Origin of the sequence: Leptospira sanjuanensis (assembly GCF_022267325.1) — a bacterium.
GTDB classification, from domain to species: Bacteria; Spirochaetota; Leptospiria; order Leptospirales; family Leptospiraceae; genus Leptospira; species Leptospira sanjuanensis.
The window spans coordinates 2373187-2430857 of record NZ_JAIZBG010000001.1 but is presented as its reverse complement, the minus strand read 5'-3'; the positions used below and the strand labels follow the sequence as shown (position 1 = coordinate 2430857).

53 protein-coding genes and 1 tRNA gene (2 of these 54 only partly in view) are annotated in these 57671 nt (G+C 46.6%); 33 read left to right on the top strand and 21 right to left on the bottom strand.

Going from position 1 to position 57671, the window contains the following annotated elements:
- The 16 genes from fliO to LFX25_RS10905 form a co-directional block, all read left to right on the top strand.
- Window positions 1–301, top strand: the final stretch of a protein-coding gene (fliO, locus tag LFX25_RS10980; protein WP_238730273.1) for a flagellar biosynthetic protein FliO. 518 nt of this gene lie to the left of the window's left edge; only the last 301 of its 819 coding nucleotides appear in the window; its start codon lies beyond the left edge, outside the window; its stop codon occupies window positions 299–301.
- Between the two features lie 42 nt (window positions 302–343).
- Entirely contained in the window at window positions 344–1141 is a 798-nt protein-coding gene (gene fliP, locus LFX25_RS10975; protein WP_238730272.1) for a flagellar type III secretion system pore protein FliP, read from the top strand.
- Window positions 1138–1401 carry a flagellar biosynthesis protein FliQ gene (gene fliQ / locus LFX25_RS10970; protein ID WP_010574483.1) on the top strand — a complete coding sequence of 88 codons (264 nt, stop codon included), beginning with the start codon at window positions 1138–1140 and terminating at the stop codon, window positions 1399–1401. The genes fliP and fliQ overlap by 4 nt, the downstream gene beginning before the upstream one ends.
- Window positions 1402–1407: 6 nt before the next feature.
- Entirely contained in the window at window positions 1408–2187 is a 780-nt protein-coding gene (fliR, locus tag LFX25_RS10965; protein WP_118955903.1) for a flagellar biosynthetic protein FliR, read from the top strand.
- Between the two features lie 203 nt (window positions 2188–2390).
- Window positions 2391–3599 carry an EscU/YscU/HrcU family type III secretion system export apparatus switch protein gene (locus LFX25_RS10960; RefSeq protein ID WP_406600492.1) on the top strand — a complete coding sequence of 403 codons (1209 nt, stop codon included), beginning with the start codon at window positions 2391–2393 and terminating at the stop codon, window positions 3597–3599.
- A gap of 9 nt (window positions 3600–3608) precedes the next feature.
- Window positions 3609–5732, top strand: coding sequence for a flagellar biosynthesis protein FlhA (flhA, locus tag LFX25_RS10955; RefSeq protein ID WP_238730270.1), 2124 nt, complete (start codon window positions 3609–3611; stop codon window positions 5730–5732).
- 51 nt (window positions 5733–5783) lie between these two features.
- Window positions 5784–7085, top strand: coding sequence for a flagellar biosynthesis protein FlhF (gene flhF / locus LFX25_RS10950; protein ID WP_238730269.1), 1302 nt, complete (start codon window positions 5784–5786; stop codon window positions 7083–7085).
- A 25-nt stretch (window positions 7086–7110) separates the two neighbouring features.
- Window positions 7111–8022, top strand: a complete 912-nt coding sequence (locus LFX25_RS10945) for a MinD/ParA family protein (RefSeq protein WP_100763086.1) — start codon at window positions 7111–7113, stop codon at window positions 8020–8022.
- 3 nt (window positions 8023–8025) lie between these two features.
- Window positions 8026–8502 (top strand): hypothetical protein, encoded by a 477-nt coding sequence (locus tag LFX25_RS10940; protein WP_238730268.1) that lies wholly within the window; start codon window positions 8026–8028, stop codon window positions 8500–8502.
- Window positions 8503–8658: 156 nt separating this feature from the next.
- Entirely contained in the window at window positions 8659–9459 is an 801-nt protein-coding gene (gene whiG, locus LFX25_RS10935) for an RNA polymerase sigma factor WhiG (protein WP_010574489.1), read from the top strand.
- Window positions 9460–9481: 22 nt separating this feature from the next.
- A complete protein-coding gene (locus LFX25_RS10930; RefSeq protein ID WP_238730267.1) occupies window positions 9482–11470 on the top strand; it encodes a FapA family protein in 1989 nt (662 codons plus the stop codon).
- Window positions 11471–11478: 8 nt separating this feature from the next.
- A complete protein-coding gene (locus LFX25_RS10925; protein ID WP_238730266.1) occupies window positions 11479–11838 on the top strand; it encodes a hypothetical protein in 360 nt (119 codons plus the stop codon).
- 46 nt (window positions 11839–11884) lie between these two features.
- On the top strand, window positions 11885–13021 hold the full coding sequence (locus LFX25_RS10920; protein ID WP_238730265.1) for a hypothetical protein: 1137 nt from the start codon (window positions 11885–11887) through the stop codon (window positions 13019–13021).
- Window positions 13021–13302: a DUF370 domain-containing protein gene (locus LFX25_RS10915; RefSeq protein WP_118955895.1), complete on the top strand. Its 282-nt coding sequence runs from the start codon at window positions 13021–13023 to the stop codon at window positions 13300–13302. Before LFX25_RS10920 ends, LFX25_RS10915 begins: the two co-directional genes overlap by 1 nt.
- Window positions 13299–13862: a guanylate kinase gene (locus LFX25_RS10910; protein ID WP_238731573.1), complete on the top strand. Its 564-nt coding sequence runs from the start codon at window positions 13299–13301 to the stop codon at window positions 13860–13862. Before LFX25_RS10915 ends, LFX25_RS10910 begins: the two co-directional genes overlap by 4 nt.
- 232 nt (window positions 13863–14094) lie before the next feature.
- Window positions 14095–14619, top strand: coding sequence for a GNAT family N-acetyltransferase (locus LFX25_RS10905; protein WP_238730264.1), 525 nt, complete (start codon window positions 14095–14097; stop codon window positions 14617–14619).
- Between the two features lie 127 nt (window positions 14620–14746).
- Here LFX25_RS10905 and LFX25_RS10900 read toward each other — a convergent pair whose 3' ends face one another.
- The 4 genes from LFX25_RS10900 to fliI form a co-directional block, all read right to left on the bottom strand.
- Window positions 14747–15139, bottom strand: a complete 393-nt coding sequence (locus LFX25_RS10900; RefSeq protein ID WP_238730263.1) for a transporter — start codon at window positions 15137–15139, stop codon at window positions 14747–14749.
- A gap of 12 nt (window positions 15140–15151) precedes the next feature.
- The gene (locus LFX25_RS10895) at window positions 15152–15799 is read right to left on the bottom strand and encodes a periplasmic-type flagellar collar protein FlbB (protein WP_238730262.1); all 648 of its coding nucleotides are present in this window, start codon (window positions 15797–15799) and stop codon (window positions 15152–15154) included.
- A gap of 158 nt (window positions 15800–15957) precedes the next feature.
- A complete protein-coding gene (gene fliJ, locus LFX25_RS10890) occupies window positions 15958–16530 on the bottom strand; it encodes a flagellar export protein FliJ (RefSeq protein ID WP_238730261.1) in 573 nt (190 codons plus the stop codon).
- A gap of 3 nt (window positions 16531–16533) precedes the next feature.
- Window positions 16534–17898 (bottom strand): flagellar protein export ATPase FliI, encoded by a 1365-nt coding sequence (gene fliI / locus LFX25_RS10885; RefSeq protein ID WP_238730260.1) that lies wholly within the window; start codon window positions 17896–17898, stop codon window positions 16534–16536.
- Window positions 17899–18005: 107 nt separating this feature from the next.
- On the opposite strand from fliI, the gene LFX25_RS10880 reads away from it, so the two are divergent.
- Window positions 18006–18191: a hypothetical protein gene (locus LFX25_RS10880; protein ID WP_238730259.1), complete on the top strand. Its 186-nt coding sequence runs from the start codon at window positions 18006–18008 to the stop codon at window positions 18189–18191.
- Window positions 18192–18390: 199 nt separating this feature from the next.
- Here LFX25_RS10880 and fliH read toward each other — a convergent pair whose 3' ends face one another.
- From fliH to fliF, 3 genes are read right to left on the bottom strand one after another with little or no spacing between them, the layout of a single operon-like run.
- On the bottom strand, window positions 18391–19314 hold the full coding sequence (gene fliH, locus LFX25_RS10875) for a flagellar assembly protein FliH (protein ID WP_010574499.1): 924 nt from the start codon (window positions 19312–19314) through the stop codon (window positions 18391–18393).
- Between the two features lie 3 nt (window positions 19315–19317).
- Window positions 19318–20286 (bottom strand): FliG C-terminal domain-containing protein, encoded by a 969-nt coding sequence (locus LFX25_RS10870; protein WP_238730258.1) that lies wholly within the window; start codon window positions 20284–20286, stop codon window positions 19318–19320.
- Complete coding sequence (gene fliF / locus LFX25_RS10865) at window positions 20286–21986, bottom strand: flagellar basal-body MS-ring/collar protein FliF (RefSeq protein ID WP_238730257.1); 1701 nt, start codon at window positions 21984–21986, stop codon at window positions 20286–20288. Before fliF ends, LFX25_RS10870 begins: the two co-directional genes overlap by 1 nt.
- Before the next feature lie 294 nt (window positions 21987–22280).
- On the opposite strand from fliF, the gene LFX25_RS10860 reads away from it, so the two are divergent.
- Window positions 22281–23027: a DUF3658 domain-containing protein gene (locus LFX25_RS10860; protein ID WP_238731572.1), complete on the top strand. Its 747-nt coding sequence runs from the start codon at window positions 22281–22283 to the stop codon at window positions 23025–23027.
- Window positions 23028–23221: 194 nt separating this feature from the next.
- Here the strand turns inward: LFX25_RS10860 and LFX25_RS10855 are convergent, their stop codons facing one another.
- From LFX25_RS10855 to LFX25_RS10830, 6 genes are read right to left on the bottom strand one after another with little or no spacing between them, the layout of a single operon-like run.
- The gene (locus LFX25_RS10855; protein ID WP_238730256.1) at window positions 23222–24379 is read right to left on the bottom strand and encodes a peptidoglycan DD-metalloendopeptidase family protein; all 1158 of its coding nucleotides are present in this window, start codon (window positions 24377–24379) and stop codon (window positions 23222–23224) included.
- Window positions 24372–25370: an N-acetylneuraminate synthase family protein gene (locus tag LFX25_RS10850; RefSeq protein WP_238730255.1), complete on the bottom strand. Its 999-nt coding sequence runs from the start codon at window positions 25368–25370 to the stop codon at window positions 24372–24374. The genes LFX25_RS10855 and LFX25_RS10850 overlap by 8 nt, the downstream gene beginning before the upstream one ends.
- 16 nt (window positions 25371–25386) lie before the next feature.
- Complete coding sequence (locus LFX25_RS10845) at window positions 25387–27345, bottom strand: LTA synthase family protein (protein ID WP_238730254.1); 1959 nt, start codon at window positions 27343–27345, stop codon at window positions 25387–25389.
- A gap of 12 nt (window positions 27346–27357) precedes the next feature.
- Window positions 27358–29472, bottom strand: a complete 2115-nt coding sequence (gene feoB / locus LFX25_RS10840; protein WP_238730253.1) for a ferrous iron transport protein B — start codon at window positions 29470–29472, stop codon at window positions 27358–27360.
- Complete coding sequence (locus tag LFX25_RS10835; protein ID WP_238730252.1) at window positions 29459–29710, bottom strand: FeoA family protein; 252 nt, start codon at window positions 29708–29710, stop codon at window positions 29459–29461. Before LFX25_RS10835 ends, feoB begins: the two co-directional genes overlap by 14 nt.
- Window positions 29707–31008: an ABC1 kinase family protein gene (locus LFX25_RS10830; protein ID WP_238730251.1), complete on the bottom strand. Its 1302-nt coding sequence runs from the start codon at window positions 31006–31008 to the stop codon at window positions 29707–29709. Before LFX25_RS10830 ends, LFX25_RS10835 begins: the two co-directional genes overlap by 4 nt.
- 169 nt (window positions 31009–31177) lie before the next feature.
- Here LFX25_RS10830 and LFX25_RS10825 point away from each other — a divergent pair, with 169 nt between their 5' ends.
- Window positions 31178–33181 (top strand): helicase, encoded by a 2004-nt coding sequence (locus LFX25_RS10825; protein WP_238730250.1) that lies wholly within the window; start codon window positions 31178–31180, stop codon window positions 33179–33181.
- 247 nt (window positions 33182–33428) lie between these two features.
- Here LFX25_RS10825 and LFX25_RS10820 read toward each other — a convergent pair whose 3' ends face one another.
- From LFX25_RS10820 to LFX25_RS10810, 3 genes are all read right to left on the bottom strand, one after another.
- A complete protein-coding gene (locus tag LFX25_RS10820; RefSeq protein WP_002993672.1) occupies window positions 33429–33698 on the bottom strand; it encodes a hypothetical protein in 270 nt (89 codons plus the stop codon).
- Window positions 33699–33776: 78 nt separating this feature from the next.
- The gene (locus LFX25_RS10815) at window positions 33777–36314 is read right to left on the bottom strand and encodes a methyl-accepting chemotaxis protein (protein WP_238730249.1); all 2538 of its coding nucleotides are present in this window, start codon (window positions 36312–36314) and stop codon (window positions 33777–33779) included.
- 235 nt (window positions 36315–36549) lie between these two features.
- Complete coding sequence (locus LFX25_RS10810) at window positions 36550–37659, bottom strand: tetratricopeptide repeat protein (protein ID WP_238730248.1); 1110 nt, start codon at window positions 37657–37659, stop codon at window positions 36550–36552.
- 454 nt (window positions 37660–38113) lie between these two features.
- Between LFX25_RS10810 and ilvB the strand changes: the two genes are divergently transcribed.
- Window positions 38114–39823 carry a biosynthetic-type acetolactate synthase large subunit gene (gene ilvB, locus LFX25_RS10805; RefSeq protein ID WP_238730247.1) on the top strand — a complete coding sequence of 570 codons (1710 nt, stop codon included), beginning with the start codon at window positions 38114–38116 and terminating at the stop codon, window positions 39821–39823.
- The gene (gene ilvN, locus LFX25_RS10800) at window positions 39820–40305 is read left to right on the top strand and encodes an acetolactate synthase small subunit (RefSeq protein ID WP_238730246.1); all 486 of its coding nucleotides are present in this window, start codon (window positions 39820–39822) and stop codon (window positions 40303–40305) included. Before ilvB ends, ilvN begins: the two co-directional genes overlap by 4 nt.
- A gap of 49 nt (window positions 40306–40354) precedes the next feature.
- On the opposite strand, the gene LFX25_RS10795 is transcribed toward ilvN, so the two are convergent.
- The 3 genes from LFX25_RS10795 to LFX25_RS10785 all read right to left on the bottom strand — a co-directional run bounded on the left by LFX25_RS10795 (window position 40355) and on the right by LFX25_RS10785 (window position 44346).
- A complete protein-coding gene (locus LFX25_RS10795) occupies window positions 40355–40762 on the bottom strand; it encodes an acyl-CoA thioesterase (RefSeq protein WP_238730245.1) in 408 nt (135 codons plus the stop codon).
- A 443-nt stretch (window positions 40763–41205) separates the two neighbouring features.
- Window positions 41206–42378: a radical SAM family heme chaperone HemW gene (gene hemW / locus LFX25_RS10790; RefSeq protein ID WP_238730244.1), complete on the bottom strand. Its 1173-nt coding sequence runs from the start codon at window positions 42376–42378 to the stop codon at window positions 41206–41208.
- A gap of 228 nt (window positions 42379–42606) precedes the next feature.
- Window positions 42607–44346, bottom strand: a complete 1740-nt coding sequence (locus LFX25_RS10785) for a glycoside hydrolase family 3 protein (RefSeq protein ID WP_238730243.1) — start codon at window positions 44344–44346, stop codon at window positions 42607–42609.
- A gap of 63 nt (window positions 44347–44409) precedes the next feature.
- Here LFX25_RS10785 and LFX25_RS10780 point away from each other — a divergent pair, with 63 nt between their 5' ends.
- The 5 genes from LFX25_RS10780 (at window position 44410) to clpX (ending at window position 48445) form a co-directional block, all read left to right on the top strand.
- Window positions 44410–45048, top strand: coding sequence for an arylesterase (locus LFX25_RS10780; protein WP_238730242.1), 639 nt, complete (start codon window positions 44410–44412; stop codon window positions 45046–45048).
- A gap of 63 nt (window positions 45049–45111) precedes the next feature.
- Window positions 45112–45183: transfer RNA gene (locus LFX25_RS10775), tRNA-Gly, on the top strand.
- 39 nt (window positions 45184–45222) lie between these two features.
- The gene (gene tig / locus LFX25_RS10770; RefSeq protein ID WP_238730241.1) at window positions 45223–46578 is read left to right on the top strand and encodes a trigger factor; all 1356 of its coding nucleotides are present in this window, start codon (window positions 45223–45225) and stop codon (window positions 46576–46578) included.
- Window positions 46575–47168: an ATP-dependent Clp endopeptidase proteolytic subunit ClpP gene (gene clpP / locus LFX25_RS10765; RefSeq protein WP_002626411.1), complete on the top strand. Its 594-nt coding sequence runs from the start codon at window positions 46575–46577 to the stop codon at window positions 47166–47168. The genes tig and clpP overlap by 4 nt, the downstream gene beginning before the upstream one ends.
- 14 nt (window positions 47169–47182) lie before the next feature.
- Window positions 47183–48445, top strand: a complete 1263-nt coding sequence (clpX, locus tag LFX25_RS10760; protein WP_238730240.1) for an ATP-dependent Clp protease ATP-binding subunit ClpX — start codon at window positions 47183–47185, stop codon at window positions 48443–48445.
- A 332-nt stretch (window positions 48446–48777) separates the two neighbouring features.
- Here clpX and LFX25_RS10755 read toward each other — a convergent pair whose 3' ends face one another.
- Both LFX25_RS10755 and LFX25_RS10750 read right to left on the bottom strand, forming a co-directional pair.
- Complete coding sequence (locus LFX25_RS10755; RefSeq protein ID WP_238730239.1) at window positions 48778–51072, bottom strand: inorganic phosphate transporter; 2295 nt, start codon at window positions 51070–51072, stop codon at window positions 48778–48780.
- 159 nt (window positions 51073–51231) lie between these two features.
- Window positions 51232–52278, bottom strand: coding sequence for a serine/threonine protein kinase (locus LFX25_RS10750; RefSeq protein WP_238730238.1), 1047 nt, complete (start codon window positions 52276–52278; stop codon window positions 51232–51234).
- A gap of 116 nt (window positions 52279–52394) precedes the next feature.
- Here LFX25_RS10750 and LFX25_RS10745 point away from each other — a divergent pair, with 116 nt between their 5' ends.
- The 7 genes from LFX25_RS10745 to pgsW form a co-directional block, all read left to right on the top strand.
- Entirely contained in the window at window positions 52395–52793 is a 399-nt protein-coding gene (locus LFX25_RS10745; RefSeq protein ID WP_238730237.1) for an RNA recognition motif domain-containing protein, read from the top strand.
- A complete protein-coding gene (locus LFX25_RS10740; RefSeq protein ID WP_238730236.1) occupies window positions 52790–53179 on the top strand; it encodes an FKBP-type peptidyl-prolyl cis-trans isomerase in 390 nt (129 codons plus the stop codon). Before LFX25_RS10745 ends, LFX25_RS10740 begins: the two co-directional genes overlap by 4 nt.
- A 119-nt stretch (window positions 53180–53298) precedes the next feature.
- Window positions 53299–54420: a PAS domain-containing sensor histidine kinase gene (locus LFX25_RS10735; protein WP_238730235.1), complete on the top strand. Its 1122-nt coding sequence runs from the start codon at window positions 53299–53301 to the stop codon at window positions 54418–54420.
- Window positions 54421–54486: 66 nt separating this feature from the next.
- Window positions 54487–55749, top strand: a complete 1263-nt coding sequence (locus LFX25_RS10730) for a SpoIIE family protein phosphatase (RefSeq protein ID WP_238730234.1) — start codon at window positions 54487–54489, stop codon at window positions 55747–55749.
- Window positions 55750–55756: 7 nt separating this feature from the next.
- Window positions 55757–56917 (top strand): poly-gamma-glutamate synthase PgsB, encoded by a 1161-nt coding sequence (gene pgsB, locus LFX25_RS10725; RefSeq protein WP_238730233.1) that lies wholly within the window; start codon window positions 55757–55759, stop codon window positions 56915–56917.
- Entirely contained in the window at window positions 56905–57363 is a 459-nt protein-coding gene (gene pgsC / locus LFX25_RS10720) for a poly-gamma-glutamate biosynthesis protein PgsC (RefSeq protein WP_238730232.1), read from the top strand. Before pgsB ends, pgsC begins: the two co-directional genes overlap by 13 nt.
- Window positions 57360–57671: the beginning of a poly-gamma-glutamate system protein gene (gene pgsW, locus LFX25_RS10715; protein ID WP_238730231.1), read on the top strand. It continues 804 nt past the right edge of the window; only the first 312 of its 1116 coding nucleotides appear in the window; the start codon lies at window positions 57360–57362; its stop codon lies beyond the right edge, outside the window. Before pgsC ends, pgsW begins: the two co-directional genes overlap by 4 nt.

Here is a 57671-nt window from a genome sequence, read left to right as displayed (position 1 = left end):
TCTTGGCGTGGCGGATAACGGAATCAATCTGATCACCGAGATCGAAGATCCGGAAGTGAAGCATCGAATTCTTCAGAAAAAGGAAAGCTTCCAGCCGCCCGAAGGCGGATTTTTGGTTACGGTCCTGGAGCAGATCAAGGACTTAAACTCTCGGATTTCCGGAACCCAGGAGGGTCCGCCGGATACGAACGAAAAGGGCGGGGCAGCTCGGGAAGAGAAACGAAGACAAGCCCGCAAAAAATTGGACGAACTCAAAGAAAAAACAAGCTCGCTCGAAAGCGGGCTTTTCGATTTGAGATGACGCGGACAAGAATCGAATTTGAGGAATTTTTTTCAGGTGAGAATGAGACATAAAAAACTTATAAAGAACATAACATGGATCCTGCTGTTAGTCACGGGCTTATCCTTGGGTTCTTCTTTTTTCACCTTGGAAGCGCAATCCGCGGGAACCCGGATTCCGATTCCGAATTTAAACATCAATGTGAACGAGGCGAAGAATCCGAGAGAGACGAGTTTGTCTCTGATGGTTTTGTTTCTTGTCACGATTCTTTCCTTGGCTCCGGCGATCGTGATGTCTTTGACTTCGTTTACGAAGATCGTGATCGTTCTCGACTTTGTGAGAAGGGCGTTGTCGATCCAGAATCTTCCGCCGAACCAAGTGATGATGGGTCTCGCGTTGTTTATGACGTTCTTTATCATGGCTCCCACCTTGAACACGGTGAACGAACGCGCGCTCACTCCGTATCTCGAAGGTAAGATCGATACGAACGCGTTTTTTGAAAAGGGGATGGTTCCGATCCGTGAATTTATGATGCGTCAAATCGGAACCTCGGGTGCAAAGGACGTCGCCTTATTCTTAAAAATCGGAAAGGTGGAGAAGGTGGAATCCTTCGACGACGTTCCATCCTACGTTCTGATTCCGGCCTTTATGTTAAGCGAAATCAAAAAGGCGTTTTGGATCGGGATCATTATCTTTATTCCGTTTATCGTGATCGACCTCGTGGTCGCGTCCGCCCTTCTTTCCATGGGTCTTATGATGCTTCCTCCCGTGATGGTGAGTCTTCCGTTCAAGTTGATTCTGTTCGTTCTCGTGGACGGCTGGAACCTGATCGTCTACGAATTGGTAAGGAGTTATAAATGACGGAACTCGACGCCATGACCCTGATTCGGGACGCTCTTTATATCACGCTCAAGATCTCTTCTCCGATTCTTTTGACCGCGCTTGTGGTCGGATTGATCATCGGGATCTTGCAGACTACGACTTCGATTCAGGAGCCTACGATCGCGTTCGTTCCGAAGCTCGTGGCGATCTTTATCGTGATCGTGATTTTTTCATCCTGGATGATTCAGACGATGACCGACTATACGCGCAACCTATTCCTAATGATCGAGAAGTTTTAGAAGGGTATGGAATACTTCATCAATCATTTTCAAGTGTTTCTGCTGATCCTTTCTAGGCTGATGGGATTGTTATCCGTCGCGCCCGTGTTTTCTTATCCTTCGATCAGCGTTCCTCAGAAGATGATTTTCTCCTTTTTGGTTTCCGTGATTCTGTTTCCGGTTACAGCGGGATTTCTTCCTCCGGTTCCGGGTGACATGGGAACCTACGGTCTTGTTGTGATGGCCGAGGCTTTGATCGGAATGCTTCTCGGTTTTTTGATCAGCTTGATCTTTGCCGCCTTTCAGATGGCCGGAGAATTTTTTAACGTTCAGCTCGGTTTCGGTTATGCGGAGATTTTGGATCCGGTGACTCAAACCAGTTTGCCCGTGATTAGTACTCTGAAAAATCTTTTGGGGATGCTGCTTTTTTTAACGTTAGGCGCGTATCGAATCATGTTCGAGAGTCTTGCGTATTCCTTTGAAAAGATCCAGGTGCTGCGGTTCACTCCTGAAATTCAAAACGGAATTTATAAGGCGATGGAAGACGCGGTCGGTGCGATGTTTCTGGTCGCGTTCAAGTTGTCTCTTCCGGTTCTGGGAATTATTTTGCTTGTGACCGTTTCCGAGGCGCTCATGGGAAAGGCTGCACCTCAACTCAATATTCTTCAGTTGTCGTTTCCGATCAAGGTGACGATCGGTTTGATCGTGATGATCTTTATCACGCCGTATTTGGTTTCGCAGATGGGCGCTGCGTTCGATCTTACTTTTGATAAGGTCAATCTCATGCTCCAGGAATGGCCGAAATGAAAACGCAACGTCAGCGAAATATGGAATTTAAGAGCAGGGGAAATTCTCCCTATGACGCGCCCCATAGGAAGCGTCATGCTGAGTTTTCCGACGCGCCCGAAAATACGACCCATAGGGAGTATTTTTCTGAAGAACGTCGTAGTTCCGACATTTTTCGTAATACGAAGCCCGCCCCACCCTCGTTGGGCGGTGGAGGCGGGCTCGTGGGAAGAATCGGTGAATTTTTCTCTATCACAAAAGACTTCTTCCATCAACTCAAATTCTTCCCTGCGGCCTTTGTCGTACCTCCGACAAAGGCTCATGCGGTTTCGTCTAACGCGGTCGACTTTCGGATCGACTTACAACTTTTCGCCGCGGAAGACGAAGGCCGAACCGAACCCGGATCGGAACGCAGAAGAAGAGAAGAACGAGAAAAAGGAAACGTTCCCAAATCCCCCGAACTTCCGGCTGCGGTCGTACTTCTTGCGGGAGTGATTCTTGTGTATCTCATGGGAGAATATTTTTTCATGAGAACGTTTTACATTCTCCGCAAATACATTCACGGGGTCGGACTCAGAACCGATATCAGTCCCGAGTCCGTAACGGAACTTTTAAAAAACGCCTCCACGGATTTATTCACCCTACTATGGCCTTTGTTCGGGATCACGTTCGTCGGAGCGGTCATCGGAAACGTGGCGCAGGTCGGATTTATTTTTACTCCGCGCGCGTTGAGTTTCAACTTCAGCAGAGTCCAGCCGAACTTTAAAAAGGTTCTGCCCACGCGTCAGACTCTTTTCAATTTAGGAAAGTCTTTTGCAAAAGTCGGACTCATCGGTTGGGTTTCGTACATCATTATCAGCAAGGATTTTTTCCCCATTCTTCTATCGGGAGAAATGGGACTCGAACAAGCGGTGGCCCTCGTCATGAGCAGTTCGTTCAAGATTTTTCTCGTAGTCGGGATCATTCTTCTTGCGATCAGCATCGTGGACTTCCTGTATCAAAGATACGAATATGAAGAATCCTTAAAGATGACTCCTTCCGAAGCGAAGAGAGAAGCCAAGGAATCCGACGGGGACCGTTCCCTTCAGGCAAGAAGAAGACAACTCGCGCGCGACATGATGAACAAACGAAAGATGCTCGCGAAAGTTCCCGAAGCGGACGTAGTCATCACGAACCCGACTCACTTCGCGGTCGCTCTCGAATACAAACCCGGAATTCACAAGGCGCCGATCGTCATCGCAAAGGGAGTGGACGATTTCGCATTATTGATCATCCGAATCGCTCGAGAGAACGGCGTCCCCACGGTGGAAGACCGTCTTCAAGCGAGAGGACTTTACGAGGAAGTGGAACTCGGCGCGGAGGTTCCACAACAATTCTATCGCGCGATTGCGACCATTCTCTCTCGTTTGGAATCCTTCCGGAGAGCGGTGTAAGAGGAAACTATGGAAAAGAAGTGGTGGAATCAATCCGACGTGATCCTGGGGATCGGGGCCGTGGCGATCGTAGCCATGCTCGTCATTCCTCTTCCCGGATTCATATTAGATATTTTGATTATAGTCAGTTTGGCGATAGGACTTCTCGTCCTTTTGACCTCTCTTTCGGTGAACGAACCGGCCGACTTCTCGATCTTTCCGAGCCTTTTGCTGATTACCACCTTGTATCGGCTCGCGCTCAACGTATCGACGACCCGGCAGATTCTTTCCAAAGGTCCGGCGATGAACAGCCACGTCATCGACGCGTTCGGTTCGTTTATCATCGGAAGCGAATCCGGTCTTTCGAAATACGTGGTGGGATTTATCATCTTCATCATTCTCGTTTTGGTGCAGATTCTCGTGATCACCAAAGGTGCGACGCGGATCTCCGAGGTCGCGGCCCGATTCACGTTGGACGCCTTGCCCGGAAAGCAGATGGCGATCGACATGGAACTTTCTTCCGGAAACATCAACGAAGAAGAAGCCAAAAAAAGAAGAAAGAAGATCGAAGCGGAAGTGGACTTTTACGGTTCCATGGATGGAGCGAGTAAGTTCGTCCAAGGGGACGTACGAGCGGGACTCATCATCACCGCCATCAACCTGTTAGGCGGAGTCATCATCGGAGCCTCGATTCGCGGAGAATCCTTCACCCAAGCGATCGAAACCTACGGTAAGTTCACGATCGGGGACGGACTCGTTTCACAGATTCCCGCGCTCTTAACGACGGTTGCAACCGGTATCATCGTAACCCGCTCCGGTTCGGAGTCCGATCTTGCGACTCAGTTCAAAAGCCAGCTTTTCAGCAATTCGAAGGTTCTGTATGTGGTTGCGGGAAGTTTGGGATTTGCGGCTTTCATTCCGGGCCTTCCGTTTATACCGCTGGTTCTTCTTTCCGCGGGAATCGCTTACTTGGGTTATTCTCTCGAACAGACGGTCAAAGAACAACTCGAGTCGATCGAGAAAAAGGAAAAAGAATCCGGTCAGGATCGCAAACCGAAAGACTTCTACGAGGAACTTAGAACCGATCCGATCGAAATCGAAGTCGGTTATCATCTCATTCCGTTGGTCGACGCTTCTCAAGGCGGAGCGCTTCTCGATCAGATCAGCAATCTGCGTAAGAAGTTCGCTCAAGACAATGGGGTAGTCATTCCTCCGGTAAGAATTTTGGACAATCTGGATCTGAATCCGGATACGTATTCGATCAAGATCAACGGAACCGAAGTGGGAACTTCGACCGTTAAACCGGATAAACTCATGGCGCTCAACACAAGTCCGGGAACCGCGGAGCCGATTCAAGGCGAGGATTTCCTCGAACCTTCTTTCGGTCAAAAAGCGAAGTGGATTTCTTCGGAGGACAAGTCCGACGCGGAAGCGAAGGGTTACACGGTTGTAGACGCGTCCACGGTCGTTGTCACTCACTTGAAGGAACTTCTTGCAACGCATGCGTCCACCTTGCTGGGAAGGGAAGAAGTCAAAAAACTTTTGGATCACTACAAGGCGAGTTATCCGACTCTTATCGGAGAACTCGACGCGGACAAACCCGGCAACTTGGGGATCATTCAGCAGGTATTGCAGAATTTGTTACGCGAAGGTTTGGGAATCCGCAATCTCGTTCCGATTTTGGAATCGATCGCGAACAATTTGCCTAAGTATCAAAATCCTTACATTCTCACCGAACTTGTAAGACAATCGATTTCGAGAACCGTCGTTCGCGATTATCTCTCGATGGACGGAAAACTTCGGGTAATCACACTCGAAAGTAGAATTCTCGACCGACTCAACAAGTCGATCACTCAGGACCGAATCGAGAACAGGGATGTGTTGTCGTTGGCTCCCGATTTTTACAGAAGGCTGATCGACAGCGTCGCGGAACTCTATCGTAATTTTAGAACGGAAGGAAAATTTCCGATTTTCGTCGTAAACCGAGAGGTTCGTCTTCCGTTCTCGTATCTTCTCGCGAAGGAATTTCCTCCTCGAAACTTCGGCGTTCTCGCCTACGAGGAAATTCATTCTTCCGTGGATTCGGTGATCGAGGCCGAACTCAAACTTCCTCAGACACAGGCCGCGGCAGCGGGGGTCGGGGAAGAAGTATGAAGGATTTAGAATATTCGATCTTGCTTATGGGCCAGGATCAGGGAGTTGAAAATGGAATTCGCTAAAATTCGCGGTAAAAGTTACCAAGACTGTTTGATGGAAATGAAAATGAAATACGGATCGGAGGCGACCGTGATTTCTCAAACCGTGGTCACCGAAGGCGGTGTAATGGGAACGGGTCTTCTTGCAAAGAAGATGATCGAGATCCAGATCGGAATTCCCGAAAAACAGGCTTCCCGCGAAAAGATAGAACGTAAACTTCAGGATTTAAAGGATCTTTTAAAACAAAAGTCTTACGCGGCTCCGGAAAGAAAGAAAACCCTTCAGACCTTAAAACCTCTTTCCAGAACCTTGGAAGAGAAGGAAGCCGCGACTGCGGTCGCGGAAGATTCCTGGGAGATCGAAGACATCACGACCGAACCCGAAAGAGTCGGCTTGTCGTTTGAGAAAGAACTTTTTGACAAAACTTCTCCCGCTCGCAGAGAAACCTCCCCCGTTCGAGGCAGAAAGGATTCTCCCTTAACACGTCTCGGGGAGAAGTGGGTTCGCGAAGGAATGAGCCAAGGTTATGTGGAAGAACTTCTTTCCAAGATCGAAGAGCGTCTTTCGCCCATCGATCAAGGACGCAATCACGCTGTTTCCGAACGAGCCGTCGAGATTCTGAAGGAGCGCGTCAGCGTCGACCCGGACTTGTTTCGCGGAACGGGAAAGAATCAGAGAAAGGTGGTCTTTCTCGTTGGTCCTACCGGGTCGGGAAAAACGACGAGTGTCGCCAAACTCGCCGCGAAGTACTTCCTACACATGGGAAGATCGGTGTCGCTTTATACGACAGACAACTATCGGATCGCGGCAATCGAACAGCTCAAACGATACGCAGACACAATGGGAATGCCGTTTTACCCGGTTAAAGACATAAAAAAATTCAAGGAAACTCTGGCTCGGGACGGGTCGGAACTAATTCTCATAGATACAGCGGGTTACAGTCATCGCAACATGGAACAGTTGGAACGAATGAATTCTTACCTTTCCTGTTTCGGTGAAAAAGACTCGGTGGAAAATCTTCTTGTCCTTTCCGCGACTTCTTCCTACCATCATACAAGTGCGGTATTGAAAGCCTATGAGTCTCTGAACTACCGAAGAATTCTCCTGACGAAATTGGACGAGGCAGATTTTTTAGGTGGTTTTCTCGAACTGGCCGATACATACTCTAAGAGTTTCACATACTACAGCGTGGGGCAAGAGGTTCCGTTCGACATTCTTCCGGCGGAAAAGAACCTAATGGCGGAATGTGTGGTGACTCCGGAGAAAATTGCGGAGCTGAGAGGAGAAGTTTTCACCGTAGCCGGTGGCTGATCCGAAGCTTTTGAAGAGGTAAAGAATGGACCAGGCGACTCATTTACGGAAACTCACCGAGGGGAACACGAGTCTTAAAGTTCTGTCATCCAGAAAGCCCACGACAAAGATCATTGCGATCGCGTCCGGGAAGGGAGGAGTTGGAAAGAGTACCATCTCCGTCAACCTCGCCATCTCCATGGCCCGCGCGGGTCAAAAAGTCCTCGTGTTCGACGGGGACTTGGGACTCGCGAACGTCAACGTCATCCTAGGAATCATTCCCAAATACAATCTCTATCACGTAGTCAAAGGACACAAAAGTCTCAAGGACATCATCATCCAAACCCCGGAAGGCGTGGACATCATCGCGGGAGCCTCGGGTTATTCTCAGCTTGCAAACCTCAACGACACTCAGAGAAATTCCCTGATTAAGGGTTTTTCCGAATTAGACAATTATGATATTATGATCATCGATACCGGTGCGGGAATCAGCTCCAACGTCATCGGCCTCACATTGCCTGCGGACGACGTCATCGTGATAACGACTCCCGAGCCGACTGCGATCACCGATTCGTACGGGCTCATTAAGGCAATCGTTTCCCAAAGCCGCGATAAGAATCTCAAGATGGTCGTGAACCGGGTTCGCAGCGCGATCGAAGGAAAGAAGGTCGCGGACCGAGTGATCGACATCAGCGGACAATTCCTCGAAGTGAAGGTGGAAAACCTCGGATTTATCTTTCAGGACGAGGAAGTCGAGAAGAGTATCCGCGAACAAAAGCCTTACATCATCAATTCTCCGAAAAGCAAGGCGGCCGCTTGTCTGAACCGCATTACGTATTCTCTTTTAAATCAGGAAATGGAGCCGTTGGAAGACGCCGGCATCAGCGGATTCTTCAAAAAGTTCTTCAACTTTATGGACGTCCGCGACAAAGAGCTGGATAAAAGCGACGAAGAATAAGTTTTGAACCTTCAGATTGTTTTTATCGGAGTTTTCGCTCTGATCGCATTGATCGTGAGCCCAGTGTGCGGATTTCTTACCGGAAATTCTTTCGGACATATCCTTCTCGTCTCGATTCTTTCCGTCGTCGCGTTCGCCGTTCTCGGATTCGGAGTGCACGCGTTCTTGGAAATGAAAGTTCCCGAATTTCTCGACTTTCTTTCCAACTTAGGCGGAGAATTCGTTCCGGCTTCTTCCGCTGCGGACGGAGCAGGAGGAGGCGGACACGACTACACAAGTCAGGCGAGCGATTCTGATTTCTCTTCGGGAGACAGCGCTTCGAACACGGAAGTCTTCGCTTCCGCGACTCCGAAACGTCAGAAAAGCGGAAACTTCGGGGATCACATCATGGTCGAAAATATAGCGATCAAAAACGAACCCAAACTCATGGCAGAAGCGATCCGAACGATGTTGGCTCGCGACGACATGGGGGAAAAATGACGACTTCCCTTTAATTTCCTTCGCTGGCGGCTTAGAATGGGAATGAGACAAAAAACTGCTTGATTTCCCTGTTTTTGCCCTAAAAAATGCTATTGCAATTTTCTGAGAAGCTCGACACTTTAGAATGAAGGTCAAGGTTTTTCCAGATCCGAGCTTATGTCCAAAAAATATGAGAAATATAACCAGCAGGATGAGACGGAACTATGGAAATCCTATCGGGATACCAAAGACCAAGACATCCGATCTTATCTTGTGGAGAAATATTCTCCGTTAGTCAAACACGTCGCGGGTAGAATCGCGATCGGAATGCCGCAGAACGTAGAGTTTGACGATCTCGTATCCTACGGAGTGTTCGGACTCTTGGACGCGATCGAAAAATTCGATCCGGAACGACTGATCAAATTCAAAACTTATGCGATGACAAGGATTCGAGGAAGTATCTTCGACGAACTTCGCTCGATCGATTGGATTCCGAGATCCATCCGTCAAAAAGCAAAACAACTCGAACAAATCATCGGTATGCTGGAGAACAAAGAAGGCCAGCAAGTCGACGACGACGCGATCGCGAAAGAATTGGGAATCTCCATGGAAGAGTACAATTCCCTTCTTACCAAGATCAGCGGAACTTCCCTCGTATCGTTAAACGACATTTGGTTTCTCGGAGACGAAAACGACGAAGTTTCCTTTATGGAAACCCTCGAATCTCCGATGAACATGAACCCGGACACGATCATCGAAAAAGAGGAAATCAAAAACGTGATCGTGGAAGCGATCAAAACCCTTCCCGAAAAGGAAAAGAAAGTAATCGTATTGTATTATTATGAAGATCTTACCTTAAAGGAAATCGGAGAAGTGTTGGAAGTGACCGAATCCAGAATTTCGCAGCTTCACACAAGAGCGGTTTCCCGACTGAGAAGCAAACTCGGTAAAGTAAAATCCGTCATTTCTCGAAAGTAATCTTTTCAAACGGGGCTAATGTATGGGTTCCCTTTTACCATTCTTAGAAGATCAAGGCAGGGAACTGGATCGAATCCAGAAAGAGCAGGTCGAAGTTTACGGCGATACGCTAGAAAATTCTCTTCGTCTCGCGGCAAAACATCTTAAAAAACAGATCCACGAACTCGACTACGTCGTTTTAAAACGCGGCAAGAAAAAACTGTTCGGTCACGAACCGTGGCATATCCGAGTCTCCATTCTTCCCGAAGACAACTTTCTCGACGAACTCACCGAACTCGATCAGAAACTCACCGGAGGTTCCGGCAAACTCGTATCCAAAGATCTCAAGGATTTCATTCAACCCAAAGATAAAAACGGAAGAAGTCTCGTGCAGATTCTCCGCAACGGAGTTTATCTCACCGTATTTCCTCCGTTAGGCGAAGGTCGTCCCGTGGAAATCGACGAGGTTTCCAAAAAACTCGTTCTCAAAGGAGTGAATGGAGAAGACGACAAACTTGTTCGAAAGATCGTCAAAGAGGCAAAGGGCGAACCGATTCTGATCTCCGATCAAAAACCGAGACCGGGTATGGAGGCCAAACTCATACTCGACATCACGTCCGATAAGATGAAGGCGAAAGTCACCATTCTTCCTCCGAGACCGGGAGGAAGGGATATGGACGTAAAAGACATCGTCAATCATCTCAAAAACGCGGGCGTCAAATACGGATTCAAAGAGGAAGAAATCCAAAGAAAACTCGAAGAGGAATTTTACAACCAACCCTTTCTCGCGGCGGAAGGGGATTATCCGATCAACGGGAAAAACGCGCAGATCATCTATCACGTCCGCACTTCCAAAAACGTTTCCTTCCGAGAGGACGAATCGGGAAGAGTGGACTTCAAGGATTTGGATCTGATCGAAAACGTAGTCGTGGGTCAGTTGCTCGCAGAAAAGATTCCCGCCGAAAAAGGAAAATACGGACGTACGTTATTCAACGAACTTCTTCCCGCAAAAGACGGAACCGATACGGATCTCAAACAAGGTAAGGGGACCATTCTTTCCGAGGATAGAAGCAAACTCACCGCCGAAGTCAACGGTCAAGTCGTGTTCGCAACGGGAAGACTTTCGGTCGAAACCGTTTATCGGGTCAACGGAGACGTGGGAATCAAAACGGGGAACGTCACCTTTCTCGGTTCGATCGTGATTACGGGTAACGTGGAAGACAACTACTCCGTAAAAGCCGCGGGCAATATCGAAATCTACGGAACCGTTCAAAAAGCGAGAGTGGAAGCGGACGGAGACATCATCATTCGTCAGGGAATTTCGGGAAGGGAAGAAGCGCATATCGAATCCACCGGCGGAAACGTGATCGCAAAGTTCATTCAGAGCGCGACCGTGATCACGGAAAAAGACGTTCTCGTTCAAGAAGGAATTCTCCATTCGTTCGTGAGCGCGGGCGGTAAGATTTTGTGCAACGGGAAACGCGGTCAGATCGTGGGCGGGACCGTACGCGCCTCGGAACTGATCGGCGCTCGAAGCATCGGTTCTCCGGCAAACCCCGCGACCGAACTCGTCGTGGGGATCGATCCGAAAGTTCTCAAGCAGATCGCGGACTACGAAGCGAAGATGCACGAAAGTCAGTCCAAACACGAACAGGTTTTTAAAAGTCTGAAGACGCTTCAGGCAAGAAAAGAATCCGATCCGGCTTCGTTTACGGAAGAACACGAGAATCAGCTCGGCAAGATGCAGAAGGCGGTCGAAAAACTGGATTCTCGAATTAAGGAATTCGAAACCGAAATCAACAATCTCAAAAATTATATGGAAGAGAAATCTTCTCATGGAAAGATCAGCATCGAAAAGGTTCTCTACGGCGGCGTGACGATCAAGATCCGAAACTCGGATTACAAGACTCGGAACGAAATCAAGAACAAGACTTTCGTGGAAGAGAACGGAATGATCCGCCAGGTGCCTTACGAAGACCCCGATCCGGACAATAAAAAAGACTGGAGAAAAAAACGAAACCGTGGTAATTAAACCATAGGATGAGGCTCAGCGACACATTCTTAGGTTACGGTCAAGCTCCGGATATAATCCGGAAGCAACAGGTGGAAAATCCGTTCACCATGCCTCATATGATCTCCGAAACAGCTCGGGTGGTCAAAGAATACAACGATACCAGAAAATACGCGGTCGAGTTGTATACCGACGTTTTCTCTCTTTCTCCTGAATCCAGGGAAAGATTGGCTTCGGTCAGAAATCAAAAAATCGACGAGATCAAGGACCGGTTAAAAACATACAAGCCGGCTTCCGGCGATCGGACCGAGCTGGTGACGTATTCCGCCGGCGGTCAAAAGGCGTCTAACGCACCCGCCAATCGGGGTAGAATCGAATTCTTCGCTTAATCTTTTCCAAAGGGATGTTGTTGGAGACAATACCGGGGGAAAAGGTATGGAGTTATTTGCAGTTTTAGCGATCAACGCGGTCATTTCCGTGGTTTTATATTATACGATTACTTCGAAAGTGACGGAAAGAATTCGTACTCATATGCTGGGAAAGATCAACGAAGAAATCCGGGATTTTGTGGACGAACTGGAAACGGAGTCGCTGCGCCAAGTCGATCTGATCGGATCGAGAATTCTTACCTTTAAGGAAATGACGGCCAAGGTGGAAGAACTCGTCAAACGAATCGAACAAGCTACGACTCCCGATATCTTGAGCCGGATTCAGATTTCCCCCGAACCGACGCAACGTTCCGGGCAAGATCCGTTTTCTACGATCGCTTCGAAGGACGAAGAAAAGTCCGTATTCAAAAATACGAACGCCGCAAACATCGCGGGTTCGGTTCAGCAAGGAATCGGACATATCTACAAGGAAAATTTGGATCTTGTCCGAGAAGAACACGAGATATCGCTTTCTGCGGATGCTTCTTCCTTCGCTTCGACGGCCGCGCAAAATCCGACGGCGTCTTCCGTTCGCAATCAAACGTTACAAAATTCTTATATTCAAAAACCGAAAAACAAAGCGGAAGAACGGAATAAAACTTCTTCCCAAGCTCCCCGGCCTGCGTCCCGCGAAACGAAGGAAGTTCCCGCGGCGAGCGGTTCCACCTCCAATCTCGTTTTGGAAACGATCGGAAAAGGGGTCCGTCGGTTTTTCGGAATTCAGGAAATCAAAACGATTCGCGCAGAAGAAGAACGTTCCGAGAACGATTTTTTTCCGGGAACCCGCAATTCCACTTTGGATATTTCCCTGGACGAGGATCCGTTCGCTCCGGCGGCCGATTCGGAAAACACGTTAGGCGCAACATCCTCGTTTAAGGACAATCTCAAGTCTAAGGAAGCGGATTTCGGAAGAATTCTCCAGGATAACGTGAACGGCTACAAGCCGCCTAAGCCGGATTCCACACGCATTTCCGCCGACGCTGCGCTCCTCGAAATCGGAGAAGATTCCACAAAAATCGAGAAAGTTGTTTTCCTTTTAAAAAGAAAATATACTCATGAAGAAATTTCGGAAGTTCTGGATCTCGCACTCGGCGAGGTGGATATCATTGAAAGATTCAGGTTGGATAGAAATAGGAGGTTCTGATGTCCCAGTTTAGCGTATTGAACGTAGGATTCGGGAATATCGTTCTGGTTTCTAAGATCGTCAGCATCATTCATTCGGATTCGGCGTCCGCCAAACGGATCCGCAACGAAGCCAAGACGAATAACAGCCTGATCGACGCCACTCAAGGAAAGAAAACCCGTTCGATCATCGTGACCGACAGCAATCATCTCATTCTTTCCAATTTGAGAGTGGAGTCCCTTACAAAACGAATCGAATCCAGCGACAACTCGATCGCTTCCGAAGAGGAAGACTTAGACTGAATTCTCCCAAACTTTTCGTTCTTTCTTCCGTTGCCGGAGGAGGAAAGTCCACTCTCATTCAAAGACTCAGAGAAAGACACCCGGAAATCCTCTTCTCGGTTTCCTGCACGACCCGCGCGCCTCGTCCCGGAGACAAAGAGGGCGTAACGTATTTCTTTTTAACGAAGGAAGAATTTCAAAAGGGAATTGCTGAGTCCGCTTTTTTGGAATGGGCTCTGGTTCACGATCAATACTACGGTACCCCTTTGAAGTTCATCGAAGAGGCGTTCGCAAACGGTTCTTCCGTGATTATGGATATCGACGTGCAGGGTGCAAAGATCATTCAGGAGAAACTTCCGGGTAAGATCGTGACGATTTTTATTTTGCCGCCGAGCGAAGAGGAATGGGAAAGAAGATTGCGCGGTCGCGGAACCGATTCCGAAGAAAGCATCGTGAAGCGGATAAAAAACGGGAAGCGCGAATTGGAACGTCAGAATGAATTCGATTATAAAATCGTGAACGACGACTTGGATCGCGCTCTCGCAGAGCTGGAGAATATAATTCTTTCGGATTCGAAGTAGTAGTTCCCACGAAACCGAGCCAGGATTTTTCGTCGATTTTTAAGCACTGGTCCGCTAAAGGAAAATTTTCCGAAAACTTCCCGCGGACCCGCCGCCCAGATTTTGAAAAACCGGCAGAGCGATCCCGATGGATCGAGTTCCAAGGCGGCGTTTTGTATTCCGATAAATAGTAGGAACTACAACGAATCGTTTGCAACAGTTACAAAAATAAGAATACGAACTAAGAGAAAAAATGAATCTAACGTTAATCCCCGTTCTTAAAATCCATAAATTGAAACTTTCCGAAGGCAAAGACCGACTCGCCGATTATTTAGGTTTGAATATTCCGACATCCTGGCCCACATTTCCCGAGGCCTTTTTAGTTACCGATCAGGATTCAAAAAAGGATGAGCCGGAAAAACCGAATTTATGGGGAGGTTATTTTTTTATAAACCCGATCCTCAAAAGTTTGATTGGAAACGGCGGTTATACCGGCGCTCCGGATTCCGCGGGCTCGGTGGAAATCGGTTACGAAATCGCGCCCGAATTTTGGAATCAAGGCTACGCGACTCTTGCAGCCAAGCAGTTGATCGAATTGGCATTCAAACAACCGAATGTTCTTCAAGTAAAGGCAACCACTTTAGCGGAGGAAAACGCGTCGAACTCCGTTTTGAAAAAATGCGGAATGAAATTCGTATCCGAAGAACCGAACGAAGAACTTGGAAAAGTTTGGGTATTTGGGATCGATAGGAAAGATTTCGAAAACCCAAAGCGCTGAACAGGAAATCATCAAAGTGATCAAAGTTGAAGAATTTTTCCCGAACTTGGATCGTATTTTTTTGCTCGATCGATAAAGTCTTATTCTTTAAAAAGTTCGCCGGAATCGATCGAGCTTTTACGCTCTGTTATCTGCAATCAGGGGCATCCACCAAAATGAACGGCATCGTCGTTGGATTTCCGTTGACCTTCAGTTCGCGGTCTTTGAGATAAAATCCGCAAACGGATACGCTGCTTCCCACCTGAACGTTGGAAATGAGGTTGGAAGCGTCCGAGTCCAACGCGACCGGTTTTCCGGAAAAATAGACCACAAAGCGGATCGAGTTTCCCTTGTATAATATCTCCGAAACGGTTCCGGAGATATGAATCGTTTTTCCGAAAGCCGCGGACGGATTGGAAACGAGTTCGTAACCGCTCACTTTCGCAGGAGCGGAATTCGTTTTCTTTTTTGCGGAAATCGGAAGCGTCGCAAACACGCATACAAAAAATATTATAAAAATTGAATTTACTTTCAGGTTCATAGTGTCTCCGAATTAAGGGTTGGCTTCCACCGCGTCGTCGGGAATATCGGGTGTTTTGATTCCGCCCGATCTGCTCAGCCATTTGTTCGTGATCATCGCTCTTCGATCCGCAGGGAAGAGGGTCAAAAGATAGGTCGTGATCGTCTGTCTTCCGTCTTCTTCGGCGTCCTTGTCCATTTGAATAAAAACGTCGATGATATCTCCGTCCGGCCAGTTTAAGAGCATTCCGACCGCGGATTCCGGCGGCATGTTCCCGACCTTGTCGGCGAGAACCTTTACGAGTTTTTGACGGCTGTTCTTTTCCGCATCCGAGGATTTCATTTCCTTCTCTTTGGCGATAAGACCCTTGCGCATTTCCTCGAGTTTTTCCATTTCCGCTTCGAGGCGGCCTTTTTCGTTCATTAGCTCGGTTTTTCTTTTTTCCAGTTCGTCGAGCTCTTCCGCAAAACGCTCCTGAGCTTTTGCGAATTCGAGTTTTTGAAGTTCGGAAGGAGATTCGTTGTCCTGATTTACGAGCGCCGGTTCCTTGCGGAGAAACGGAAAAATTTCCGAAGCGTTGATGATCTGAAAGTAATCAAAAACGAAAAAACCGATTCCCAATAAGAAAAAAATGAGAAGAACGAGATAGGTAGCTCTTGCTTTGTCGCTTAACGATGCCATTTTAAACCTTTAGATCGATCCGGTTGGTTTGGATTTTGTTCTCCAAGCGTTCGGCCTTTTCTTGAAAATCGGTAATTTTCTTCTGAAGGCTGAGTATGGAATCCGTCTGTTGCGGAGAATTCCCTCCCGTCACGTTTAGAATTTTCTGAAACAGAGAATCACTTTTTGAATCGGTCGTAGATCTTTTTAAGTTCGGAAGCTCCCGAGTCGTCGTTTGCGGGTTCAGGACTTGATCCCGTATCGTATGTAAAGACTCTCGGAGCCGGTTCAGATTCAGAGGATTCATTCATTTGTCTCCATTGGATGGATTTTAGCTGATTATAATGTTCTTCAAGTTCGAACTTTTCTTTTTTGAAGTATGATTTCTTGTAAGCCTTGTATTGATTCTCTTTGAGAATCTCGAGGATCTTTCGGTCCTTCTGAGCGGAGATGAGTTCCTCACGTTTTGCGTCCAGTTCCGGTCTTCGGTTTTCGATATCGGATTCCAAGTTTTCATTCTGTGTGATCAGGGAACGAATGTATCCCTGATGCAGTTGATAGTCGCGCAGGGACGCTCCGCTGAGAGAATAGGATTCTCCCGTGAGGAGTTCGATCTGTTTCTCGTTCTCCTGAATGGAATTGCGGATCTGATTGATCTCGCCCGCGATCAAGGAGAAACTTTTTAGTTTTTCGTCTTCCTTCTTCTTGCGGAGATTCAATACGGGCTCTAAATTAAAGCGAAATCGTTTCAAGGATTAGAATTCCTCTTCTTCCTGTTCGTCGTCGAGGACGTCTTTCAAACCTTTTACAGCCTGAGCGTAGTCGCTTCTTTCCTGAATTTTCTGTTTCAGATAACGATCGATCTTGTCTTTCTTGCGAATCGCAAGATCCACGCGCGGGTCCGAACCGGAAACGTACGCATTCAAGCGGATCAATTCTTCGGCCGAGTTGTAAACGCTGATGAGTTCGCGGATCATTCCTGCTCTCAGGTTTTGATCTTCCGGTGCGATTCTTACCATGACCCGGGAAAGAGAAGCGGGAACGTCGATTGCGGGATAATGATTTCGTTCCGCGAGTTTTCGACTGAGAATGATATGGCCGTCTATATAACCTCGAACCGCGTCCGCGACCGGATCTTCCATCTCGTCGGCTTCGGTAAGAACGGTATAAAAGCCGGTGATCGTTCCTCCCGACTTGGAAGTCCCGGAACGTTCCACGAGTTTTGCGAGTTTAGAAAATACGGAAGAGCTGAAACCTCTCGTGATAGGAGGTTCATGATTGGATGCCGAAATTTCCCGATTTGCCTGAGCGAATCTTGTCAAGGAATCCATCATGAGGTTCACGTGTTTTCCTTGGTCGCGGAAATATTCGGCGATGGAAGTCGCGAGCAGAGCGCAGTTGACCTGTTCCATTTTCGGAGAATCGGATGTCGCCGCAAGGACGACGGATTTTTGAAGACCTTCTTTGCCGAGATCGAGTTCTATGAATTCGTTTACTTCTCGTCCGCGTTCTCCGACGAGCGCGATCACGTTTACGTCCGCATCGGTATAACGAGCGATCATTCCGAGCAAGCTGGATTTACCGACACCGGAACCGGAAAAGATTCCGACGCGTTGTCCTCTTCCTATGGTGAGAATTCCGTCTACGGCTCGAACCCCGGTCATCAGAATGTCGCGGATGATCGGTCGATCGAGCGGATTGGGAACGTCGTTGTCGGGAGGACGTTCTTCCTTTGTGATGATATGACCTTTTTTATCGATCGGTCTTCCGACGCCGTTTAAGACACGACCGAGAAGTTCTTTTCCCACGGGGATTGCGAGTTTTCTCCCGGAGGAGAATACGAACGCTTCGGGATAAATTCCTTCCACGGGTCCGAGAGGCATCAGAGTATAAACGTGGCCTTCAAAGCCTACGATCTCGCACTGGAGATAACCTTCTTTGCCGCTCTTTTGAACGTCCATCAGTTCCCCGATTTTGGAGTCGGGTGGACCCTCGGAATAGATGACGTTTCCGGAAACGCGGATGACCTTTCCCGATTTACGGATCGTTTCGGTGCGATCCATGATCAGGAAGTATTTGGACATCACGTCCACTTTCTCATGAAACTTCTTTTCAATCATAGGCCGTAAGAATATCTCTTGGTATCCAGAATTTCCCGGAAAGTCAAGTATCTATGGGAAAATAAAAGAATTATGTCGCTTACGAAGGCAGGGTTCAGTGAGTTCTTGTGAGAATTCTTCCGTGGGTTTGCGGTTTTGTGGGAACTACCACGCAGACTTTGTTTACGATCGGATTTGCGGGAGCCACCGCAAATTCCGCCGATTTCAAAAATGTGGGAACTCATACGAATGATGTTTCGAATCGCCCGAACCAAAACGTTCGGTTTAGGAAGAATGTGGGAACTACCACATAACTTTTTCTTAAAACCGAATTCTCCGAATGAAATTGTAGGATCTCCCACAAAAAGAAAAGATCTCCCGGTTTTCCCGGGAGATCGATAAGAAGGGAGAAGAATGTCTTGGCTCGAAAGCGAATTCCGAACCGAGAAAAAAGACAAAGGCTTCCGACCGAAAACGGCCGTCGACGGTTGCGATTCCAGAACGGCTTCGAGTTTAGATCGGCTCCGCATTCCGGATCGCTTCCTCGATTTCCTTGAGCTGCGTGGAAATTCTCGCATCGATCGCACCCACGTCGGTTTCGATGATAACGCCGCCCCGATCCACTCTCGAATCTTCGTAGATGTTGACCTTGCGCAGAGATTCCATAAGTTTGATAAGTTCGTCTTTGTGGGCCGTGGTGAGTTCCAAGTCCGCAAAGTTGACCCGAATATCCACGCGGTCGCGGTCCTTGATTCTTTTTAAGGCTTCTCTAATATTGTTCAGAACGATTTCCTTTCTTTCGATGATCTCGTCTTTTATGACCTTGCGCGCGATGATGAGGATCATCTCCACCATCTGTTTTTCGGAAGCTTGGATGATTTCTTCTCGGATGTCGATGGCCTTACCGACGATGGTTCCCAAACGGTCGATGAGTCGTCTTACTTCTCCCTGACCTTTTTTAAAACCTACTTCGCGACCCGCGTCGTACCCTTTCAAGTAAGCTTCGTGTTCGATCTCGGCGACCTTCATCTCGGCTTCCTTGATCATTCTTTCGACTTCCATCTTGGCGCGGTCGAGGATCTGCTCCGCCTTCGCCTTACCGGTGTCTTCTTCGAGTTTAACTTTTTCCTTCGAATCCTGGATCATCTGGAAGGCGCGTTTGCGTCCTTCTTCCTCGATCTCTTCCGCCTTTCTTCTTGCGTCTTCGAGAAGTTTGCGAACCTGTTCCTCGTTCTCTTCGCGATAACGGCTCAGCTCCGCCTCGATCTCTTCGATCGAAGGACCCTGGTATTGTTCGATGATATTTCCTTCTTGGTCTACTTCGAACTCTTCGGCGTCTTCGTCCCTGTGGAATTTTTTGTATTTATCGGGAATCGCTAATTCGACCTGATCTTTGATGTCTGCGATTTGTATGGGTTTAAAGACGAGTTTAGCCATGAGTTAGGTCGCTCTCCAAAATTTGATACTTCCTTCTTCGATCGCGTCCCGGAGTCTTTCCAGGATTCCGTTCTGAGCGGTCTCCATTTCGGCGAGACTGATCGGTCCCATCGAATCGGATTCCAAGCGGATGGAAGAGGAGAGGGCCGGTTCCAGTTTTTCAAGAATGGCGATCTGAACTTCCGTTTCCGTGCCTTTCAGGGCGCACGCGAGCACGATCGGATGAAAGGAGGAAAAGAACCGGTTCAACGGCTCCCTTTCCAAGAATAACAGATCTTCCATCCGAAAGAAGTGTTCAATTATATTTTCGGCAAAACCGGGGCGCTTCTCGCGGATGCGATCGAAGATTTTTTGCGAATCTCCGGGTTGTAAACGACCCAAAAGGTCTGCGGCCTTTTTCCCTCTCTGGTTTTTGATCGGAAGGCTTTTTTCTTCGAGAGCCAAGGCTTCGAGTTTAAATTTCAGAAAACGTTCCAGGCGATTCTTCTCGTATTCGCTGGAAAGATCCAAATCGTGGATCTGGATCAAAATCTCCTCTTTTCTCGCTTCGGGGAAGTCGTTTAACACCGCAGCCGCAGCGTCCGGATCTCCGAAGCAGAGAACCAAGGCGATCATGTCAGAGTTTTCACCGGAAACGATTCTGGAGATTTCTTCCGCGCTTTTTGTCTTCAGTTCTTGGAGAAGATCCCGTTCTTCCTTTTCCTCTTTAAGAAGCGCTTCGAGTTCCCGGATCAGGTTGAGACTCTCGGGATCGATACTTTCTTCTTTTTGAATTCTTGTGAGAGAGTTTAAGAAAGAAGAGAGAACCTCTCTCTCTTCTTTCGAATCCGGCTTTCCGGTTTTGTGAAACGTTTCAAGAAGTTTCCCCGTCGCTTCCGGACCTAAGTGGCGGTAGACTTCCGGAGGGAGATGCTCCCCTAAGATCCGGAGGAGACTTCCCGCTCTGTTTTGTCTGGAGGACAGGGAATTCATCAGCTCGCTTCCTCTTCAGAGAGCCATGTGCGGAGAAGTTGTGCGACTTCTTCCGGTTTTTCTCTGGCGAGGTTGATCGCGTTTTCGAGAAGTTCTCTTCTGTATTTTTCATCCAGAGAGAGTTCGACTTCGGCTCCGCCTTCGTCCATGACGCGGAGCGCGGCTTCTCTCATCATCTGCTGTTGAGCGGCAAGTTCTTCTTCTCTGAGTCTTCTTCTTCTTGCGATTTCTTTTTTAACCGCTCTGTAAACCAGGATGCTTACGATCAAAAGAAGAATGATGATTAAGGATGCGATGATCATCTGACGAATCGCCTTCTGCTTGCGAAGTTCTTCGTCTTCCGCGGCGAACTGAGCCGATCTGTCTTTCGGGATCGTAATCACGGAAATTTGATCCCCTCTCGCTTTGTCGATTCCGACCGCGGCTTCGAGGTTTTTACGAATCTGTCTGAGTTCGTCGTCGGAGACGGGAATGTATTTGCGATCAAAGCCGGTTCCGTCTTCTCTCTCTTTCTTTTCCCACATTCCGTCGATGACTACGGAGAGATTGACCTTCTCCACTTTCCAAGGTTGTTTTTGAACTTCGGAAACTCTTCTGTTGAATTCGTAGTTGTTGATGTTTTCGGATTTGCTGTATTCCGATTTTTGATAATCGGTGTCCTTGTAACCGGGAGGAATGTTCGGCTCGGTTCCCGCAGGGCCGTCCGGAGTAAAACCTCTTCCTTTGAAGTCTTCTTTGGTTTCTTTGGAAGAGACTTTGAGAGAATAACCGTCGACGAGTTTTAATTCGGAATAAGGAGTGTTCGGATTATCGGGAATGGCGACAACCGGAGAAACGGAGTTGTCTTTGTAGGATTCCTTGTCCCAATTTAGATTATATTCAAAACGTGTAATATCGACTCTTTCTTCTCCGCCGAGCAACCAACGAAGAGTGTTTCTCATGTCGATCAATCGTTGGATTCTTTGTTCTTCGCCGATTCTTAATTTCTCTTGAACGATCCTGAGTTCCAGTCTTTCTTTTTCCAAGTCCTCTTCGAAATCGCTGATGATCTTTCCGTCCGCGTCCGCAACGCTTACGTTTTCGGGTTTTAACTTGGGAACCGCTCTGGAAACCAAGTTGACGATCCCTTTGACTTCTTTTCTGGAAAGGGATTCGACGCCCGGAATGTAGTGGAGAATTACGGAAGCCTTAACGGGAGAAGCGTTCGAAGTAAAAAGTTCGTCTTCGGGAAAGGCGATGTTGACGTAAGCCTTGTCGACGGAACGAAGAGTCATCAAGGATTGTTCGATCGCACCTTTTAAGGCTCTATACTTTTTGATGTCCTTATCGAATTGTGTTTCGGTGAACTTATCCACGTTGAAAAGTTCCCATCCTTGAACTCCCGCGGGAATTAGATTCTCCTGAGCGAGTTTGGTTACGATTTCTTGTCTTTGTTCGGGATCGACCGTGATGACGCTCGTATCGGACGAGCCGTATTGATACCCGAGAGAATCGAGTTTTTTGGTGACTTCGGCAAAGTCCTTGCTCGTTAAGTCCTTAAACAAAACCACTCGGTTCTTTTGAAGGGAAATCGTGGAAAGGATTCCGATCGCGATGAGAACGGTTAACGCCACCCCTCCGAGTATAAGTTTTTTAGTCGTGTCCAGGCTTGTGAAAAAGTCCCGGACGTTGTTTAAGATTTTCTGTAACTGCTCAGGCATAACGAATCTCCACCGAATTTACAATACGGGACATAATCAAATATCGGAAAGAAAGTACAATCCCTTTTCGAATTTTTTTAGAAAATTTTCTTTCGGTACACAAATGTTAAGCGCAGTGAAATGCGTTCATTCGTCATTTTGAATGTGTTTGGAAAGACGCTTGCGCGTACTGAATCTTTGTGTAGTGAAAAGTGGGTCGCGATGTGTTGAGTTTTTTCGATCGCTTTCGTATTGAAAATCGAAGAAAAATTATGGTGCAAATCACGGAGTCTTCGGTGTATTGACTTGAAAGCCATGTCTGTTCTTCATATAGTCTCGAATGATTGTTCGGCGCATAAATTAAAAGTTCTGTTTCAGGAGAATGAAATTTTTTCTTTAATGGACATTGAATTGTGTGGAGGCCCGCTTTCGAATCTTCAAGAACGTCTTTTTTATTTGGCCGAATTGACCTATGGTGATCGAGGGCTTTGGGAAGATATGGAATGGATCCGAGAAGGACAAGCCGAAGTTCTTAAAATGGCCGAATCGAATGAAATCGAATCTATCTTTATTTGGCACGACGATTTTGCAAACGATCAAGTTTTTCTACGGCTGATTTGTTGGTTATTGAAAAAATACATAGGTATTGTGGAAGTTGTGAATGTAAAAGATTGGGATTCAATCGATTGGATAACTTTGAAAGATTTTGAAGCGCTGCGTGTCGAATTAAAAATTCTCGAACGCGATCGGTATGTCGAGGAATTCGTGAAAATACAAAACCAGGAAAGTTTTTTACGGGCGTATGAAAATGGAAAAATCGTTTTTTTGCCGATCAATCATTACGATTCGGAAATTTTGGCTTTGATTCCGGATCAATGGCGAGCAGCAGTTCGTGTCGTCGGCAATTGTTTAGTGGACGGATTTGAAAAAAGGAGAAGACTGAGCGATTCTTTTTACACTTCGAGGATTCGAAATTTAATTCGAGACGGTTTTGTCGAAGCGGAGGGCGAATTGAAAAGAATGCAAGACTTTCAAGTTCGTATCATACGCAGACGTAACTGAATCCTAAAAGCCATAGTGGTCGCAATTATGGCTTTCGCAAAATACGATGCCCGCCTCTATCGCTTTCGCGGGGAACATCGGAGCCAAACCCTAGGAAACGGGAACTTACATAGGGTTCGTCTGATTCCGAAGTTTCGAAAATGTGGGAACTACCACAAATAACAGAAAGAAATTCCCGAAGTCACGTTCGTTTTTCAATCCACGCCGCTTCTTTTGAAAAAGAACTGTAGCATCTTTCGAACTTGCGCGGGTGCGACCCCGTTTCCGAAAAATTCTCCGTCCACCCAGATCTCAAAGTGAAGATGAACGTTATCCGCGGAACCTTTCGCTTCTTCGATGAGACCGGAGTTGCCTACGTTTCCGATGACTTCTCCTTGTTTCACCTTATCGCCAACATTGAGATTCTTTCGAATCGAGGAAAGATGATTGAAGCTCGTCATGACTCCGTGGCCGTGATCGATCCAGATTTGTCTGCCGCCGAAATCCTTTTCGACGAAGGTGACCGTACCTTTTTGCGATTGAGCCGTATGATATTCGTAATCGGCCAAGGTCATGGGAGAATAATTCAGATCCGCACGCACAACGATTCCGTCCGCGGGAGCGACTGCCTCGTCTTGGAAGTTCAGATTGGAAATCTGGCCATTTGTATCTCGTTTTTTGTATATATCGATTCCCTTATGAACCCCGTTCCGATATACGCGGGGAGCGTTCGGGAGCTGAAAATCGAAACTCGGAATGAGTCCGCCTAAAACGGGAAAGGTATATCCGCGGAGGCGAGGATCGATTCCATTCAACAGTCTTTGATTGAGAAAGAGTTTGAGATCGCTGATCACGACACCTCTATCTGTCGTATCAGGAAAATAAATCCGTAAAACCGAGGCGTCCAAACTTTCCAGTTTGTGAAAGTTCTTCAGCTCCACGTTCTGATTCGTGAATATGGTTCTCCAGTCGTCCCGGATTAGAACCTGAATCTCGTATTTTTTCACGGCGCGCTCTTTGCGGAACAAAGGAACCGTGATTTCCAAGCCGTTGATCAGGCGTTTGGAACCGAAGTCGACGATGATCCATTCGTTTCCCGGTCGATTGGCGGAATACCAGTGAGTGGTCGGGTCCGAATCGAAAAGATTATAACCTCCGTATTCGGGAGAAAACGAAGAAGAAACCGAATAACTAAACGGAGCCGTGGTCCATCTTCCGAAATCGATAAAGTCCACTTCCGAACCGAGATTGCCGTACGCCGCGGGCGCGCCACCGACGGAAGCGGAAACGAGAAGAATCAAAAAACCGACTTTTACGATCGGATTTTGTAATTTAGAAAAAACGAATGTTCTTGGCTGAAATAGACTAAACATGAAAGGGTTTGCCGGATTCCGCTTTGAGTCCGCTCGTTTTTTCCGTTTCCCATGCATCGAAAAATCTGGATTCTTTTTGTGTCAGGTCGGGACGAAGCGCGATCGGCGCGCCCTTCGCATCCGAGTATAAGGATCTTCTTCCGAAAAATCTTCCGCGGACTTCTTCCGGCCAAGGTTTCTTTTCTCCGTTTCCCTTCATCTTCCATGCGACAAGCGCGTTGTCGCAAACCGCTTTTAATTCTTCGGGGTTGGCCGAAATTCCGTGATCCGGCCCGTCCAGATTTTGATCCAAGGTGAAATGTTTTTCGATCATAGAAGCGCCTAACGAAACCGCTACGCTTGCGGCGACGCTCCCCGCAGTATGATCCGAAAAGCCCACCGGACAGACATACAGATTTTTGAATGTTTCCACCACCTTCAGATTCGCTTTTTCCGGCGGAGTCGGATATAAGGAAACGCAATGCAAAAGACAAAGTTTGTCCGTTCCTTCGTTTTCCAAAAAGGAGATCGCACGGCTGAGTTCGAAAAAATCCGCCGCGCCGGAGGAAAGGATCACGGGAAGTTTGGTGCGCGCCGTCTCCGATAAAAGCGATTTGTTGGTAACGTCCCCGCTCGCGATTTTGATCGCGGGAACCTTTAGATTTACGAGCATTTGAAGCGAACTGACGCAAAGAGGGGTCGAAAAAAAGACGAGTCCTTCTTCTTCGGCCGTCTTTTGAAACTTCTTATGCATCGCTTCCGATAGTTCATATTTTTTGAATATATCGACGAGGATCTTCGCGTCCGGATTGTGAACGTCGATGAATTCTTCGGTAACATAGGATTGAAATTTTACGGCCTGCGCTCCGCACTTTTTGGCGGCGGCGATCGTTCGTTTTCCGATGTCTTCGTCGTTGTTGTGATTGAGTCCGATTTCGGCGACAACGATCGGAGGATATTCCGGGCCGACTCGCAGCGCGGAGGAAAGTGAAAATTCTTTTTGAAAGGTCATGTGATTCTTCGTGTTTTTATTTTTTAAGTGGATATATAAGATTTCGGTTCATTAGCTCATAACTTAAGTTCCAAAATGATTTCGCTTTCGTATGATACGCGTCGCATTTTACCGGATCGGTTTTACATTCTTCCGTTTCTCCGATTCTCGGAGCGATGGAAAACGGAGAAATGCGGATCTTATCGGTGAGGCTGTAGAAAATCCAATTCCCCTCGATCCAACCGATAAAATTGCCGAACGCAAAGTAGGCGGTGCCTCCCTGCAGTTTGGGATCGAGGAGGTCGCGTCCCATCGCTGAGAATCGAACTTTCTTACCCACAATTCCGAGGATGGTGGGAATTACGTCTAACTGAGAGGAAATACGGGCATCGATTTTGGCCGGAATTTTTCCGGGCGCATAAATCAAAAAGGGGACGTTTCGATCCTCGAAATAATCCAGATTTCTATGATGTGTGTGGTCGCCTACGAAGATAAAGACGGTATCCCGAAAGTAAGGGGACTTCTTCGCTTTTTCGAGAAAGGAATGGATCGCAACGTCCGCATAACGGTAGACGTTGAAATATTCCGCTTCCTCCGTTTTCGGCGGAAAGATTTCGTATTCCTTCGAAGGGGTTTTGTAAGGATAGTGCGTAGTCAAGGTCAGAGTGACGGCAAGAAAGGGAGAATCCTTTTGTTGCATTAGGATTTCATGAAATTCGTTTAACAAATCTCCGTCGTAATACCCCCAAGGTCCGCGTTCGTATTTCCGCAGGGAGTCGAAGTATTCCTGACCCAGAATCGTATCGAAACCCCAGTGGGAAAAGAGAAAACTCATGTTGTCAAAGTTGACGTCTCCACCGTGAACGAAGAGGGTTTTGTATCCCAGCGGTTTGAGGATCGTTCCGAGTCCTCCGAAACGGCTTAAAATTTGCGGCGTTCGGACTACGGTCAAACCTGGACCGTCCGGGATTCCGGTTAACGTGGATAACAGCCCGTTCGTCGTTCTTCCTCCGCTCGCAAAAAAAGAGGAAAAATAGGTTCCTTGACGGATGAGATTCTCGAAATGAGGAGCGATTTTTTTTCCTTCGGGAGGAACTTGTCCTTGGGAATAGGCGTATTTTCCGGTCCAACTTTCGAGAAGCACCAAAACGATGTTAGGCGGCTTGCGGGAGTTCGTCTCCTTCGTTTCCCGGAGAATCGGAAATTCCTCCGAGATAAAGTTCGAGCCCGGGTATTCGATCTCTTTTCGAACGACTTCGATCGATTCCGCATAGGAACGCCGCAGATGTACAGGAATCGATTGGTTTTTCAAGTCCATGATGGAGGTGAAAACTCCGTTTAATACGAGTTGATTTACGATCGGCGTTTCCGAGATCATTGCGTCGCTGGCACGAAGCGGTCTGGATTGAAAACCCCCTCTCGCAAACAAAAACAAAACGGGAGGAAGGATCAGAAGCTGCCACAGTTCTCGTTTTTGAAACGAGGAATCGAAGTTATATGAATAATTTTGAATGTATCGAATGATCGCAAGCGGAAGTAGAACCAAGACCGCGGCCGAAGATAAAAAGGCAAGCACGGTATCGCCCGCAAAAAAGGCCTTGAGAAGAATCGGGAATTCCGAACCTAAAAAAACGAATCCTTCATAACCCAAGTGCTTGTTCGTTTCGCTGAAATACAAAATGTCTCCGATCAAATGTCCGAAGACCCAAAAGAAAAGAACGATCGGAGCAATTCCCCAAAACAACGAATAGGTCCGAAACCGATTCAAGGGGTGGATCGCGGATGCAATCGTAAAAGCGCTTAATAAAATCGCACAAACCGAAAGATCAAAACGGATTCCCGCGATCAAAGCGAGTAGAATCTCCCCTAGATTCGCAGCCGCGAACTTGGAAGAGAAGACGAACCAAAAACAAAGTCGATAAAGTAGGAACAGGATCAGAAAGCCGATCGTATAACCGAAAAAAATCCTGAGATTGGAAGGAATTCTCTGGAACATCCGCAATTTATATTAGGAAAACAGATTCCAAACCTGGAAAACGATAAACGAAGTGGTATATGCTAATAACGTCATGTATCCGAATAAAAAGAGAGGCCAGGCGACCGAGTTGGTTTCCTTTTTTACCACGGCGAGCGTGGACATACACTGACAGGCAAAGGCGAAAAACAGCAAAAGGCTAACCGAGTTCCGCAAACCCCAGACTTCTTTTCCGTTTTCATCCTTGTCCTTGCGGATCGCTTCTTTGAGATCGTCGTCCGATTCTTCCCCTCCGACTCCGTAGATAATGGAAAGAGTGGAGACCATGATTTCTCTCGCAGCAAACGAGGTGATGATTCCGATTCCCATCTTCCAATCAAATCCGATCGGTTTTAAAACGGGCTCCATGAATTTTCCCGCGTCCCCCGCATACGATTCGCGGATTTGGATTTTTTTGAGTTCCGCCTCGGACGCGTTCGGGTATTGCGCGGAATCGATTCGCGGATAGTTCGCCAAAAACCAAAGGAGAATGGAAATAAAAAGGATGATCTGACCCGCGGTGGACAAAAATGCTTTCAGTTTTTTGAATACGTTTAACAAAAGACTTTTGATCGAAGGCGCGTTGTAAGCGGGGAGTTCCATCAGAAAATAAGAGGAGTCCGATCGAAAGAACGTCTTTTTGAAAACGAGAGCCGCGAGCATGGACGCGATCATTCCGGCAAGAAACAGACCGAGCATCGTCAGAGCCTGCACGCTGAAAATCCCCCAGATTTTTGTCGCGGGAAACACGGCGGCGATTACGAGAATGTAAACCGGATACCGGGCCGAACAAGTGATCAAAGGTGAAACTAAAATCGTAGTGATTCGATCCGATTTGTTCTCGATGGTTCTTGTACCCATGATCGCGGGCACGGCGCAAGCGGCGGAGGAAAGAAGGGGGATAAACGATTTTCCGGAAAGACCGAATTTGCTCATAAACCGATCCATCACGAACGAAGCGCGCGCGATATAACCGGTCTCTTCCAAAATTCCGATAAAGAAAAAAAGCAAACTGATTTGCGGAATAAAAACGAGAACCGCTCCGACTCCTCCGATGATCCCTTCCTGAACGAGAGAACGCAACGGACCTTCTTCCATAAAACCGCCGACAAAACTTCCGACGCTTTGAACGCTCGACTCGATCCAATCCATCGGAGTTTCCGACCAAGTGAAGAGCGCTTGAAACATCAAGGCCATGATTCCCAAAAAGGAAACCAATCCCCAAAAAGGATGCAGAAGAATCTTATCCGCCTGGGAAAGAACGCGCTCGTTCGGAAGTGCGTTTCCTCCGAGCGCGTTCCCCAATATCTTTTTGATGTAGATGGATTTTTGAGTGAGTTCTTCGAGATAGGTGAAGGATTTTCCGAAACGGGAAAATTCTTGTCGGATTACGTTTTGGGAATCTTCGGAAAACAAAGAAAGGCCTGGAAGACCTTTTTGAAGAGTTTCTCCCGAAAGTTCTTTGAACGAATTTAATAGAACGAATTTAAGAGATTTTGAATGTTCGGAGTCGAGCGAACGCAGCAGCCCGTTCGTAAAATTCTCCCTTTCCTTGTCCCAAGTAAAGGAGCGGATCGGAAGCCGGAAAGCTCCGGGAGAAACGAGAAGATCCTTTAGTTCCTGAACTCCTTCTCCGTTTTTCGGATTCACGTATTGAAACGGAATTCCGAATTCTCTCGAAAGAACGTCCAGATCCAAGTGAACCCGTTTTTTTTCGAGAACGTCCCGCATCGTGACGGCGACTAACACGGGTACGTCGAGTTCCAGGATCTGAAGCAGAAACTGAAGACTTCTTTCCGCGAGGGAAGCGTCCATCACGAAAAGAATCCGATCTCCTTCTTCGTGACCGATGAGAACCCGGCTCGTGATCTGTTTGTCTTCGGAGTTTCCGCCGAGACTGAACGCACCGGGAAGATCCAGAACTTTCAGGGAATGTTCTCCGTGTCCCAAAATCCCTTCGGCTTTTTCCACGGTGACCCCGTGATAGTTGCCGGTTTTTTGTCTAAGCCCTGTTAGGCGATTGAATAAGGTCGATTTACCGCAGTTCGGATTTCCCGCCATGAGAATTCGGGAAGTTTTTTCCTGCGCTTTCACGTTAGAATGACCCATGAACTTCTCCAATTTGGATGAGCTCCGCTTCTCCTTCCCGAATCGCGATTTCCACTTCTCCCGCACGGAGAACCATCTTCTTTTGAGTCGGATATTTTTCCAAAACGAGAATTTTCGTCCCGGGCAAAAGTCCGATGTCGAGGATGTTTCGAAACAAGTCTTCCTTTCCGGGTTGGAGAAGAAGGGAAAGGATCGAACCTTCCTGACCTTTTTCGAGTTCGTTTAACAATTTCGTCATATTAGAAATTTATCACGGTCTCGGATGAGGTCGATGTCCGGGGCCATCGTTTTGACGTAACGATCGAAGTAGAGAATCTGTTTGATCAAAAGGCCGAATTCTTTCGGAATTTTCAAACCGTTGCGCAAGGAAATTTCGCGGAACTCGAAAAGAATCGCGTTCAGCTTCTTGTCGTCCAAGGATTCGAGATCGCCCATTTGAACCTTCATCACCATTTCGGTCATTCTGGAAAACACCGCTTCCAAATCCTTCGCGAGTTTCCTTTCATCCACTCCTTTGGACGTGGAATCCATCTGGATCAAACCCTTCGCGATCTTTTCGGTTCTGTTCAGACTTAATCCTTCTAAAAAGATCATCAGACCGTCCCAGACGCGCGGGGAAATTCTTCCCACGATTCCGAAATCGATAAAACCGACGGTTCCGTCCCGAAGGATCATTAGATTTCCTGCATGTACGTCCGCGTGAAAAAATCCGTTGCGCGCCAACGTGGAAAACCAGATTTCCAGAGCCTCGGTGAGGGTCTTTTGAGGATCGGAGGAATACTTGCGGATCGAGTTCTCATCCGTGATCGGAGCGCCGTAAAAACGTTCCATGGTGAGAATCTTCTTCGTCGAAAGTTCTCTATAAACTTTCGGAACTCTGGCCCTTGTTTCGCCCATCGCGAGAAGTTCCCGTTCGAACTCTTCGATGTTGTCCGCTTCTTTGTAAAAATCAATTTCTTCTAATATGGATGTTTGGAACTGTTCGACCATATCCGAGATTCCGGATTTGCTAAGGCCCGGTGCGAATCGTTCGAACAAAACCGAAGCGAAGTAAATCAGATTTAAATCGGCGGATAACGTGGATTCTATGTCCGGTCTTTGCACCTTGATGACTACGTCCAAACCGTCCTTTGTGACCGCGGAATGAACCTGCGCGATCGAGGCCGAAGCGATGGGAATCGGTTCCACGCTGTAAAAATGATCGCTGAGTTTTCCTCCAAGTTCCTTCTGAACGATTCTTTCCACGGTTGCGTAGGGAATCGGTCGAATTCCATCCAAGCACTTTTGCATTTCGGTTACGAACTCGTCGGGGAAGAGGGAAGGAGCCGACGCGATGAACTGACCTAACTTGATGTACGTGGCGCCTAACTCTTCGAAGGCTTCCCGAAGTCGGATCGGAAATGTCTCCATCGAATCTCCGCCCAAGGCAAGATCCTTTAAAAGGAGAATGGTCTTTGTGGAGAATACAAAACCGCTGTTCAGGATTCGGGAGGCACCGCCAAAACCCATTTTCAGGGAATCAAAAAAACCGGCCATAATCACAAAGATTTTGAACTTCCTTTCAAAAGACAACTACAGAAAGGGGGTTCAAAAAACCGGAGAATTCTCCGAATTGCCTGCGGGTCGAAACTGGTTTTTTGTTTACGAACGAACTCAAATTCTGATTATGGCTACATAAAATACACCGTCCGGCGTATCTTCCCTTATGAGCAACGATTCAGTACTACTTCAGGAACTCGATAAACTTGAACTCAACGATCTGAAAAAAGTCGCGACTCTCTGGAATCTTGCAAAACTTCCTTATAAAGAAAAAAATAAGAACGTAGCCTATCTTTACGAAACCTTTCAGGATGAATTTTATCTGAAAGGAGTTTTGGAAAAACTGACTCAGCTTCAGGTTACGATTTATACCAGCATACTTAAGAATAAAAACGTTCTGACGCTCGGTGAAATTTCGAGAAAGGTGAACATTCCTCCGATCAACGTCGAGATGGAGTTGAACCTTCTTCGGAAATATCAGCTCGTCTATCAGAGAAAAAACCGCGAACGTCTTACGAACAATTTAGATAAATATCATGCGTTTGAGGAGATCGCCGATCTCGTTCCTTTGGATCAAAATCTCAAAGGCGATAAATACAAGATCTCACTTGAAAAGGTTCTCGACCGCAAGAAGACGACCGAAATCTCGGACGAGTGGAAGGCTGCGGTTAAAGCTCCGAAACAACTCGATTCGATCAAAAAGTTTTATTCGATTGCCGCTTCCGAAGAAGGAATCGATCTCAACCTTCAGTCTCTCGCCGATTTGGAACGAGACACTCTCGTCCGCATCTACCTAAGCGGGGGAGTTTCCGAAGCGGAAGACATCCGCAGTTACGTTGTCACAAGCCGCGGTAAATACGAACAGATCGTTCCTGCGCTGATCGCGAAAGGATTGGTAATGGACGTTTGTTTTGTGGATGAAAAGTTCGTCCGAGTTTTCGCGATCCCCGATGAAATTTTAAAATACGTTCAGACGCATCCGATTCTTCCTTCGATCAAAAAAGGAACCAAACAAAGAACGGAAAAACTCGCGGCGAACGACTTAGACTTCTTTCTCAACATCAAAAAACTGATCTCTTATATCAGCCGCAAAGGTTTGGTTCTTGCTAAGTCCGGAAAGGTAAAACAAGCCGATCACAAACGCACGGAACAGGAACTTCTCAATCCCGATATCGGAATTTTTCCTGAAAAGAGCCAGATCTATCAGATGGAATTGATTCTTCCGGTTCTGAAACTCCTGAACCTCGTCGACATCAAGGGAGAAAACATCATTCTCAAAGGCGACGTGAACGGATTCAACGAGAAGGATATTTTCGAAATCATGAAACTTGTCGTCCACGAGGTCAACGAAGCCCGTATGAAACGGGTCGTTCCCGCGGAAGTTTTCACAGCGACGGAAATGCCTTTTTACGATAAACCGATTCTCGACAAGTGCGTGAGTCTGATCATCAAGGCGAAACGCATTCATCTTTCGGTGATTTTTTCCAATATCATTCGGGAACACATGATTCTTTCTCCCGGATTCAGAACGAAAAATTTTCAGTCCGATCTCGCGGAACTCCGTAAGGAAATCATGAGCGCGATCTTTTATCTGCATCTTTTCGGACTTTTGGAAATCGAATATCCGAACCGTTTCCTCGGGCTTTCCAAGTTGGGAGAATACTTTTTCCAAACCGGAGAACTTTCCCACAAAACGGAAAAAGGCGGAATTACGATCAACCCGGACTTTACGATCATTGCGTTTCCGGATCGTGTTTCCATTCATGGACTTCATATTCTCAAAGCGTTTACGGAACTCAAAGACTACGATCGGGTTTATACCTTCGTTCTTACCAAAGAAGCGTTCCAATTGGGAATTCTGCTCGGATACAAACCGACTGAGTTCATCGACTTCTTAAAGAATTCCAGCAAAGCGGATCTCGCGCAGAACCTTCTCTTCTTATTGGAAGATTGGGGCGGAAATCTTCCGGTCGTCGACATCACAGAGGATTGTGTTCTCGTTCGTACGAAAGATCAAAATACGATGGAACTTCTTTTGGGACAGATCAAAGGAAAGAAGATCGTGTTGGATGAAATCGGTCCAACTGCGGTTCTTGTGGACAAAAACCGCGTTCAAGACGTGATCACGGTTTCCGAAAAACTCAATCTCATCGTAAATCTCACCCGTTAATCCGAAGTAAAAATCCGAGGTTCGTTGGCTCGGATTATTCCGCAGATCGTTTACGGACTCGAACTGAAACGTTTCTTGTTTCCAAGCCTGGAAAGGAGATTTTTGCATAGTGCACTCGAATTCGGGAAAGGAAAAGAATGGGAACTCGGATTTCGGTCCTTACGACAGAGGTCGATTCGAAGCGGTTGAAGGAGATCGAGTTGAGAGCGAATGTTTTTCCGAGCCGAACGGCTCGGAATCGTGAAGATTATTCTTCCACTTTGATTTTGGTTTTGAATTCCCATTTGCGATACGGAGCGATCGCTTGCAGTCTTTCGTCGGTTACGAAGAATAGGGCTTCTCCGTATTTAACCAATCCACCTTTATAATGTGCGTATTTTGTTTTATGATCGATAAGACCGATCTCCCGGACCTTGCTCCAATCGTCGCAGGTCTTGAGGGTAGGGACTTTTCTAAGATGCAATTCCTTGATCTTATTGTCCTTAACGGAGTCCCTGAGTATCTTTTCCCATTCCATAAAGTGCAAAGTAAAAGCACGGGGGGAAAAATCAAGGGTTTTTGCGATGTCGGGTCGCTCTTCTCCTCGAGGCGAGGTTTAAAGTTTGAAGAATTCCACTTCTCGTTTCAGATCCTCGGCTAATTTCGCTAAACCGATGGAACTAGAGCTGAGTTCTTCGGAGGAAGCCGCGGAAGATTGATTGAGATCGTTGATCGTCGTGATCGTCCTTGAAATTTCTTCGATCGCGATTTTCTGTTCCCGAACCGCACCTTGAATTACGTCGGATCTGTCCTTGACTTCCTTTGCGGTGAAATTCATCTGATCGTTTTTGGAAAGCTGATGTTCCATAAATTGATTCACGACTTTCATCTGGCTGTTGATTTCGGAAATGCCCGCAATGATACCCGAGATCACCGTCACCGTATCGGTGATGTTCTGAATTCCGATTCCGATCTCCGCTTCGTTACTCTGGATGATCTGTTCGATGTCCTTGATGCTGTTCGTGGTTTTATCGGCGAGTTTGGAAATCTCGTCGGCGACGACCGCAAAACCTTTCCCCGCTGCTCCCGCTCTTGCGGCTTCGATCGCGGCGTTCAACGCAAGAAGATGAATTTGTTCCGAGATCGTGTTGATGATCTCGATCACTCCCGCGATATCTTCCGAGCTGCGGCTGATCTTTGTGATCGATTGATTGGTGAGTTCGAGGGAACTTCCTCCCTTTTTCGCGTCCTGCGTGATTTTTTCGACTTCGAATAAGGTCTTGTCCAGGTTGCTGGAAGTTTCGTGGATCGAATCGGAGAAGAGTTTCATATCCGATGCGAGTTTGTTCAAAAGGTTGACCTGTTCTTTCGTCTGCGCTTCCACTCCGTCCATTCCCGCGGAAATCTCTTCGATCGAAGCGGAGATCTCTTCGGAGGAAGCCGCTTGGTTTTGTGCGTTATCCGAAATGAAGTTCAAAGCGCCGGACATTTCATCGGAGGAAGTCGCGAGGTTGTTGGATGCGTTTACGATTTTACCCAAAACCGTTTTCACCTTTTTGTTAAACGAATTGATCGAGATCGACATTTCTCCGATTTCGTCCAATGCGAGAACCTTCAGGGACTGCGTAAGATTTCCATCGGCCATCGATTCGAGAACGTCTTGGCTTTCCTCGAGGGGTTTCAGTTTTTTTCTAAGAATGATATGGATGAGAATTCCGATCAAAATCAGACCGAAAAAGGAAATCACCGCCATCGCGTACACGGCGACGATCGCTTCTCCCGTGATCTCTTCGTTTTCCACCGAGGCGAACGTAATGAATCCGTATTTTTTGTTCTTCAGAAGAATCATGTATTTGTATTTTCCGCCGAAGAAGTAACGAACCGGAACGTTATCCTGATAGTCTTTTACCTGATCGTAAAACGGAAAGTCCTGCAGACGTTTGAGATTCAAAGCGGGATTCACGTGATTGAGAACGACTTCGCTCGCCCCTAAAAGACCGGGATAACCGGTTTTTCCGATCTGGATAGAACCGATCAGTTTACTCGTGAGGTCCGCGATTCGAAGGGAATAGGCGACGTAAAGTTTCGCGTTAGACGAAATTGGTGTCAAAATCAGAACGACCGGAGTTCCGGAAACCGGAGATGCGGTCGGTTCGCTGACAAAGGTTCGTTCGGCGGAAACCGATTCCAAAACCTTGTTTTCGGAGGGAAGACGGAACTGTTTTAAAAGAGATTCTCCGTCTTTAGCGAGAGTTCCCGTTCCCGAGAGAATTCTCCAGGATTCTCCCTCGGCTTGGAGCAAAGAGATCGATTCGTATTTGGGCGAACGGCTGAGAAGGGTTTCCAAAAATCTCTCCAAGTCGCTCAATTTGTAATTTTCCGCATAGGAAAGAAAGATCGGATCGTGTATCAGCTTTTCCGCATCCGATTTCATTTCGTCGAAAATCGATTCCGTGAGAATGTGAAGCGTTTCGTTCACGTTGATCATCTGATTGAAGTAAGACTTTCGAACCGCCGCGTAATTGAACTTATAAACAAGACTCGAAACTCCCACGGCGAGAATCAAAACGATAAAAATAAAGATCATCGTAAGCGAAGTCGTCAACCGTATCTTCAACAAGGAAGAAGCGTCGATCACGCTGAACGCTCCCGACTCGATCAACTGCGTAGTCAATTTTTCAGTGGTTAAAAACGTATAAACCCCGAGCGACAACGAAAGGATCGTAGTAATCGCGAATAGGTTGTAAAAGTCCGCGATCTCGACGGAAGATGTGAAACTTCTTAAAAGGATGATGAGCGTGGCCGTGACGAAGATACGTCCGGAAATTTCGATTGCATGAAACAAAGGAAGGCGGGTCAAAGACTTCTGTGCCGCAAAGGCGGTTTCCCGATCGATGATTCCCTGTTCGACGACCTTGCGATATTTTAAAATCGGTTTCAGCTTTCTTAGATCCGAATAAACGGTAAAGGCGAGTGTGAAAACGGAAACACCTAAGGTCAAACGAACCGCACTCTGAAGCTGATTCGGATCCAGCTCCAAAAAGGACTTGAAAAAGACGATCGAGGCTCCGATTGCGAGGGAGAAGCCGATTACTTCGGTGACTAAAATGAATTGAAAGGTGAAATTGCGGATCGACCGGGTGATATCATTCATACATTGCTTTCCAGAGCCGTTTGCGCGTTATGCGCTTTGCCTTGTTTGAGGTAAATTTCAAGACGAAGGCTCGGAAGCACAAGGAGAATTCTTTTTGAAGTATTGATTGAAGGAGCGTACTAACGGAGAATTTCGATTTGTAACGAACGGGCGTCGCATAAAAAACGACGCCCATTCTTTCGGCAAGGCGAGTCCGTTTCGGTCCGCCTAACTTGGTTTAAACGGGCGGAGTTCGTTATTCGCCCCGAATACTTTCCAGTTTGTGTTTTACTTCCTCGTTGAGAGGCTGTTTTTTCTGGAAGTCTTCGAGAAGGCGAACCGCTTCGGTCGGTTTGCCGACTTCCACGTAAAGATCCGAAAGTTCGAGAAGAGGTCTCGGGTCCATCGGAAATTTCTTATGAAGATCGAGATAGATTTCTTCGGCCTTGTCGCGTTTGCCGATGAGCTTGAGGGAAGACGCCTTACCGAGTAGAGCGAAGTAATCTTCTCCTTCCGCGAGAATTCGGTTGAAGCACTCAAGCGCCTTGTCGAATTCTCCCATTCCCCGCAAACTGTCCGCATAACGGTTGATGATGAGTTTGTTGTCCGGGTCGAACTCTAGAATTCTTTCCCAATACTGATTGGCTTTGTGGAAATCTTTTTTCCCGCGATAACTTTCTGCAAGACCGTATAACGCGAAAAAGTTTTTACGATCGAGTTCCGCCGCCCTGTGATAGTATTGGATCGCCTCGTCGTAATCCTTGATTTTACGGTAGGAGTTTCCGATTTCGGTGAGAATCTTGATGTTGTCCGGTTGGATGAGAAGAAGTTTTTCCCACCAGTGGATGGCGTCCTTGTATTTCTGACAGGCAAAGTAGAGATGACCCAAACCCACGATCACGTATTGATCCTTCGGGTTGATCTGCAGGGCCTGCATATAATAAATTTCTGATTCTTTAAAGTTCTTCAGTTTGCGATGCGCGTCCGCGACGCGGCTCAGGATGGAAGCGTCCGTGATCGTGATATGTCTGTAATCTTCCGCGACTTCGATCACTCTGGAAAGAAGATTCATCTCGCGGTAGCAGTTCATGAGACCCATCAGAGAAAACTTGTTCGAGGGATCTTCCTGTATACATTTATGATAATATTCGATGGCGTTTTTGTAATCCTTCTTCTTGAAGAAGAGGTCGCCCATACCGACCAAGCCGTATGTGTTATGCGGATCTTTTTCCAGAAGTTCCTTCAGCTTCGCTTCGGCTTTAGGATACTGGTGAGAATCTAAAAGTTTATAGGCTTCTTTTGCGAGGCTTTTGATGATTGCGAATTGTTTGTCCTCTTCTTCTTTTTCAATATTAGGATTTTCCATTTGATTCTCTCTTTTTTAAATTTCGTTCTTCCAAATTCGGAATTCGCATTATTATTTTTCGACGGACAAGATTCATTGAATATTCTTTTGAGGCTCAAATATTCTGTAAAGAAAATAAGAACAGATAGCTTCCTTCGTAAAATAAAAAGTGATTTGAGCTGAAAATTAGTCCTTTTTATCTATTAGATTTTGGAAAAAAATTTCCGTTTCCCTTTTATATAAAAATGTTCCATTCAATAGCAACCCTATTTTAAATCGAAGAATTTGAGTTGGAATGAACGACGTCGTCTCAATGTGAAAACAGTCGAACCGATTCCGATTTGCTCATTCATTTTTTGAACATGGGGGAACCTTTGGGAAACGCGTTTTTGATCGGGACAACCGCGGATCTAAGAACACGGTTCCTCTTGACAGTAGCCTTTCCGGTATCTTTATGGACGTAAGGGGTGGAATCATGTCCGCAGAATCGGAAAGAATTACAGGCGCCAGACTGATGGTGGAACTTCTGGAAGAATACGGGGTTGAAATCGTTTTCGGCTATCCCGGCGGAGCCATTCTTCCCTTTTACGACGAAATTTATAAAAGCAAAAAGATCAAACATATTCTCGTAAGACATGAACAAGGCGCCGTTCACATGGCGGAAGGTTATGCAAGAGCCACAGGAAAACTCGGTGTGTGCATTGCAACATCGGGACCCGGCGCGACCAACTTGGTAACCGGACTTACCGACGCAAAGATGGATTCCGTACCCGTTCTCGCGATCACCGGACAGGTCGCAACGAACACGATCGGAACAGACGCGTTTCAAGAAGCCGATATTTTCGGAATTACGATTCCCATCACGAAATACAACGCACTCATGAAATCCGCGGACGATATCGCGAGACATTTCGAGGAAGCCACCTTGATCGCGTTAGGCGGTCGTCCCGGACCGGTTCTGCTCGATTTCCCGAAGGATGTTCAAACCGAGCTGACTAACGTTCGCAAGGCACCCCGTTTGAAAATCGCTCCGCATCACTATAAAAAACCCGAAGTGAAAGGAAACGTGGAAGAATTTGCGGAAGCGCTGAACTCGGCTAAAAAACCCCTTCTGTATGTGGGCGGGGGGGCGATCAACGCGGGAGCTTCGAAAGAAATTTTCGAGCTCGCGACGAAAGCAGGAATTCCCGTCACGACAACATTGATGGGATTAGGTTCTTTTCCGGGCACACATCCTTTGAGCGTGGGAATGCTCGGGATGCACGGAACCGCAGCGGCCAACAAAGCCGTATTGGAATGCGATTATATCCTGAACCTCGGGGCACGATTCGACGATCGAGTGGCAAAAATCGGCGAATTCGCCGAAAAAGCGGTACGGGCGCATATCGATATCGATACGGCAGAATTCAATAAACGAATTCAAGTGGATTATCTTCTTCACGGAGATTTAAAGGACGCGTTAAACGCCATTCTTCCGTTCGTAAAAAAACAGGATCACGGTTCTTGGGTTTCTTATCTTCAAAACCTAAAAAAAGAACATCCTCTCGACTTCGATAATTCCGGTAATACGATTAAACCGCAGGATTTTTTGGAACGTCTTTATAAAAAAACACAAGGCAAAGCCATCGTATCCACGGACGTGGGACAACATCAGATGTGGGCCGCGCAGTATTATCTTTTAGACGAGCCGAACAATTGGCTGACTTCCGGAGGACTCGGAACGATGGGGTACGGATTACCGGCCGCGATCGGAGCGAAGTTCGGAAGAAAGGACAAGATGGTGATCTGCGTTTCGGGCGACGGATCCATTCAGATGAACATTCAAGAATTGGCAACTATCGCCGCGAACAAACTCGGCGTCAAAGTTCTCGTGTTCAACAATAACTTTCTCGGAATGGTTCGCCAGTGGCAGGAACTCTTTTACGAAGAACGATTCTCTCAATCGGAATGGAACTTCAATCCGGACTTCGTAAAACTTGCGGAAGCCTATTCAATTCCCGCAATGAAGATTTCGGATAAATCGGAAATCGACAAAGCGATCGAATTCTTCACAAAAGACGACGGCGCCGCTTTCCTGGAAGTGATGATCCCCGCCGAAGAAAAAGTATTCCCAATGATTCCCGCGGGCAAATCGCAAAAAGATATGATCGAATTCAAAGATCTGGCCGGACTGAAAAAAGCATGAAACACATTCTAAAAATTCTGGTAAACAATCACCCGGGCGTTATGAGCCACGTTTCCGGCCTATTCACTCGCAGAAGTTATAATATAGATTCGATCGCCGTCGGCGTTACGGTAAATCCGGAGATCTCCAGCATGGTAATCGTGGTAAAAGGGGACGAGTCCACGGTCGATCAAGTAAAAAGACAACTTTTGAAATTACCGGACGTTTTGGAAGTCGAGGATCTCGCCTATCACGATTGTGTGAGTCGTGAATTGGTATTGCTTGTGTTGAAGATCACCGAAACGACAAGAACGGAAATTCTTTCGGTTTGCGAAGTGTTCGAAGCGAAGATCGCGGATCTTACGCACACCTCGATTACGATCGAGTATTCCGGAAATTCCAGAAAGGTAAACGCGATCGTAGAAATTCTTTCCAAATACGGAATCGAAGAAATCGTCCGTACCGGACAAATCGCACTCCGATACAGAAGCATCGGATCTTAAATCGAATATCGATAAAAGATCCGATCGATCTTTCTTTCTTTTTAAAAACTCAAACTGCCCGCAAGGAAACGGATTGTTTCCAAGGTCGTTTTCGATCGGAATCGAAAAGTATACAAAACGAATTCGAATTGCATACGACCTTCCGATCGGATTTTCGAATCAATCTTTGAAGAATTCGATACCGTGCATTCGTAATCATACGAAACTCGGTTTGAATGAGAATCGAATCGGGAAATTGAATCGTTCCTCTATAATCGCTTTCCGACCAGAGAACGAGAGGTTCTATGTGAGCCGTATTCGTTTGGGAAGAATCGAAACCCGCTTGTTTTAAAGCCTCCTTTCTGGCTTCGTTCAAAAGTTTCTGCGCATTTTCTATGTTTAAACTTCCGTTTTCGTCACATTCTTGTTTGGCGAAGGAAGTTTCGAATTGGTGTGTTTTTGTATGGGATTGAATCATGGTTCTCTCTTTTGTCTAACTGCATGGTATAAAAAGAATACGTTCCTGATTTTGCTTCGAAAACTGTTTTGATATTTTTCGTCGAATGTTAATCGTTTGAATACAAAACGGAGTTCATATTTCTTGGGTTTACTATCAATTATAATTCTGATATATATTGAAAATTGTATACAATTATTTTTGAATATTCTATCCAAAGGATCGAATGGTGGATGGGCCGCGGCTCCCGAAAACGATTTGTATGCGCGTTACAAAAGGGTTTGAATTTGTTTCCTTTTTTACCAAGAAGCGGTTTGTGATGAGCGTGGATTATAAAATGGAAATAAATTCTTTTTAAGTTTATGGCGTATCTCTAAAACGCATTCTACTTTGATAAAAAGACAAGTCCCAAGGTTTCGTTTCGGAAACTGTGCTTCATAACGAGCGGTTTCGGGGACGGTTTCTTAGATGGAAGAGAGTTTGAGGATGGAAGTATCCAAAAAGAGAACCGCTTCGGGTTTCCAACGAAAGATTCCCTGGGAAAATTCGCAAAGCCCGGAAGAAGCGAGTTCTTCCAGATGTCGTTTTAAAACTTCTCTCTTTTCGGGAATCAGTTCGTAAAAAGTTTCCATTTGAATCGGTCCGAACAATCTGAACAAAGATAGAATCAATTCTTCGTAGAGATCGGATTTCGCGTATTCGGCGGAGAATTCTCTGCGTTTGTAAGTCTCCACGTTTCTCGGATTTGAGTATCTTCCCGAAGGCAGATAACCGTGTGCGCCCGCCCCGATTCCCAAATAGTATTCCATCGTCCAATATTTGAGGTTGTGCTTGGAAAAGAATCCGGGTTTGGAATAGTTGCTCACCTCGTATTGAAACAAATCGTATGGAGCCAACATTTCCGGCAATAGTTTGAGAACCTCTTCTTGGATCGCTTCCTCGGGTTCGGGGACGACGCGATCTATTACCTTTCTTGAATATTCGGTTCCTTTTTCCACGGTGAGAGCGTAGAGGCTGATGTGTTTTCCTCCGGCCGACAAAACCTGAACGATATCCTTTAGGATCGCGTCGACGGTTTGTCCCGGAATTCCGTAGATCAAATCGGCGGAAAAATTGGAGATCGGAGAATTTTTTACCGTTTCAAGAATGTTTCCGTATCGATCCGGATCGTAATGTCTTCCCAAAAATTTCAATTTTTCCGGATCAAAGCTCTGGATTCCGACGGAAATGCGGTTGATTCCGGCCTGACTGATCGATCGCAGAAAGTCCGGCGTGATGTCCTCTGGATTGCACTCCATCGTAATTTCAGAATATTCTAAAAGTTGAATATTTTTTTTGAAGAAGTCGATCAGGTCCGCGATTTGAGAAATGTCGGCTCTGGAAGGAGTTCCGCCTCCGAAAAAGATCGTGTCGAATTTTAGGTCGAGGATTTCGGGATTGTCCGCGATTCTGCGCTCCGTTTCTTCCTTGTATCTGCGGAAGAGCCCGGTTTCGTCCGGGATCGGATTTTTTCCGTTCCCGATCGAATAAAAATCACAGTATTCGCATTTTTGAATGCAGTAGGGGTAGTGGACGTAGATTCCCGGAATTCCAATCTTTCGGACCGGAGTTTCGGGATTCTTCTTGTCGTTTTTCATAACTAAATCGACGAATACTTTCTATTTGAGGAACTGTGGGAACTCCCGCATTTCCTCAAATTCTGCGGCCCCGCCCTGATCTAGGGTGGAGGGGTGAGGAGGTGGGAAACGTCGGAGATTTTCTCAATATCAGAAAATTATACTTTATCAACCCCTTTCTCGAGCCGATTTTTGCGGGAACTCCCACAAAAACCAGCGAATTCAACACTTCCTCAAAAACCGGATTCACTACTTTTGAACGGCCGTCTTGTCGTTTTGACCTTTTAAAATCAAATCCACAACGGGAATCGGAGAGGTTCTTTCCACGACCGAATACAGAAGGGCTTTTTTGGATTCTACGGTCGGGGAAAAGGAGAATAGGATTTTCAGGTTCGAAAGCGTATTCAATTTTAAGAATGGAGTTCCGTAGTGAAGCGCAACGACTTCGATGTCCGAATAACGTTTTGCAAGACCTGCGGCCAGATCCAATTCCAATTGGCTGAAAGTCGTGACCACGACGCGCTTGTATTTGTTTTCTTTGAGAAGCGCCGCGATCTTTCCGGAGTTGAAGTTCGGAAGATTTTTTTCCGTCAGAACGGTTTCGAATTCTTTTCCGCGCACCGCAAAGATCGTTTCTTCCGCCTTGACCGACGCAGGATTCAAAGGAGTCGGAAAGGAAACGATGGACGCTCTGGAAACTTCCGCGTTCAAAGTCGGAGAAAAGATTTCCAAGAAACTTTTTTCACGTTCTGCGAGTTGTTCTTGGAAGAAGTTGAGTTCCTTTTGTTCGAGTTCGGTAAGTTTTTCTTTAGCGGCGGATTTCTTCGGAGAGAATTCGTACACGATTCCGTGTTTGAGTTTTAAAAGAACCTGTCTGTATGCGGCTTCTTTCAAAAGGTCGCGTTCTCCCTTTTGAAACGTTCCTTTTTTATACGCGGTGAGAATTTGATTCTTCATATCGCGGGTGGTCTTACCCCAGCTCGTCATCAGAAGAATATCAGCGCCTGCTAATATAGCAAGAACGCCCGGATCGCTATCTTTGTAGTGAACGTCGATTGCGTCCATCTCCATCGCGTCCGTGATGATAACACCTTGAAATCCCATCTTTTCGCGGAGAATTCCGGTAAGAATTTTGGATGAAAGAGTCGCCGGAAAGTTCGGATCCAATTTCGGATACACGATATGCGCGCTCATTACGACTTCCGCGCCTTGTTTAATCGATTCTTGAAACGGAATGAGTTCCATCTTCTCGAGTTCTTCCAAGGTCTTGTCGATCTTGGGCAGTCCGAGGTGACTGTCCACGTTCGTATCTCCGTGTCCCGGAAAATGTTTGATCGTAGGAATCGCACCTCCGACTCTCGCGCCTTTCTCGTAACCGATTCCGGCCGCGGTGACCATCTCCGGAGTGCTTCCCAAAGAACGAGTGTTGATGACCGGGTTATCGGGATTGTTGTTGATATCCAAGTCGGGAGCGAATACGAAATTGAGTCCGAGTTTACGCAGTTGATAGGAAGTGACGAAACCGACCTTATACGCGTAGTCCGCGTTTTTAGTTTGTCCCAAAGCCATCGCGCCGGGGAACTGAGTCACTCCGTCTTTGACGCGGAGAACTCTTCCGCCTTCCTGATCGACGGAAATGAGAAGAGGAAGTTTGGAAAACTCCATGCTCTTCTTCTGCAATTCGTAATTGAGTTTTAAGATTTCTTGTTTGGTTCCGAGATTCATTCCGAACAGAATGATTCCCCCCGGAAGAATCTCTTCGATTTCCTTCTCGGCGGTTTGATCCAAGGACTTGCCTGGAATCGCCACGTGGATGACTTGTCCGGTCAATTCTTCGGGAGTCATCTTATCTACGATCGCTTTCGCTTGGGATTCTAAATATCCGTCCCAACTATCGGCCTGGAGTTCTTGTTGGTAAGAACTCACGTAGTAAAACACGGCTAAGAAACCCAAAAGAAGAAGGAACGCAAAGGAAAATCGTCGGATCATAGTTTGACAGAATAGGAAAACCTTGAATTCTGTAAAAACAAATTCCGGGAGTAAACCTTCGTTATGATCCGTTTCCGATCCTACCTTATAATTCTGTGTTCTTTGTGTTTCACTTCGCTTTTTGCCGATTCGAATTCCTCGCAGGTAAGAATTCTTTTTTTCGGAGACAGTTTGACCGCGGGGCTAGGACTCTCTTCTCCCGAAGAAGCGTTTCCTCATCTGATCGCGAAAGAACTTTCCAAAAACGGAATTTCTTCCCAAGCGATCAACGCGGGAATGAGCGGCGACACGACCTCGGGCGGACTCGCACGTTTGGATTGGGCGATGTCGGGCGGGTTCGACGTATTCGTTTTGGAACTCGGAGCGAACGATTCGATGCGGGGAATTTCTCCCGATCAAACGCAGAAAAATTTAAAAGAGATCATCGCAAGAGTGAGAAAGAAAAATCCGAAAGCGAAGATTCTTCTCGTGGGGATGAAAACGTTTCCGAATCTCGGAAAAGAATATCGTCAGAAATTCGAAGCCGTTTATCCGAAACTTTCCAAGGAAGAAAATCTTCCTCTCGTTCCGTTCTTTATGGACGGGGTGGCCGGAATCAAAAAGTTGAATCAGAAAGACGGAATTCATCCCACTGCGGAAGGACATCGGATCCTTGCGAAAAATCTTTTCCCCTTTGTTCAAAAAATTCTGAAGAAAGGATGATTCTCCAAAAAGTGTGTTTACACCGGACTTTTGGCGAAAATCATGGATCTACCTGAAATAATCGCGGGAATAGCTCAGTGGTAGAGCACCTCCTTGCCAAGGAGGGGGTCGCGGGTTCGAATCCCGTTTCCCGCTTTTTCTTTTATATCACCCTTCCCCAGGCCGATTTGCATCATGGACTATAAAACAAAAAAAAATTCCAACGCTACCGTTGATATTAAACTCACCTTCGAAGCTTCCGACATCGAAAAAGCTTTTGATAAAACCTACGCAGAAAAACAGAAGGATGTGAAAATTCCGGGCTTCCGTCAAGGAAAGGCTCCTCTCAACTTGGTAAAGAAACAACTCGGAGACGCGGTTGCGAGTGACGCGATCAACAATCTCATCATCGATGGGATGACTTCCATTCTTACCAAACTCGAACACCCGATGGTTCGTTTTCCGAAATTCGAAATCCAAGACTATCAACCGGGAAAAACTCTCGTCGCTACCGCGGTGTATGAAACCAACCCCGAAGTCACCCTCGGAAAATACAAAAAAGTAAAAGTAAAACTTCCCGAAGTAAACGTAACCGATTCCGACGTTGCGGAGGAGATCGAGGCGATTCGCAAACAACTCGCTCGCAAACAACTCAAGGAAGAAGGGCAGGTGGCCGTTTCCGGAGATATTATCGATATGGAATATACGGTCCATGAAACAGGCCAGGAACCGAAAAATGCGAGCAATACTTCCAACGACTATCACCTGGGTCACGAAAGCAATCTGAAGGGATTCGACGAGAATCTCTACGGACTCAAATCCGGTGACAAGAAGGAATTCTCCCATAAATTTCCGGATGATTATTCCCAAAACGAAGTCGCCGGTAAAACCTTCGAATATTCCGTTACGATTAAGGCTTTGTACGCGAACATCCTTCCGTCCGTGGACGACGATCTGGCTTCCGAGTTCGACGGTTCCGAGTCGTTAAACGCGCTCAAGGATAAGATCCGCAAGAATCTGAAGGAACGTTTCGAAGAGGGAATCCGCAATAAAAAGATGGAGGAGATTTACAAGGAAGTCATCGACGATTCCAAGTATATCTTCCCGGAGTCTTACGTGAAGGAAGAATCGGAGCACGTGTTCCACAACATGATCCACGAATTCAGACTTCCTCATATTACGATGGAAAAATACGCCGAGATGATCAAAAAGGATCTGAAGGAAGTTCAAGAATCCTTTAAGAATTTGGCGGAAACCCGTCTCAAACACTTCTTTACCCGCCAAAAAATCGCGCAAACCGAGAATATCACCTATTCCGATGCGGATTTTGATGCAGATTTAGAAAAACTTGCGTCAAGTTACCAAATTTCCCTGTCCGATCTTAAAAAAGAGCTGGAAAAGGGAAAACTCATGGATAATTATCGAGAGAATTTTTTCGCAAAAAAGGTGGATGATACCCTCTTTGATCTTGTAGAAAAGAAATACACTGACAAATTGAGTATTGCGCAAGTGAAAGACTATCTGAACCAAAAGGAAGAACAGAAAGCATGAGTGTAATCCCGTATGTGATCGAGCAGACGAGTAGAGGGGAAAGATCCTATGATATTTTTTCCCGCCTTTTAAAAGATAGAATCATCTTTCTCGGGAATGCAATCAACGACGATTATGCGAACGTAATTACGGCGCAGTTGTTATTCCTCGAGGCGGAAAACCCCGAAAGAGACATTTATCTTTATCTCAATTCTCCCGGCGGATATGTTTCTTCCGGTCTTGCAATTTATGATACAATGCAGTATATTAAACCGGATGTAAGAACGCTTTGTTTGGGACAGGCTTCTTCCATGGCTGCTCTGCTTCTTGCGGGAGGGGCGGCTGGAAAACGTTCCGCGCTTCCGAATTCAAGAATCATGATGCACCAGCCTATGGGCGGAGCGACCGGACAGGCGAGCGATATCGAGATCCAAGCGAGAGAGGTTCTCAAGCTGAAGGAAATTCTCAACTCCATTTACCACAAACATACGGGAAAGAGTGTTGAGCAAATTCAGAAGGATACCGAAAGAAACTTTTATATGACCGCGGAAGAAGCGAAGAATTACGGAATCATCGACACCGTCATTCAGATCGACCGCAAACAGGCTTAATAAGGAGCGCTCCCTTGGCTAAGAAAACACCGGGAACCAACGGTAAACAAAAACTATTCTGCTCTTTCTGCGGAAAGGAACAGGATGCAGTAAAACGTTTAGTCGCCGGACCTGGTGTTTATATCTGTGACGAATGTATTTCTCTCTGTAACGAAATCATCGCAGAAGATCACGATCATACTCACGAGAAGTCGGAAGTATTCAGCGAGGTTCCAAGTCCCGCCGATATCAAGACGATTTTGGATCAATATGTGATCGGACAGGATCACGCAAAAAAAGCCCTTTCCGTTGCGGTTTACAACCACTACAAACGAGTGAATCTCAAAGAAAAGAAATCCGATATCGAAATCGAAAAATCGAATATTCTTTTGATCGGACCGACCGGAAGCGGAAAAACTCTTCTGGCACAAACACTTGCAAGAATCATCAAGGTTCCGTTCGCGATCGTGGACGCAACCGCTTTGACCGAAGCCGGTTACGTGGGTGAGGATGTGGAGAACATCATTCTCAAGTTGATTCAAAACGCGGACAATGACATCAAAAAAGCGGAAGTAGGAATCATCTACATCGACGAGGTCGATAAGATCGCGCGAAAATCCGACAGCGCTTCCATTACGAGAGACGTAAGCGGAGAAGGCGTTCAACAAGCTCTTTTAAAAATCATCGAAGGAACTGTCGCAAACGTTCCTCCCCAAGGCGGAAGAAAACATCCGCATCAGGAATACTTGCAAGTTGATACGAAGAACATTCTGTTTATCCTCGGAGGAGCCTTTGTGGATCTTCCGAATATTATCAAGTCCAGAACCGGCGTAAAAACGATCGGTTTCGGCTCGGAAGAACAAAGAATCCAAGCAGACAGCAAGGATTCTTTGATGGAACAGGTGATCCCGGAAGATTTGATTAAGTTCGGATTGATCCCGGAGTTTATCGGGAGACTTCCGATCGTTGCGACTCTGCAAGAGTTGGACGTGGATATGCTCAAGCAAATCTTCCGCGAACCGAAGAACTCCGTTCTCAAACAATACACTCGTCTTCTCGAACTCGAAAACGTGAAACTTACCTTCCGCGAAGATGCGATCGACAAGATCGCAGAACTCGCGATCAAACGGGAATCCGGTGCGAGGGGGCTCAGAGCAATCGTGGAAAACATCATGCTGGATCTGATGTTCGATATTCCTTCCCGCAAGGACATCGAAGAAGTCATCATCACGGCGGAAGTAATCACGGACCGAGTGACCCCGACGTTAGTTCTCAAAAAAGAATCCAAAATCGCATAACGTTAGCGATACTAGTGCGCCTTGGTTGCGCGCGTGCCTAGGTAAATGTAATACGTTCTCTAAGTTTGTAGTTCCAAGTATCTCGGCTGTAGGAACTGCAACGAGAACGAAAACGATTATAAAATCGCCTGAAAGCTTCGTAAACTAGCCGAAGATCCCGGCCCCGGAAGATTTCTGTGGGAACTCCAACGAAAGAAGATCTAATCAGAAGTTTGTAAATTACCGAAAGACCAAACTCTTGTGGGAACTCCTGCATTCACCCAAAAATAAAAAACGCCGCGGTCGCAAAGAGCGAAACGCGGCGTTTTGAAAATCGAAGATGTTTTAAATTCTTACTTCTTCTTTTTCTTTTCTTCCGATTTCAGAGCGAGAAGGGACTTGCTTTGCAATTCGATCTTTTTCTTTTCAGTCCAAGGAATCGCAACGCTCAATTCTTCCGCGAGAGAAAGAAGGTTTTCGTTGATGTCGATCAGTTCGTCTATGATCACGAAATAGGAAACGCTGGATTTCAGCTTACTATCTCCTTTCTTGATCCGCTTCATCTGACTCTTGTAGATATTCTGTTTGATCTTTTCAAGATTTTTGGTTTTCTTTTCCGATCTCGCTTTTTCCAAAAGATCCGGGAACTTATCCGAATCCGCGAGCAGTTCCATCAGGTTCGTAGCGGACTTTCTGAGCTCCTTGACTTCTTCCTTTTCGTCCTTGGAGACTTCGTGGAAAGAACTGATTCCGTTGGAAGACGTTCTCAAAATGTTCCAGATGCTTTCCGTAATTCGATCCAAATGATTGATCGATTCGGTGATCGGATGTATGGAGGAAAGATCGTCTTCTTCCAAGTGTTTATTCGCGATCGACAGAAAGCTTGAGAGGGAATTCTCTCTCATTTTCTTTAGGTCTTTTAGAAGTTTCTGAGTTTGTCTGAAATTCTTCTTCTTACCGTTTACATAACCGGCACAAGCGTTGTTCAGAGCCTTTCTCGCAACGCTCAAGCTCGCGAGCATGGAAGAAATCGTTCTGGAAAGGGCGCGCTCGGGATGTTTTTTGAGAGTGATGAGTTTTTCGAGATTCTCGTCGTAGGTTTCCTGACGCTTCTTGTGGATTCTTCCGAAGAGGAAGATCAAAAGCCCCGCCACCAACACGAGAACGATCACGGAAGAAAATCCGAATAGATAAAGAATCGAACCGATGATTCCCGCAGTCGTCGACGCCATGATCGCTGTGAAGAACCAGCCGCCCACAACGGTAAGAACACCGCTCACTCGGTTGACGGCATTGTCCTTGTTCCAGGCTCCGTCGGTCAATGACGTTCCCATCGCCACCATAAATGTTACGAAGGTTGTGGAAAGAGGAAGTTTGTAGAGGGTTCCGATCAAAATCAACGCGCTGGAAATCTGAATGTTCACGGAAGCTCGGAGCATATCGAACGCTTCGGTTTCGTGAACTTTTACGATTTCCGCAAAGCCGTTTCTTTGTTCGAAACGTTTTCCGATAAAGTTGCGGACACCCGCGGGAAGTATCGCCTTGATCGGAGTGTAGATTCCGAGAGCGATCTGAACGAAAACGCGCGCAACCAAACTCGTATTAAAACTTTCTAATGTTTCTCCTTGGGAACCGAGAGTCACTTCGGTTTGTGTGACCGTTGACGCTTTTTTGGAAAACCAAAGCGGGAAAAGCATCACACAAGCCGCGCCTAACAGAATAAAGTTCGGAGTAGGAACGTTTCCCGCCAGTCCGGTTGCAAGGGCGCTCGCGTCCCCGCCCCCCGCTTGGATCAGGTTCCAGGTCGCGAAACTCGCGAGAGGAACCCCGATGAAGTTCACTAAGTCGTTGCTCGCAAAAGCCATCGCGAGAGACCCGGTTCCGACTAAAACCAAGAATTTTAGAATATTCCATTCTAATAATACAAAGAATTGGAAAATGATCGCGAATCCCGCGAACGTCGCTAAAAGAATGTTCGTAAAGTTTTCGTTGATGTATTTAACGATTTCGGGCGGGATTACGCTGGAGCCTTTCATCGCGGATAAAAGCGTAAAAAACGCCACCGTCGTCATGGAAAGACCGCCGAACAATCCTCCGAAGTATTTCATCGAATTCTTCAGATTGAAGGAGAAGATGAATCGGAAAACGAACTGCAATATCATTCCCGAAAAGAACGCCACGATCACGCTCGTTATGATTCCGAAGATGATCTTCAATGCGCTTTCCGAGTTGATGATCTGAAAAGCTCCGTTTAAGGTTCCCGTTTTTAAGAATGCGATCGCGAGGGCCGCTCCTAAAAGTTCGAAAACCAAGGATACCGTAGTCGATGTAGGAAGTCCGAGAGTGTTGTAAAGATCCAGAAGAACGATGTCCGTCAGCATCACAGCGAAGAATAAAAACATCAAATCCTGGAGCGCGAAACCGCTCGGATGGAAAATCCCTTTTCTCGCGACTTCCATCATTCCTGTGGAAGAAAGTGCGCCGAGGATAATTCCGATTCCCGCTACGACCAGAATGATTCTTTTAGAGGATGCTTTAGAACCCACGGCGGAATTCGTAAAGTTTACTGCGTCGTTCGAAACTCCGACTAAGAGATCTCCGACTCCGAGGATCGCCATGAGAACAACGATGATTAAAAAAAAGTCCATGAAACGCTTCCGTTTATTGTTTTGTAGAATCTACAGTTTTTTTCGCTTCGACTCTTGTTTCGAGTTCTTTTGAGTCTTTTGGATCGGGGGCATCGGACAACTGAAATTTTGCCGGAAACCCATCCGTGATTATTACTTTTCCGTTACAAAATCAACCGGTTAATCTTCCAAATCCCAAAAAAAATCTTTGTTGGTCAGTTCTTCTTCCTCCGGAAGAGAATCTGTAACGGAAAAGAAATATTTCCCCCCTAAGGAATCCAGAATGAGTTTGTATTGTTCTTTGAGTTCCAAAGTTTCTTTTTCCCAGTATTCGTTTCCCGCAAAATGAGGAAAGGCGACCGGAAACGAAGGATCGGTCGTAAATCGGCTCGAAATCCAAGCTGAATAATGTACGAAACGCATTGCGCGCAGAATTTCCATAAGATCAAACCAACGCTCTTCAAAGTCCCGAAATTCTCTGTAGCCGGAAAGAAGATATTCTCTTTCTTCCAAACCGTCTTTGCCTCGGGAAAGAAGCATCCAAAAATCCTGAACCGCCGGGCCTTTCAAACAATCGTCAAAGTCCACAAAGAACCAGCCGTCTTTTCCGAAGAGAAGATTTCCCTTATGACAATCTCCGTGGATTCGATGCAACGGAACCGACTCGATCCTTTCCCGGAAGAGGTCGAAAATTCGATTCGCGGTTTCTGCATATTCTTTTTTGCAGCTCGAAGGAATCCATTCTCCTCGAAGCAGCGTTTCCAAAGGATAAGTTCCGTAGGTCAAAGAATCCAGCGAGATTCTATGTTCGAAGTGTTTCGCCTGACCGACGTTATGGATTCTCGCGAGAAGCCTTCCCAAAATCCGGAGATTTTCCGGACTGAGTTCGTCCGGCGATCTTCCTCCGACCCGAGGCCAAAACGAATAATAGATCTCGTCTTGAAACGAAGCCAGGCTGCTTCCGTCCTCAAAGAGCAAAGGACAACAAACGGGGATTTCGGCTTCCTGCAAATCCCGAAGGAATTCGTGTTCTTCCAAAATCTGCTCGTCGGTCCATCGTCCGGGACGGTAGAATTTGGAGATGATATGAGAACCGTCTTCGAGCCGCAGGTCGAACACACGATTCTCCAAACTGTTCAATGCCATACAATGACCGGAGGGTTCGTATCCCGCTTTTTCGACTAAGGTAAGAATTTCACCTGGATTCAATTGAAAAAAATCGGCCATAAGCCCCAGAATTCCGGATTCCCCTTTCTTTGGAAATTTCTTTAATGGGAGAGAAACACAAACCCGTTCGTTTTGTTTTTCGCGGTTTGGAATTTGGTTTTCAATAGAATTGGATTTTGCAAATTGATTCCCGAGAAGGAAAAATCATGAAGATATCAGTAGGAAATCTGCCTCAGGAGTTGACCGAGGACGAGTTAAAAAAGATTTTTTCGGAATTTGGAACCGTCCAGGAAGCGCATATTAAAAAAGATAAAACCACGGGCCGTTCCTTGTCCTATGGATCCGTTGAAATGGAAGACGCTGCGGGTGCGAAGGCGGTCGCGGCTTTGAATAAAAAAGAAATCCAAGGCAAACAGATCGCTGTAGTCGATTCTGAAGAATTAAAAAAAGAGTTCGAGAAAAAACAATCTCTCAAAGGCGGAGGAGCTTCTTCCGGTAAGATTCATGGAAATCAGTCGAAAGGCGGATTTTCCGGAGGCGCAACCGTTAGAAGGACCGGAGGAAGAGGAAAATGAAATCAGTACGTGCTTTATGGATTGGAGCGATTTTGTTCGCCCTGTCGACTCCGAGCTTCGCGGAAGATCTCGTCATCAAGGACATTCGTGTCGGAACAGGGAAGGAAGCCTTCTCCGGTTCGAATGTGACCGTTCATTATGTGGGAACTCTTACAAACGGAAAGAAGTTCGACAGTTCCAGAGATAGAAGAACTCCGTTCACGTTCAACCTCGGAGCGGGAGAAGTCATCAAAGGATGGGATCGCGGGGTTCGCGGTATGAAGGAAGGCGGAATTCGCAAGTTGACCATTCCCCCCGAACTCGGTTACGGTTCGAGAGGAGCGGGGGCGGCGATTCCACCGAATTCAACTCTCATTTTTGAAGTAGAATTACTCAAAGTGTACTGAGAATTCTATTCTTTTGAAACAGAATTTACCGGATTCTGACGTTAGATTCTAAACGCTTTCCGGTTCTAATCTATCATAGATTGGAGGGGCTTTTTCCCACTGTGATAGCTTAAAACCGGATGTCTTACAACTTCTTCGAACATTCCCCGGTACCGGCCTGCATTTTAGAGCCGACGCTTCTCATCCGAAAAGTCAACACGGCATTTTCCCGTACCTTCGGCTATTCCAAATCGGAACTCGAGGGAATCGAATACTGGAACCGAATCTGTGAATTCAAAACCGCTAAACCGAATCTCTGTGACCCGTCTTTGTGGCCTTCCACCAACGTTCTAGATGAATCTCCGGCGTATTCCGTTTTCATTCTCACCAAACACGGATTCAAAAAAGAATTCATGGTTTCCTTCGCGTTCGATCCGGAAGAGTTGCAGATTTTCGCATACTTAGAATCTCCTCAGTTTCAGGAGCGACCCTTTCTACGTTACGATGCCGCTGTGGGATCGAGTTTCGGAAACGATTTGGAAAAACCCGCCGATTCTTGGGTTCAAAAACAGAAGTTGGAAGCGATCGGAACTCTTTCCGCAGGGGTCGCGCACGAGATCAACAATCCTTTGATGGGCGTCATCAATTACGCGGAAATGGTTTTCAACGGAATCGAAACCGGAAACCCGCTCCGCAAATACGCGGGAATCATTCTGCAGGAAAGCAATCGAATTTCCGAAATCGTCAAAGACATGCTCACCTTCACTCGTTTGGAAAAGGAAGAAGCGAAGGTCCACGATCTGACCACCGTTTTCTGTTCCACCTTCGGTCTGTTAAAGAACGGCTTCCGAAAAGCGGGAATCGAAACCGTCGCTCCTACGCTCGACATTCCCATCTACGCTGTTTGTTCCGCCGGAAGACTGAGACAGGTTTACCTGAATCTTTTGACCAATGCAAAGGACGCGATCGAAAGCAACGCCGATTCCGCAAAAGCAAAAACCATCACCGTCTATTGGCAGAAGTTCAAAAAGGGAGATCGGAGTTTCGTTCGAACCGTCATCGAGGATACGGGACCGGGAATCTCCGAAGAGAACAGACACAAACTCTTTGATCCGTTTTATACCACAAAGGAAATCGGCAAAGGAACCGGACTCGGTTTGACCGTTTCTTACAACCTCGTCCGCGAAATGGGAGGAGATCTCTCTTTCGAATGCGTGGACGGAACCACCCGCTTTTACGTGGATCTACCGGAATCTTTCTGAAAGATCCTTGACTTTAGGGGAGAATCACGACATTCTAATAGACTCTCTTTAAACTCCAATCCAGCCATGACCGGTTCCACGCGATCAGAACACAAAAGTTACGACCCGGAGGAACGCTATTCGATTTTATTTCATTCTGCAATCGACGCGATCGTTTCTCTCGATAAGGATTTTCGCGTATTTCTCATCAATCCCGCCGCGGAAAAAATGTCCGGTTTTCTCGCATCCGAACTTCTGGGGAATTCCATCGAACAGCAATTTCCGCTCCGGATTCGAAACCGATTTTATCGGATTCTAAAAAACGTCGCCAAATTGCCCGATAAAAAAAGACAAAAACCGTTCGGTCCCATCCGCTTGATCCGAAAGGACAAAACGATTCTGATCTCCGAAGTCTCCGTTTCCGTGACGGGACCGCCCGAGGATTATCAATATCACATCATCATCCGAGATATATCAGAAAAACATAGAATTCTAATGGAGTTGAAACGGGCCAATCAGACTCTCAAAAAGATGGACCGGGAAAAAGAGGAGCTTCTCGAACGGTTGGAGGAGAAGGTAAGACAAAGATCCAGACTTCTCGCCAACTATTACAAGGGCATGAAGGAAGAATTGAGTCTTGCCAAACGACTTCAATCTGAAATTCTTCCCGAAATTCCTTCGATGCCGGGAATCCGGATCCATTCCGCGTATCTTCCGATGATGGAAGTCGGCGGGGATCTCTACGATTTTTTCGAGATCCGTCCCGGTGTGTTGCGTATCTTTCTTGCGGACGCGACGGGCCACGGGGTGCAAGCCGCGCTTTTGACGATGACTCTCAAAGGAATTCTGGAATCGATCAAAAAGAAAGAAGCCGATCCAGGAACGATTCTCGGAGAATTCAACCGGGAATATTGTAGAAACTTCGGAAATATCGGGATGTTTTTTTCCTGTTTCCTCGCGGACATCGACACAGTTTCCAGAAAGATCGTCTATTCATCGGGAGGACATCCTCCTCAATTTTTTCTTTCCAAAGACTTGGTTATGGGTTTGGACAGGACCGGCTCCTTATTGGGTTTGGACCCTGGCAATCAATACGGAGTTTTTAAACTGAGTTATCAGCACGGGGATCGTTTGTTTCTGCTCACGGACGGAATCTACGAAGAATTCAACTCCGACAAACAGCAATTCGGCGAACTTGCCGTTCAGAAAATTCTCGCGGAAAAATTCACCGAGCCGATGGAGGAAACGATTCCTTCGATTTTACAGAACCTCATGGATCATCTCGGAACTCAAAAAATACAAGACGATATTACTGCCATTTTATTATCCTTGGATTCGCCCGAACGTTGACTTTATTATGCCCTTTGCGATCGCGATTTTCAGCCTTATCTTTTTGAGTTTCTGCGCCGCCCTTTGGATCGAAAAAAGAAATCATCTTTCGATTCAAAAACGAATTCCGATTCGAATTCATATCAACGGAACCAGGGGGAAATCCTCGATTACGAGATTGGCGCATTCGATTCTTGTCGAAGCGGGTTGGAACGTTTATTCAAAGGCGACCGGCTCGGCCGCGAGTTTGTTATTTCCGGATCGTAGCGAACGACGGATCTTTCGAAATAAGATCTCCATTTCGGAACAAAAATCCTTTTTGCGGTTTGCCGCGCGGAAATGCGCGGACGCGGTTGTGATGGAATGTATGGCCGTTCAACCGAAGTATCAAAAAGAATCCGAAGACATTTTGATTTCCGCTACACATGCCGTGATCGCGAACGTTCGAAACGATCACGGAGAATGGATCGATACGGAGGAAACCGCCTTGCGTTCGTTTGCACATACGATTCCCAAGGACGGCGTTCTTATCGTTGGAAAGAATCTGGAACAAAACGAAATTTTACGGAGGAGCGCGGAGCAAAATCGAACCTCGGTTTTGAATGCGGATTCCTCGTTTACTACGGCTCAGATCGACGCCGCATTGCTGACAATGCGTTATCCGGAACATCGAGAGAATGTCGAAATCGCGATCCGACTTTGTGAAACGTTAGGCGTAACCGCTGAGGCGATCGTAAAAGGAATCGCAAGTTGTGCCCCGGATCCGGGAGCATTGCGCGTTCAAACGATCGAACTCGAAGAACAAATAAAAACCTTTGTCTTCGCTTTTGCGGCCAACGATACGATCTCTTGGGAACAAATCTTAAAAGCGCAACTTGCGACGTCGGCCGGCGGTTCCGTTGTAGTTGTATTCAATTCGAAACGGGAAAGACCGTTCCGTACCGTCGAATTTGCAAATTTATTTTCCAAACGAGCGGAAATCAAAGAGATTCTTTTTTGGGGTCCTTGGTTTTCCTTGTTTCGATCCAGGTATCGAGGAAACGCAGCCTTGATTTTAGAACCGCGGAACGTTGCGTCGGACGCAAATCTCTGGATCGGAGCGGGAAACTATCAAGGCAAGGGAAGAATTTGGATGCAGGAGACGGCGGATAAGCTCAATTCGTTTCAGGGGAAAGAATGGAACTCGTAACCGTATCCATCGGAATCGGAATTTTATTCGGTTTTTTGCTTTGGGAAAAAACGGGACTGCATCCGGGCGGATGGGTGGTTCCCGGTTATATCGCGTTGTATTTGGATCGTCCCTGGGTTTTGATTCCTCTGTTTTTAAGTTCTATTTTGACGCTGGTCGTCTATCGACTTTCCGAATCGTTCTTTCTGAGTTTCGGTCAGAGAAAAACGGTTTTTATCCTATTGCTTTCGATTTTGTTTTCTCTTTTTTCGGACTTCATTTCTACATTCTATTTCTCGAATACAATGGAATTTGAATCCGGGGCGATCGGCCATATTGTTCCCGGTCTGATCGTCCTTTCTTCGGAAAAACAAGGAGTGTTTCGAACGGCTTGTGCAACTTTGACGGCTTCCGTTTTGGTGCGTTTGTTTTTGATCCTCGCGTTCGGAGAGGAGATTCGCGGATGAAAGACCGAAAGGAGTTGATTCATTCCCGTGTCGATCGGTCTACGATCGGAATTTTTCTTTTGGCATTCGGATCGGTACTCGGTTTGTTTACGGTCGAATTTTTTCCTACTACCGTATCCGTCGCCGATGCGGAGATCAAATATAAAGCAAGCCAGAGAACATACGAAGCGTTTCAGAAAATTCGCGAAAAGGCTTTGTCTCAAAATCTTGCGATCGATCCGAACTTGGATCCGGCGGATTCCGCCTTGATCGGACCGGAACTTTCTCCCGTTACGAGTTCCGCCGGCAAACTTTCCGCAAAACAAGCC

Coding starts and splice junctions, on each gene's coding strand:
- LFX25_RS10905 (WP_238730264.1), top strand. CDS start 14,095: ATGAATCTAACGTTAATCCCCGTTCTTAAAATCCATAAATTGAAACTT.
- LFX25_RS10815 (WP_238730249.1), bottom strand. CDS start 36,314: ATGAATGATATCACCCGGTCGATCCGCAATTTCACCTTTCAATTCATT.
- LFX25_RS10755 (WP_238730239.1), bottom strand. CDS start 51,072: ATGGACTTTTTTTTAATCATCGTTGTTCTCATGGCGATCCTCGGAGTC.
- ilvN (WP_238730246.1), top strand. CDS start 39,820: ATGAAACACATTCTAAAAATTCTGGTAAACAATCACCCGGGCGTTATG.
- LFX25_RS10730 (WP_238730234.1), top strand. CDS start 54,487: ATGACCGGTTCCACGCGATCAGAACACAAAAGTTACGACCCGGAGGAA.
- LFX25_RS10810 (WP_238730248.1), bottom strand. CDS start 37,659: ATGGAAAATCCTAATATTGAAAAAGAAGAAGAGGACAAACAATTCGCA.
- fliI (WP_238730260.1), bottom strand. CDS start 17,898: ATGATTGAAAAGAAGTTTCATGAGAAAGTGGACGTGATGTCCAAATAC.
- hemW (WP_238730244.1), bottom strand. CDS start 42,378: ATGAAAAACGACAAGAAGAATCCCGAAACTCCGGTCCGAAAGATTGGA.
- LFX25_RS10850 (WP_238730255.1), bottom strand. CDS start 25,370: ATGACCTTTCAAAAAGAATTTTCACTTTCCTCCGCGCTGCGAGTCGGC.
- pgsB (WP_238730233.1), top strand. CDS start 55,757: ATGCCCTTTGCGATCGCGATTTTCAGCCTTATCTTTTTGAGTTTCTGC.
- LFX25_RS10825 (WP_238730250.1), top strand. CDS start 31,178: ATGAGCAACGATTCAGTACTACTTCAGGAACTCGATAAACTTGAACTC.
- LFX25_RS10860 (WP_238731572.1), top strand. CDS start 22,281: ATGTCTGTTCTTCATATAGTCTCGAATGATTGTTCGGCGCATAAATTA.
- LFX25_RS10785 (WP_238730243.1), bottom strand. CDS start 44,346: ATGATCCGACGATTTTCCTTTGCGTTCCTTCTTCTTTTGGGTTTCTTA.
- LFX25_RS10845 (WP_238730254.1), bottom strand. CDS start 27,345: ATGTTCCAGAGAATTCCTTCCAATCTCAGGATTTTTTTCGGTTATACG.
- LFX25_RS10795 (WP_238730245.1), bottom strand. CDS start 40,762: ATGATTCAATCCCATACAAAAACACACCAATTCGAAACTTCCTTCGCC.
- LFX25_RS10945 (WP_100763086.1), top strand. CDS start 7,111: ATGGACCAGGCGACTCATTTACGGAAACTCACCGAGGGGAACACGAGT.
- LFX25_RS10925 (WP_238730266.1), top strand. CDS start 11,479: ATGAGGCTCAGCGACACATTCTTAGGTTACGGTCAAGCTCCGGATATA.
- LFX25_RS10855 (WP_238730256.1), bottom strand. CDS start 24,379: ATGTTTAGTCTATTTCAGCCAAGAACATTCGTTTTTTCTAAATTACAA.
- flhF (WP_238730269.1), top strand. CDS start 5,784: ATGGAATTCGCTAAAATTCGCGGTAAAAGTTACCAAGACTGTTTGATG.
- ilvB (WP_238730247.1), top strand. CDS start 38,114: ATGTCCGCAGAATCGGAAAGAATTACAGGCGCCAGACTGATGGTGGAA.
- LFX25_RS10735 (WP_238730235.1), top strand. CDS start 53,299: ATGTCTTACAACTTCTTCGAACATTCCCCGGTACCGGCCTGCATTTTA.
- whiG (WP_010574489.1), top strand. CDS start 8,659: ATGTCCAAAAAATATGAGAAATATAACCAGCAGGATGAGACGGAACTA.
- LFX25_RS10930 (WP_238730267.1), top strand. CDS start 9,482: ATGGGTTCCCTTTTACCATTCTTAGAAGATCAAGGCAGGGAACTGGAT.
- clpP (WP_002626411.1), top strand. CDS start 46,575: ATGAGTGTAATCCCGTATGTGATCGAGCAGACGAGTAGAGGGGAAAGA.
- pgsC (WP_238730232.1), top strand. CDS start 56,905: ATGGAACTCGTAACCGTATCCATCGGAATCGGAATTTTATTCGGTTTT.
- LFX25_RS10830 (WP_238730251.1), bottom strand. CDS start 31,008: ATGGCCGGTTTTTTTGATTCCCTGAAAATGGGTTTTGGCGGTGCCTCC.
- fliF (WP_238730257.1), bottom strand. CDS start 21,986: ATGCCTGAGCAGTTACAGAAAATCTTAAACAACGTCCGGGACTTTTTC.
- LFX25_RS10895 (WP_238730262.1), bottom strand. CDS start 15,799: ATGGCATCGTTAAGCGACAAAGCAAGAGCTACCTATCTCGTTCTTCTC.
- fliP (WP_238730272.1), top strand. CDS start 344: ATGAGACATAAAAAACTTATAAAGAACATAACATGGATCCTGCTGTTA.
- fliQ (WP_010574483.1), top strand. CDS start 1,138: ATGACGGAACTCGACGCCATGACCCTGATTCGGGACGCTCTTTATATC.
- LFX25_RS10835 (WP_238730252.1), bottom strand. CDS start 29,710: ATGACGAAATTGTTAAACGAACTCGAAAAAGGTCAGGAAGGTTCGATC.
- LFX25_RS10820 (WP_002993672.1), bottom strand. CDS start 33,698: ATGGAATGGGAAAAGATACTCAGGGACTCCGTTAAGGACAATAAGATC.
- LFX25_RS10740 (WP_238730236.1), top strand. CDS start 52,790: ATGAAATCAGTACGTGCTTTATGGATTGGAGCGATTTTGTTCGCCCTG.
- feoB (WP_238730253.1), bottom strand. CDS start 29,472: ATGGGTCATTCTAACGTGAAAGCGCAGGAAAAAACTTCCCGAATTCTC.
- tig (WP_238730241.1), top strand. CDS start 45,223: ATGGACTATAAAACAAAAAAAAATTCCAACGCTACCGTTGATATTAAA.
- LFX25_RS10750 (WP_238730238.1), bottom strand. CDS start 52,278: ATGGCCGATTTTTTTCAATTGAATCCAGGTGAAATTCTTACCTTAGTC.
- LFX25_RS10915 (WP_118955895.1), top strand. CDS start 13,021: ATGTCCCAGTTTAGCGTATTGAACGTAGGATTCGGGAATATCGTTCTG.
- LFX25_RS10780 (WP_238730242.1), top strand. CDS start 44,410: ATGATCCGTTTCCGATCCTACCTTATAATTCTGTGTTCTTTGTGTTTC.
- fliH (WP_010574499.1), bottom strand. CDS start 19,314: ATGGCTAAACTCGTCTTTAAACCCATACAAATCGCAGACATCAAAGAT.
- flhA (WP_238730270.1), top strand. CDS start 3,609: ATGGAAAAGAAGTGGTGGAATCAATCCGACGTGATCCTGGGGATCGGG.
- LFX25_RS10920 (WP_238730265.1), top strand. CDS start 11,885: ATGGAGTTATTTGCAGTTTTAGCGATCAACGCGGTCATTTCCGTGGTT.
- LFX25_RS10900 (WP_238730263.1), bottom strand. CDS start 15,139: ATGAACCTGAAAGTAAATTCAATTTTTATAATATTTTTTGTATGCGTG.
- LFX25_RS10870 (WP_238730258.1), bottom strand. CDS start 20,286: ATGAATTCCCTGTCCTCCAGACAAAACAGAGCGGGAAGTCTCCTCCGG.
- fliR (WP_118955903.1), top strand. CDS start 1,408: ATGGAATACTTCATCAATCATTTTCAAGTGTTTCTGCTGATCCTTTCT.